The organism is Sanguibacteroides justesenii (genome assembly GCF_003204205.1).
Classification (GTDB): domain Bacteria; phylum Bacteroidota; class Bacteroidia; order Bacteroidales; family Marinifilaceae; genus Gabonibacter; species Gabonibacter massiliensis.
Genome location: NZ_QJPL01000010.1, coordinates 1 through 57,671, shown reverse-complemented (window position 1 = coordinate 57,671; position 57,671 = coordinate 1). Strand labels below are relative to the sequence as shown.

The 57,671-nt window shown below is 41.6% G+C and carries 40 protein-coding genes and 3 pseudogenes (1 of these 43 running past the window's edge); 27 read left to right on the top strand and 16 right to left on the bottom strand.

The genetic code is table 11. The annotated features are described in order from the left end of the window. On the top strand, positions 1–98 hold the 3' portion of the coding sequence (locus DMB45_RS13490; protein ID WP_110688850.1) for a translocation/assembly module TamB domain-containing protein. Its footprint begins 4,300 nt before the window's first position; the window shows 98 of its 4,398 coding nt (coding positions 4,301–4,398); its start codon lies beyond the left edge, outside the window; the stop codon is at positions 96–98. A 111-nt stretch (positions 99–209) separates the two neighbouring features. Beyond that, complete coding sequence (rocD, locus tag DMB45_RS13485; protein ID WP_041504396.1) at positions 210–1,421, top strand: ornithine--oxo-acid transaminase; 1,212 nt, start codon at positions 210–212, stop codon at positions 1,419–1,421. Positions 1,422–1,525: 104 nt separating this feature from the next. On the opposite strand, the gene DMB45_RS13480 is transcribed toward rocD, so the two are convergent. After that, on the bottom strand, positions 1,526–1,927 hold the full coding sequence (locus tag DMB45_RS13480; RefSeq protein WP_052634836.1) for a bactofilin family protein: 402 nt from the start codon (positions 1,925–1,927) through the stop codon (positions 1,526–1,528). 534 nt (positions 1,928–2,461) lie between these two features. Here DMB45_RS13480 and DMB45_RS13475 point away from each other — a divergent pair. Both DMB45_RS13475 and DMB45_RS13470 read left to right on the top strand, forming a co-directional pair. Continuing rightward, positions 2,462–4,168, top strand: a complete 1,707-nt coding sequence (locus tag DMB45_RS13475) for a TldD/PmbA family protein (protein ID WP_052634838.1) — start codon at positions 2,462–2,464, stop codon at positions 4,166–4,168. Between the two features lie 49 nt (positions 4,169–4,217). Further along, complete coding sequence (locus DMB45_RS13470) at positions 4,218–5,864, top strand: metallopeptidase TldD-related protein (RefSeq protein WP_041504397.1); 1,647 nt, start codon at positions 4,218–4,220, stop codon at positions 5,862–5,864. A gap of 51 nt (positions 5,865–5,915) precedes the next feature. Here the strand turns inward: DMB45_RS13470 and DMB45_RS13465 are convergent, their stop codons facing one another. The 5 genes from DMB45_RS13465 to DMB45_RS13445 form a co-directional block, all read right to left on the bottom strand. After that, entirely contained in the window at positions 5,916–7,268 is a 1,353-nt protein-coding gene (locus tag DMB45_RS13465) for an efflux transporter outer membrane subunit (RefSeq protein ID WP_041504398.1), read from the bottom strand. 37 nt (positions 7,269–7,305) lie between these two features. Beyond that, on the bottom strand, positions 7,306–10,425 hold the full coding sequence (locus DMB45_RS13460) for an efflux RND transporter permease subunit (RefSeq protein WP_041504399.1): 3,120 nt from the start codon (positions 10,423–10,425) through the stop codon (positions 7,306–7,308). Continuing rightward, positions 10,422–11,558, bottom strand: coding sequence for an efflux RND transporter periplasmic adaptor subunit (locus tag DMB45_RS13455; protein ID WP_041504400.1), 1,137 nt, complete (start codon positions 11,556–11,558; stop codon positions 10,422–10,424). Before DMB45_RS13455 ends, DMB45_RS13460 begins: the two co-directional genes overlap by 4 nt. Positions 11,559–11,885: 327 nt before the next feature. Continuing rightward, a complete protein-coding gene (locus DMB45_RS13450; RefSeq protein ID WP_082032926.1) occupies positions 11,886–13,958 on the bottom strand; it encodes a M3 family metallopeptidase in 2,073 nt (690 codons plus the stop codon). 91 nt (positions 13,959–14,049) lie between these two features. Beyond that, positions 14,050–14,556 (bottom strand): hypothetical protein, encoded by a 507-nt coding sequence (locus DMB45_RS13445; protein WP_041504402.1) that lies wholly within the window; start codon positions 14,554–14,556, stop codon positions 14,050–14,052. 77 nt (positions 14,557–14,633) lie between these two features. Here DMB45_RS13445 and DMB45_RS13440 point away from each other — a divergent pair, with 77 nt between their 5' ends. The 7 genes from DMB45_RS13440 to DMB45_RS13410 all read left to right on the top strand — a co-directional run bounded on the left by DMB45_RS13440 (position 14,634) and on the right by DMB45_RS13410 (position 24,231). After that, entirely contained in the window at positions 14,634–15,098 is a 465-nt protein-coding gene (locus DMB45_RS13440; RefSeq protein ID WP_041504403.1) for a hypothetical protein, read from the top strand. Positions 15,099–15,169: 71 nt separating this feature from the next. Beyond that, positions 15,170–15,775: a sigma-70 family RNA polymerase sigma factor gene (locus DMB45_RS13435; protein ID WP_235375107.1), complete on the top strand. Its 606-nt coding sequence runs from the start codon at positions 15,170–15,172 to the stop codon at positions 15,773–15,775. A gap of 118 nt (positions 15,776–15,893) precedes the next feature. Then, positions 15,894–17,060 carry a FecR family protein gene (locus tag DMB45_RS13430; protein WP_052634842.1) on the top strand — a complete coding sequence of 389 codons (1,167 nt, stop codon included), beginning with the start codon at positions 15,894–15,896 and terminating at the stop codon, positions 17,058–17,060. 68 nt (positions 17,061–17,128) lie between these two features. Further along, on the top strand, positions 17,129–20,692 hold the full coding sequence (locus DMB45_RS13425; RefSeq protein WP_052634844.1) for a SusC/RagA family TonB-linked outer membrane protein: 3,564 nt from the start codon (positions 17,129–17,131) through the stop codon (positions 20,690–20,692). A gap of 10 nt (positions 20,693–20,702) precedes the next feature. Continuing rightward, a complete protein-coding gene (locus DMB45_RS13420) occupies positions 20,703–22,112 on the top strand; it encodes a RagB/SusD family nutrient uptake outer membrane protein (RefSeq protein ID WP_041504484.1) in 1,410 nt (469 codons plus the stop codon). Between the two features lie 11 nt (positions 22,113–22,123). Next, entirely contained in the window at positions 22,124–23,002 is an 879-nt protein-coding gene (locus tag DMB45_RS13415) for a hypothetical protein (protein ID WP_041504404.1), read from the top strand. A gap of 638 nt (positions 23,003–23,640) precedes the next feature. Continuing rightward, entirely contained in the window at positions 23,641–24,231 is a 591-nt protein-coding gene (locus DMB45_RS13410) for an RNA polymerase sigma-70 factor (protein WP_236684979.1), read from the top strand. A 170-nt stretch (positions 24,232–24,401) separates the two neighbouring features. On the opposite strand, the gene DMB45_RS13405 is transcribed toward DMB45_RS13410, so the two are convergent. The 8 genes and pseudogenes from DMB45_RS13405 to DMB45_RS13370 all read right to left on the bottom strand — a co-directional run. After that, positions 24,402–26,696, bottom strand: a complete 2,295-nt coding sequence (locus DMB45_RS13405; protein WP_041504406.1) for a Gldg family protein — start codon at positions 26,694–26,696, stop codon at positions 24,402–24,404. A 20-nt stretch (positions 26,697–26,716) separates the two neighbouring features. Then, on the bottom strand, positions 26,717–27,637 hold the full coding sequence (locus tag DMB45_RS13400; protein WP_041504407.1) for an ABC transporter ATP-binding protein: 921 nt from the start codon (positions 27,635–27,637) through the stop codon (positions 26,717–26,719). A gap of 128 nt (positions 27,638–27,765) precedes the next feature. Continuing rightward, positions 27,766–29,394 (bottom strand): PKD-like family lipoprotein, encoded by a 1,629-nt coding sequence (locus DMB45_RS13395; RefSeq protein ID WP_041504408.1) that lies wholly within the window; start codon positions 29,392–29,394, stop codon positions 27,766–27,768. Between the two features lie 18 nt (positions 29,395–29,412). Beyond that, the gene (locus DMB45_RS13390) at positions 29,413–30,117 is read right to left on the bottom strand and encodes a DUF4843 domain-containing protein (RefSeq protein ID WP_041504409.1); all 705 of its coding nucleotides are present in this window, start codon (positions 30,115–30,117) and stop codon (positions 29,413–29,415) included. An 18-nt stretch (positions 30,118–30,135) separates the two neighbouring features. After that, positions 30,136–31,659, bottom strand: a complete 1,524-nt coding sequence (locus DMB45_RS13385) for a RagB/SusD family nutrient uptake outer membrane protein (RefSeq protein WP_041504410.1) — start codon at positions 31,657–31,659, stop codon at positions 30,136–30,138. Between the two features lie 18 nt (positions 31,660–31,677). Then, positions 31,678–35,088: a SusC/RagA family TonB-linked outer membrane protein gene (locus DMB45_RS13380; RefSeq protein WP_236684980.1), complete on the bottom strand. Its 3,411-nt coding sequence runs from the start codon at positions 35,086–35,088 to the stop codon at positions 31,678–31,680. Between the two features lie 108 nt (positions 35,089–35,196). Next, a complete protein-coding gene (locus DMB45_RS13375; protein ID WP_041504411.1) occupies positions 35,197–36,369 on the bottom strand; it encodes a FecR family protein in 1,173 nt (390 codons plus the stop codon). Between the two features lie 141 nt (positions 36,370–36,510). Further along, positions 36,511–37,161: pseudogene (locus DMB45_RS13370) on the bottom strand (porin family protein); the annotation flags it as partial. A gap of 159 nt (positions 37,162–37,320) precedes the next feature. Between DMB45_RS13370 and DMB45_RS14950 the strand changes: the two are divergent. The 8 genes and pseudogenes from DMB45_RS14950 to DMB45_RS13330 all read left to right on the top strand — a co-directional run. Continuing rightward, entirely contained in the window at positions 37,321–37,554 is a 234-nt protein-coding gene (locus DMB45_RS14950; RefSeq protein WP_052634854.1) for a DUF6043 family protein, read from the top strand. Positions 37,555–37,949: 395 nt separating this feature from the next. Continuing rightward, positions 37,950–38,858: a Gfo/Idh/MocA family protein gene (locus DMB45_RS13360; protein ID WP_041504412.1), complete on the top strand. Its 909-nt coding sequence runs from the start codon at positions 37,950–37,952 to the stop codon at positions 38,856–38,858. A gap of 12 nt (positions 38,859–38,870) precedes the next feature. Continuing rightward, positions 38,871–39,992 carry a DegT/DnrJ/EryC1/StrS family aminotransferase gene (locus DMB45_RS13355; RefSeq protein ID WP_181416522.1) on the top strand — a complete coding sequence of 374 codons (1,122 nt, stop codon included), beginning with the start codon at positions 38,871–38,873 and terminating at the stop codon, positions 39,990–39,992. A gap of 2 nt (positions 39,993–39,994) precedes the next feature. Beyond that, entirely contained in the window at positions 39,995–40,591 is a 597-nt protein-coding gene (locus DMB45_RS13350) for an acyltransferase (RefSeq protein ID WP_052634856.1), read from the top strand. A 1-nt stretch (position 40,592) separates the two neighbouring features. Beyond that, the gene (locus tag DMB45_RS13345; RefSeq protein ID WP_237143314.1) at positions 40,593–41,861 is read left to right on the top strand and encodes a nucleotide sugar dehydrogenase; all 1,269 of its coding nucleotides are present in this window, start codon (positions 40,593–40,595) and stop codon (positions 41,859–41,861) included. 39 nt (positions 41,862–41,900) lie between these two features. After that, complete coding sequence (locus DMB45_RS13340; protein ID WP_052634859.1) at positions 41,901–43,400, top strand: lipopolysaccharide biosynthesis protein; 1,500 nt, start codon at positions 41,901–41,903, stop codon at positions 43,398–43,400. Positions 43,401–43,404: 4 nt separating this feature from the next. Beyond that, on the top strand, positions 43,405–44,604 hold the full coding sequence (locus DMB45_RS13335; RefSeq protein WP_041504414.1) for a glycosyltransferase: 1,200 nt from the start codon (positions 43,405–43,407) through the stop codon (positions 44,602–44,604). 380 nt (positions 44,605–44,984) lie between these two features. Next, a pseudogene (locus tag DMB45_RS13330) lies at positions 44,985–45,455 on the top strand (metallophosphoesterase family protein); the annotation flags it as partial. Positions 45,456–45,462: 7 nt separating this feature from the next. Here the strand turns inward: DMB45_RS13330 and DMB45_RS15095 are convergent. Beyond that, positions 45,463–45,847: pseudogene (locus tag DMB45_RS15095) on the bottom strand (type I restriction enzyme HsdR N-terminal domain-containing protein); the annotation flags it as partial. A gap of 1,093 nt (positions 45,848–46,940) precedes the next feature. On the opposite strand from DMB45_RS15095, the gene DMB45_RS13315 reads away from it, so the two are divergent. Both DMB45_RS13315 and DMB45_RS13310 read left to right on the top strand, forming a co-directional pair. Next, positions 46,941–47,510 carry an RNA polymerase sigma-70 factor gene (locus DMB45_RS13315; protein WP_235375110.1) on the top strand — a complete coding sequence of 190 codons (570 nt, stop codon included), beginning with the start codon at positions 46,941–46,943 and terminating at the stop codon, positions 47,508–47,510. 82 nt (positions 47,511–47,592) lie between these two features. Further along, complete coding sequence (locus DMB45_RS13310) at positions 47,593–47,979, top strand: hypothetical protein (protein WP_041504416.1); 387 nt, start codon at positions 47,593–47,595, stop codon at positions 47,977–47,979. Positions 47,980–48,121: 142 nt separating this feature from the next. Here DMB45_RS13310 and DMB45_RS13305 read toward each other — a convergent pair whose 3' ends face one another. Then, positions 48,122–48,448: a cupin domain-containing protein gene (locus DMB45_RS13305; protein ID WP_041504417.1), complete on the bottom strand. Its 327-nt coding sequence runs from the start codon at positions 48,446–48,448 to the stop codon at positions 48,122–48,124. A 310-nt stretch (positions 48,449–48,758) separates the two neighbouring features. On the opposite strand from DMB45_RS13305, the gene DMB45_RS13300 reads away from it, so the two are divergent. The 6 genes from DMB45_RS13300 to DMB45_RS13275 all read left to right on the top strand — a co-directional run. Then, positions 48,759–49,934 (top strand): FecR family protein, encoded by a 1,176-nt coding sequence (locus DMB45_RS13300; RefSeq protein WP_052634861.1) that lies wholly within the window; start codon positions 48,759–48,761, stop codon positions 49,932–49,934. A gap of 85 nt (positions 49,935–50,019) precedes the next feature. Beyond that, positions 50,020–53,385, top strand: a complete 3,366-nt coding sequence (locus DMB45_RS13295; protein ID WP_041504418.1) for a SusC/RagA family TonB-linked outer membrane protein — start codon at positions 50,020–50,022, stop codon at positions 53,383–53,385. Between the two features lie 17 nt (positions 53,386–53,402). After that, on the top strand, positions 53,403–54,989 hold the full coding sequence (locus tag DMB45_RS13290) for a RagB/SusD family nutrient uptake outer membrane protein (protein ID WP_041505152.1): 1,587 nt from the start codon (positions 53,403–53,405) through the stop codon (positions 54,987–54,989). A gap of 24 nt (positions 54,990–55,013) precedes the next feature. Continuing rightward, complete coding sequence (locus DMB45_RS13285) at positions 55,014–55,772, top strand: DUF4843 domain-containing protein (protein WP_041505153.1); 759 nt, start codon at positions 55,014–55,016, stop codon at positions 55,770–55,772. Between the two features lie 20 nt (positions 55,773–55,792). Beyond that, a complete protein-coding gene (locus tag DMB45_RS13280) occupies positions 55,793–57,370 on the top strand; it encodes a PKD-like family lipoprotein (protein WP_160289622.1) in 1,578 nt (525 codons plus the stop codon). 26 nt (positions 57,371–57,396) lie between these two features. Next, positions 57,397–57,671: ATP-binding cassette domain-containing protein (locus tag DMB45_RS13275; RefSeq protein ID WP_146216452.1), on the top strand; the 275-nt coding region annotated here is incomplete at its 3' end.

Below are 57,671 nucleotides of genomic sequence, written 5' to 3'. Positions count from 1 at the left end.
CATTCAAAGAGTTGTTACGAAAATATTTTGGTTTTTTCAAACGGAAAAAAACTTTACCGGAAGATATGCAAACGGTTGATAATAAAGTACAAGATTAATATTCTGTATGCTCTTTTTTATTTTCGATTCATATGTCATTGTTTTTTTCCTTTTTTTTAATGAAATTGGGAACGTTACATGAATACGTATAACCAACTAATATTAAAAAAATGACAGAAAAAGATTACATGGATCGTGAGGCCAAATATGGTGCTCATAATTATCATCCGCTACCCGTGGTGTTAGAGAGAGGAAAAGGAATTTTTGTATGGGATGTGAACGGGAAACGTTATTTTGATTTTCTTTCCGCCTATTCTGCCGTGAATCAGGGGCATTGTCATCCGAAGATCGTGAAAGCTATGACCGATCAGGCCAAAACGCTGATGTTGACTTCCAGGGCATTTTATAATAATGTTTTAGGCGAGTGGGAAGAATACATCACCGAGTATTTTGGGTATGATAAGGTGTTGCCGATGAATAGCGGGGCAGAAGCGGATGAAACGGCTTTAAAGCTTTGTCGTCGTTGGGGATACGACGTGAAGGGTATTCCTGCCGATCAGGCAAAAATCATTGTCTGCGATAATAATTTCCACGGTCGTACGATTACGATTGTAACCCTTTCTAACGATCCTTCTTCTTACGCGGGTTTCGGACCTTTTACTCCTGGGTTCGTACGTATACCTTATAATGATATTCCGGCCTTGGAAAAAGAGTTGAAAGATCCTAACGTGGCGGGATTTTTGTTGGAACCGATACAGGGAGAGGCCGGCGTGTTCGTGCCTGAGGATGGCTACCTGAAAAAGGCTTATGATTTGTGTAAGGCCCATAATGTGTTATTTATGGCTGATGAGGTACAAACCGGAGTGGCTCGTACGGGGCGGATGTTGGCATGTGATCATGAAGGAGTCCGACCGGATGTTTTGATTTTAGGAAAAGCCATATCCGGGGGCGCAATGCCTGTTTCCTGCGTGTTGGCCGATGATGAGATTATGTTGACCATTAAGCCGGGAGAGCATGGTTCTACCTATGGTGGTAATCCGATTGCGGCAAAAGTGTCTATGGCGGCTTTACAGGTCGTGAAAGATGAGAAATTAGTAGAAAATGCCGAAAAATTAGGTAAAATTTTCCGGAAGAAGGTAGGAGAGATAAAATCCGATATGATCGAGTCGGTTCGCGGTAAGGGTTTATTGAATGCCGTGGTAATTAAGCCGAAGAATGGAAAGACGGCTTGGGATGTATGTTTGAAATTGCGGGATAACGGTTTGTTGGCTAAGCCTACCCACGAACATATAATTCGTTTTGCGCCGCCTTTGGTAATTAAGAAGAAACAATTACTCGAAGCGATCGACATCATTAAAAAGACCCTGGAAGAATTCAAGTAGACAAGGTATAATCTCAAAGAGGTATACAAAATAAAGTTTATAACCGTTGTAAAATAAAGAGAAATCTGTTTTACAACGGTTATTTTTGTACAATCGAAGCCTATTTATTTTTTAAGGGGAGCTTGAGGCGGTTGGGGTTCCGCTTTCTTTTTATCGATCATTTTACATTCTCCGTTAAATTGAGCTCCCGGTTCTACAATCAAAGTGTGTGTGACAATCGTTCCTTCTATGATGGATTTCGATTTCAGAATCACACTTCCTTCCGAAATAATATTTCCGGTTAATTTGCCGAATATTTCAATGTAAGGGGCTTTTGTTTGTCCTGTGATATTTGCTACCGGGCCAATAATTATTTTTCCGTTCGTTGTCATGTTTCCCTTTAGTGTCCCGTTAATACGAATGTCTTTATCCGTTTGTAAATCACCTTCCAGTGTAAGCCCTTCGTTTAATAAGTTGAAAATGTTTTCTGTTTCTTTCTCTTTTGCCATGGCTTTCTTTTTTAACATATATATTAATATTAAGGATTGATAGGTGATAGTATATCAGTATTTTAAACCCAATGACGTAACTCATAAAACGAACGTTTTATGAGAATGGTAATAGGTATATTTTTTAGAAATTAGATACAAAGTAATATATAATTATAACTCTGATTGACAATTAGATGGTTTCAGTATTGGAAGGCGAATATGGTGTAATAATAGAGTACGAATCGTATTTATAAAACCTTCGTTTAAAGCGTAATATTATAAAATAAAAATGATATGGATAGTATAAATGGAGTAAAATATGTGTGGTTGAAATGAAATATAGTCATAACTGCATGGAATATAGCGGGTAAATGTTTAAAATTGTTTTTATATATAATGCGTTTATAGGTATTGATTATCACTTCGAGGAGGGTAGTTCCCGGTATTTTAGGTTTATTATAACATAATTTTAAAATATCAATTTATTTATTCTTAGATTTATCTTGCTATATTTGTTACGAGGTTTGTGCGTAGCCTTATATATTTATTTATTCACTTAAATTTACACAAATGAGAAAATGTAGATTGGTTATTTTAAGCTTATTTCTTTTTCTGTTGTTTTTGCCGGGTGCTTTCGGGCAGGAACAGGATAAGTTACTGCAACTTTTGAAGCAAGAGTTAGCGTATGATATGAAAGAGTTGCAGAAACAGGAATTTCCTCCTTATCACATGAATTTCCGTGTTTTGGATGATAGAAACGTGAATATATCCAGCTCTTTCGGGGCGACTATGTCGGTTCAAGACTATCGTACCCGTATGTTGGTACCTCAGATCCGTTTAGGTGATACGTTACTGGATAATTTTAAATATAATTACATGGGAACGGCACCGGATCAAAGAAGAAATTACCGGGGGTCGTTGCTTCCTTTGGAAGATGAAAACGGAGAGGACGGTATAAAGCAGGCTATTTGGTCGGAGGTTATAAAGCGTTACAATTTTGCCCTTGATATGTACGAGAAGGCAAAAACACAAAGTACGGTAAGTGTGGATAACGAGGATAAAGCTCCTTGCTTTTCTTCCACTCCTGTGGAAAAGTATTATGAAGCACCGATTCCGGCAGAAAAGCAAGCTATTGATGTAAAAGCCTGGGAAAAGCGTTTGAACGAGGTTTCTTCTATATTTAAAGAGTCTTCTTTATTGCAGGAGGGACAGGCGAGCTTGAGTTTCCGGGTATTGCGTACTTATTTCGTGAATACAGAGGGTACGGAAGTCGTGCAGAACCGGACGTACGCTCGTATTATCATTTCTGCTTCCATGAAAGCCGAGGACGGAATGGATTTACCGTTGAATCTTTCTTATTTTGCTTACGAGCTGAAAGATCTTCCTTCCAACGAGCGTTTGATTGCGGATGCGAAAGATATGGTAAAAAGATTGAATATTTTGCGGACGGCCCCGGTCGTTGATCCTTATACGGGACCGGCCATCCTTTCAGGGCCTGCCAGCGGTGTTTTTTTTCACGAAATCTTTGGACATCGTTTGGAAGGTCATCGGATGAAGAGCGGCGGACAAACTTTTAAGAAAATGGTAGGCGAGCAAGTTTTACCAGTTGACTTCCAGGTATATTCGGATCCCACGCTGAGACAATATGCAGGAGATTATATGAACGGTTTCTATCTGTATGATGACGAGGGAGTTAAGGCCCGTCGGGTGGATGTCGTTACGAACGGAGTATTGAAAGAGTTTTTGATGAGTCGGGTTCCTTTGGAGGGATTCCCTCATAGCAATGCTCACGGACGTACTGCCGGAGGTGGGGATCCCGTATCCCGTCAGGCCAATTTGGTCGTGGAAACGACGAATCCCCGGACTGAGGCTCAATTACGCCAGATGTTGATAGAGGAAGCTAAGAAACAAGGAAAAGAATACGGTTATTATTTCAAAGAGGTAACGAGTGGTTTTACTTATACGGGAGAGGGGGGAAGTTTGAACTCCTTTAATGTAACTCCGTTGGAGGTATACCGTGTTTACGTGGACGGTCGCCCGGACGAGTTGGTTCGGGGGGTAGACCTGATCGGTACGCCCTTGTCTATGTTTTCCAATATCGTAGCCGGTGGAGATCGGCCGAGCGTGTTCACGGGAATGTGTGGCGCTGAGTCCGGATGGGTGCCCGTAACGGCAAGTTCTCCCATGATTTTCGTTAATAAGATTGAAACGCAACGGAGAGAAAAGTCTCGGCAATTGCCTCCCATACTGCAGGCTCCGAGTGAAAACAAGAAATAAAAGTTATTGTACTTTGGTTTAAAGTCTAAAATCGTAAATCTAAAATAAGATGAGATATATATTAGCTGTATTTTTGCTTTTTTTGCTGGTCGCTCCGGTATCGGCACAAAGCGATTCCGATAAGGTGGTTTTCAAAGCTATGCAAGATGAGATCGAGCGGAATAAAGAAGAAATTGTTTTGCCGAATATGCAAAGACCTTTTTTCCTGTCTTACGCGTTGGGACATTATCGTCAGTTTGAAATAGTGGGGGTATTGGGAGGGGTAGTAAACTCTTACGTGTCGAATGGGAATACGACAGGGGGAGTCCAGTTGATGTTGGGTGATTATAATCACACGAGTGATGCCATGTACGTGGGACAATATGCAGAGGCGTCTATTCCCGAAGAGATGGATTATTTGGGTGTCCGGAGAGGTTTTTGGTTGGCAACCGATGTCATGTATAAGTTTGCCCTGCAATCGGCATCTGCCAAGGATGCTTATTTGAAAGCTAATCCACAATCTACTGAAGAAGCTCAATTGGCTGATTTGGAAAAAGTAGAACCTATCGTAAAGATCGTGGAGCCCAAGGAGCCTTATACGATCGATCGTTCTAAGTTGGAAGAGATAGTAAAAGAATTGTCCGTTATTTTTAAAAATTACAAGGAGATATACAATACGCGGGTTGTGGTAAGTGGTATAGATATGGAGTTGTATCGCCAAACGACGGATGGGGTTTCCGTGAAGCAACCTTCTCGTTTTGTGAATCTTTTTGCACAGGGAACCGTAACGACTCCGGAAGGCGAGAAGATTACGGATACTTACTCTGTTTTGGTGAAAACCCCGGAGGATTTACCTTCCATAGAGGAATTGAAGAAAAATGTAACGAAATTTGCAGAGAATCTGGTTAAATTGAAAGATGCTCCTAAAGTTGAAGAGTATTATTCCGGTCCGGTATTATTTGAGGACGGTGCCGCTTCTTCGATCTTCACTCGTAATCTGTTGAATAAACAAGGTCTGTTTGCTTATCGCAAGCCTAATTCAGACCGTGTTCAACAAGTAAAGACGTTAGACGACCGAATGGGTAAGAAGATCATAGACTCTCGTTTGACTGTAAAAAATTACAGCACATTGGATAAATACAACGGAGTTTCTTTGATCGGTGCTTATGAGATCGATGCAGAGGGAGTTGTTCCGGAAAAAGAGATGACTTTAGTAGAGCATGGTATTCTTCGGGGAATGTTGAACGGTTGTGTGCCTACCTCGAAGGCTCCGCACTCTACCGGTAGTTCCCGGTTCGTGTATAGCGGAATAGCTTACGTGACTGCTCCCGGAACGATTCACATCCAAGCGGATAAAGGAATTAAGCCGGAGAAGATGAAAAAAGCCTTAATTAAGGCCGCGAAGGAAGAAGGGTTGGATTACGCTTACATCGTTCGTCGTATAAGTGGTATCGGATCCTTGCTTTATCGGGTGAATGTAAAAGACGGTAGCGAAACATTGACCCGTACGGCTGATATTTCTGCGATTACTTTACCTAAGATTAAGCGTGTATTGGAGATCTCAAACAAAGAAAATGTCTCCAATTACATTTTGAACAATGATGTTTTATCTTCTTTGATTTATCCTTCTGCCATTTTAATTGAAGATGTCGAGATCGGTAAATTGCCTGTAAAGGCTGAGAAAGCACCCGTATTGACTTATCCGTTGCAACGATAAAAGTTTTTTCATATAAAAAAAGCCGGATAAAAAAATCCGGCTTTTTTAGTTTTACCATCCGCCGCCGAGGGCAAGGTATAAATAGACAACCGAAAGTAGTTCGTCCCGGATGGCGTTATTCAGGCTGATTTGAGCATCAAAATAGCCACGTTGTGCGTCCAATACGTCTAAGTAACTGATTACACCGTTAATGTATTGGAGGGTTGCCAAATCCATATAGGAGTGAGCGGCTTCTTCCAAATGTAAACGTGATTCTCGTATCTCTTTTATTTTCTGGTAGGAAGTCAGGGCGTTGTCAACCTCTTTAAAAGCGGTCAACACGCTTTTTTGATAGGCGTATACTTCCTGTTCGTAAGCAGCTTTTGCCGCTTTCAGTTTGGCCCTGTGTTTACCCATGGCGAATAAAGGTTCGAGTAATTCGCCTCCTATGTACCAGTAGGGTGCTTTCAAAAAATGACTGAGTTCATTATTCTCCAGGCCGTATACCCCGGTTAGTTTGAAATTAGGGAATAAGTTCGTGTAGGCAATGCCGACTTTGGCATTTGCTGCCTTTAGTTTTAATTCGGCTTGCCGAAGATCCGGGCGGCGTTCCAATAATGTGGAGGGTAAACCAACGGGTAATGATGGGGGTAGAGCTTGATTTACGATATCTTGTCCGCGAGGGATTTGTCCCGGGTAGTGTCCGGTAAGTAAAGAGATTTCGTTTTCTTTTAATTTTATTTTGCGTTCCAAGTCCGGAATCAAGGTTTTGGTTTTAGCCAATTCCACCTGTGCTTGTCTGTAAGAGGTCTCGGATGTCAACCCTCCTTCGAAACGGAGTTTAGCTAAATATACGCTTTCTTCCCGTGCCTTAAATGTTTGTCGTACAATACTTAGTTCTTGATCCAGTGCTCTGAGTTCAAAATAAGCTTGTGCGACTTGTGCGATCAGTGTCATTTGCAAGGCTCGTTTACCTTCTACCGTTTGCAGATAAGCGGCTAAGCTTTCTTGTGTGGCCCAGCGCAGTTTACCCCATAGATCAACTTCCCAGGTGAGGTTTAATTTAGCTTCGAAGGTATTCTCCGGGGTTGCGTCATACTCTCTCTCTCCACCGATTTGTCCTTGGATTTGTGGAAATAAATCGGCCTTGCTGATCCGTTGGTAAGCTTTGCTTTCCTTGATCCGGGCAGCGGCAATCAACATATCTTTGTTGTGTTCCAAAGTCGTTTTAATCAATCCTTGCAATACGGTATCCCTATACAGTTCCCACCATTTGATATGCTGGACGGAAAGGGTGTCTTTGCCTCCGGCAAGAATCGCTTGCGGGAGATCTAATTCGGGACGGGTATATTTTTGTCCTAATTTGCAGGAGGTGAGAAGAACTCCTGTCAGTAGTCCGATACTTATGAGCTTATAGTGTTTCATAGTCTTACATAACTTTAAAATGGGTGTCTAACTTATTTCAGTTTGAAATTTCATTTGGCACCCTGCGATGTTTTTTCTGCTTCAGTTTATAGATCATGATGAAGAAGAAGGGAACCAGAATAATTCCGACCGTAATCGCGACGATCATACCGAAAAATACTCCCGTGCCGATGGAATGACGGCTGGCAGATCCCGGACCGCTTGCTATTACGAGAGGAAGCATACCTAAAACAAAAGCCAGTGAGGTCATTAAAATAGGACGGAACCGGGCCCTTGCGGCTGTTACAGCCGCTTGTACGGCATCGATGCCCCGGTCTACTTCTATTTTGGCAAACTCCACGATTAATATGGCGTTTTTGGCGGCCAGACCGATGAGGGTAACTAATCCGATCTGGAAATAAATATCGTTTTCCAATCCGAAAACCCATATCCCTAAATAAGCTCCGAAAGCGGCAACCGGAAGGGATAGCAACACGGAAACAGGCACGAGCCAGCTTTCGTATAAAGCGGCTAAGAACAAAAATACAAAGGTAAATACCAGAATCATGACGAGTCCGGTTTGTCCTTCCGCTTTTTTCTCCTGGAAGGAAAGACCGCTCCATTCGATACCCATATTTTCAGGTAAACGGGTCCGGGCTATTTTTTCTATGGTGTTCATGGCTTGTCCGGAACTGTATCCCGGTGCGGCAGAACCCCGAATCACGGCGGTAGAGAACATATTAAATCTTTTTATACTTCCCGGTCCGGTCGTGTATTCGGCTGATCCCAACGCCGTCAGGGGAACCATGTTCCCTTTGGCCGTTTTAACAAAAAACAGATTCAGGTTATCTTTGTATTTGCGGTACGGGGATTCTGCTTGAATGTAAACTTTATATACCCGGTTGAACATATTGAAGTCGTTCACGTAAACCGATCCCGTGTAAGCTTTCATCGTTGAAAATATGTCGGCCAGCGGGATGCCCAATAATTGGGCTTTATCGCGGTCTACATCGAAATACAATTGTGGAATCTCGGCTTGTAATGAGGAGGATATTCCTGTAATGGCCCGGGAACGGGAGGCGTATTTCATTAACGTGTCGACGGCTTCCACGAGATTTTCGAATGTGGCTCCGTTGCGTGCCTCTATTTGCATTTCAAACCCCCCGGAGGCTCCTAATCCCGGGATCACGGGAGGTGTGGATAAAAACACCTGTGCTTCCGGGTAATTGGAAAATTCGGAACGTACCTCCTCCATGACTTTCTCCAATGATAAGTCACCTTTTTTTCTTTCCTTCCATGATTTAAGTATGACGGTCAGTTCTGCTCTGGATTGTGCCGTTCCGATCCTCGGACTGGTTCCCGTCACATTTTGTACATACTCGACAGCCGGATGTTTTCTCAAAAATTCTACGGCTCTTTCCGTTACGATACGGGTACGTTCAAGACTTGCCCCTTCTGGTAGAGCCAGTTCGATTTTAAAATATCCCTGATCCTCTTCGGGTAAGAAACTGCTCGGAATAAACCGGTTCAACACGAAAATGAGTATAAGGATCATGCCGAATCCGGCAATGATACGGCGGGGGCAATTTACGGCTTTATATAAAGTCCGAATGTAAAAATTGTTGCCTCTTGCCAACCATTCGTTGATTTTGCGGAAAATAAAATTTTTCTCATGTTTATTCGGTCGAAGCATGATGGCACACATGGCCGGACTCAGAGTCAGGGCTACCAATGTAGAGATCAGTACGGAGACGACTATTGTTATGGCAAATTGGCGGTAAAGCATTCCCGTGATTCCCGGAAGAAAACTGACCGGAATGAAAACGGCTGCCAGAACCAATGAGGTTGCGATCAAAGCGCCGGTTAATTCTTTCATTGCCTTGCAGGTGGCTTGGTAGGGGGAGAGTCCTTCTTCCATAAGGCGTTCGACACCTTCTACGACGACAATGGCGTCATCCACAACAATACCGATAGCCAGTACTAATCCGAGTAATGTCAACATGTTCAGGGAGAATCCCATCATGAGCATAACACCGAAAGTGCCTATTAAAGAGACGGGAACCGCGAGTAACGGGATGACTGAGGCTCTCCAGTTTTGCAAAGAAAGAAAAACCACCATGATAACTAAAAAGAGGGCCTCGAAAAGTGTTTTGTAAACTTCATGTATTGATTCCGATATGTAAGTGGTGATGTCGAAGGGAATAGAGTAACTTAATCCTTCCGGGAAGTTTTTGCTGATCTCTTCCATGGCTTCTTTCACGTTATCGGCTACTTCTATGGCGTTGGCTCCCGGAAGCATGTATATGCCCAATACGGCGGCATTCTCCCCGTTTATACCACTTTCCGTGGAATAGGAACCCGCTTCCAACGAGACCCTGGCCACGTCGCGTAAGCGGATCATGGAACCGTCCGGGTTGGCGCGAACGACAATTTCTTCAAATTCATTAATGCTGGAGAGCCGTCCCGGGGCGGAAATAGGGATGGTCAGATCCGATCCGGAGATCGGTTGTTGACCTAAAACTCCGGCGGCGGATTCCCGGTTTTGATCTTTCAGTACATTTTGGAGATCTTTGACCGTTAGTCCGAAATTTGCCATTCGGTCGGGAAGTACCCAGATACACATGGCGTAGTATCGGCTTCCGATATTTGAAACCCGTCCTACTCCCGGTATCCGTCGAAGGATATCCAATACGTTGATCGTGGCGAAATTACTCAGATAAATTTCATCAAAACGAGCGTCGGACGAAGTGAGGCACAAGGTCATCAACTGACTGGATGACTGTTTCTCTACTTTAATGCCGTTTTGTATTACTTCGGCCGGAAGACGCGATTCCGCTAATTTAACCCGATTCTGAATATCCACGGCGGCAAGTTCTGCATCGGCCGAAATGTCGAATGTTACGTCGATAGAGAGACCACCGGAATTGGAACTACTCGATTCCATGTAAAGCATTCCCGGGGTTCCGTTTAACTCTTGTTCAATGGGTGTGGCCACGGCTTGAGAAACCGTAAGGGCGCTGGCTCCCGGATAGGAAGCCGATATTTTTACTACCGGGGGGGTGATTTGCGGGTATTGATCGACAGGAAGAAGGAATAAACCGATAAAACCTATGATCACGATTACGATAGAGAGCACGGCCGAGAAGATCGGCCTATCGATAAAAAAGGTTAATTTCATAAGCTTTTTTCCTCCTCTTCTTTAGTGGCAACGACTGGAAGTACAAGACTTCCCGGGGTTAATTTATGGAAACCTTCCACCACGATAAGTTCTCCTTCTCCTAATCCTCGTTCTACGACAACCTGATTCTCAAATTCCGGACCTAATTCGATGAAACGTTTTTCTGCGGTACTATCCCGTCGTACAACATATATATAAGCTCCTCCTTTTTCAGTTACAACGGCTTTTGTGGGAACGACGATAGCATGTTCCCGTACATCGAGCAATAGTTTTACCTTGGTAAATTGTCCGGGTAACAGGATACGATTCGGGTTAGGAAGTTCGGCTCTTACCCCGAATGTTCCGGTTTGAGGATCAACCTGAGGTTCTGCAAAATCAACGATCCCTTTTATCGGATAAACAGAATTATCCGCTAAGGTTATCGTAACATTGGGCTGCCAGGAGCGGTTGTCATCTTGCTCTCCCAAGCGAACGTTACGTTGTTGACTACGTAAATAGTCTAACGCGGTCAAACTGAAATCAACAAGCACCTCGTCGCTCTCCACGATCGTGGCTAATAGCGATTTGGATCCGGGTCCTACTAATGTTCCTATATCCACATAACGCTCGCTGATATATCCGTCGATAGGAGATTTCACGGTAGTATAACTTAACTCCAGTTCGGCTTGCGCCAGATCGGCCTTACTCATGGCTACATTTGCCTCAGCACTTTCCGAAGCTGCTTTTGCGTTATCCAGATCCAGTTGACTGGCAGCGTTTTGTGCATATAACGGTTGAAGACGTTCGACGTCCCGGTCTGACTTGGCTTTTTGGGCGTTGTCTTTTTTTAATTGTGCTTTTGCTTTATCTACTCTTGCTTTGTATAAGTCACTATTAATCCGGAACAAAGGTTGATTTTTATGCACTCTTTTTCCTTCTTCAAATAACATCTGTTCGAGATAACCTTCCACTCTGGCACGAACTTCCACGAAACGTTTGGCTCGAATTCTTCCCACGTATTCACCGTATATCTCAACATCATCAATACCGACTTTTTCAACGGTTACTACTTGTCTTTCCGGTTCCTGATTTTTTTTACATCCGGCTAAAGATACAAGCAAAAAGATAATAAGGACTTCACATAATCTATTCATACTTTTGGGTTTTAATTTCGTACACGATGCCCTTTCTTATGAAAATGGCGTGCTATTTTTTGTCAATTCGATAGTATTGATTGTATTTAATTGGTTATCAGTAAAATATTCTACGTATTCCATGTGGTGATTGTTTGATATATGATCAATATCTTGGGGTATTTTTCCACGGTATTGGGGAATTATTCTACGTTGGAGCGATTTCACAAAAAATAATTAACATCGGATATTCAATCAAAGATGTTAATTATTTTTTATGTGATTGCAGTATTATTTTACGGATCTGTAATTAAGATATCGCTATTTTCAGCATATTATTTCCAAATGTTATTTCAATCCGCTACGTTCAAGGAGAGCGTCGACCGTAGGTTCTTGCCCGCGGAAGCGTTTATAAAGAATCATGGGATTTTCCGACCCCCCTTTTTCCAAAATATTTTTACGGAAAGAAGTCGCTGTTTCCTTATCGAAAATTCCATTCTTCTTGAAAACGGAAAAGGCATCGGCATCCAAAACTTCCGCCCATTTGTAACCGTAATAGCCGGCTGCATATCCTCCTGCAAAGATATGACCGAAAGCTGTTGAAAAAGCACTACCTTTTACCAGCGGCATGATTTCCGTTTTGCCCATGGCTTTATTTTCGAACTCGATCAAAGGTTCTGTTACCGGTTTGGTAATCGTATGCCATGCCATATCTACCATGGCAAAACTTAATTGCCGATCGCTGGCATATCCGCTTTGAAAATTAGCTGATTTTTTGATTTTGTCGATGTATTCTTGAGGTAATCTTTCCCCCGTTTGGTAATGTACTGCCCAGGTATCCAGCCACTCTTTTTCCAATGCCCAGTTTTCCATGATTTGAGAGGGTAATTCCACGAAATCACGGTAAACATTCGTTCCTGAAGTAGATCCGTAAGTACATTTGGATAACATGCCGTGCATCGCGTGTCCGAATTCATGTAAGAATGTGGTTACTTCATTAAAAGACAGGAGTGAAGGTTTCGTCTCTGTCGGTTTGGTAAAATTCATTACCATGGAAATCAACGGGCGGGAATCCTTGCCGTCTTTTATTTTTTGTCCTCTGAATTCGGTCATCCAGGCTCCGCCGCCTTTACTTTCTCTCGGAAAGAAATCCAAATAAAGTACACCTAAATAGGTGCTGTCTGTATCATAAACTTCAAATGTTTTCACCTCTTTGTGATACAACGGGATATTATGCACCTCTCTGAAGGTAATTCCATATAACTTGTGTGCTAAATCAAATATGCCGGATTGTACGTTTTCCAGTTTGAAATAAGGTTTTAACATTTCATCATCGAGGGCATATTTTTCTTGCATGAGTTTATTGGAATAATAGGCCCAATCCCAACGTTGTAGTTCTCCTTTCAGGCCGGCTTTGCGGGCATACTCTTCCACCTCTTTTTTGTCTCTCAAAGAGGCCGGATGGGATGCTTTATGTAATTCTTCGATGAAATTATTCACGATCTCCGGGGTATTGGCCATGCGATCGGTAAGGGCGTATTCAGCGTAATTCTTATATCCCATGATTTGGGCCAGTTCCAATCTCAGAGCGGTAATTTTTTTTATAATTTCTTCATTGTTGTATTCGTTGTCATGGTATCCCCTGGAAGAGTTCGCCCTATACATTTGTTCTCTTAATTTCCGGTTATCGGCATATTTCATAAAGGGGGCAAAACTCGGGTAGTGGAGTGTGAATATCCAACCTTCCTTTCCTTTTTGTTTGGCTGTTATTGCGGCCATCTCTTTTACTCCTTCCGGTAGTCCTGACAGATCCTCTTCTGTTGTCACGTGTAATTCGAAGGCATTGGTTTCGGCCAGTTCGTTTTTATCGAAGGTCAGGCTCAACTTGGAGAGTTCGATGGAAACCTCTTTGAACCGTTCTTTGTCGGCTCCTTCCAGATTGGCTCCGCCTTTGATAAAGGCTTTCCAGGTCTTCTCCAGTAATGCATGCTGTTCCGGATTCAGATTCTGTTTTTCTTTTTGCTCGTAAACCTGTTTTACCCGGTTAAAGAGTTCCTGATTCATGTATATTTCGTGACCGTATGCTGTTAATTTAGGAGAGACTTTTTGGGCTATATCCTGCATCAGGCTGTCGGTCATGGCAGAATTCAGGTTAAAGAAAATACTGGAAATATATTCCAAACGCTCTCCGGTATTGTCGAGGGCAACAATGGTGTTTTCGAATGTAGGAGTCTCTTTGGAAGCGGCAATCCGAGCGACCTCTTTTTTTGCGTCTTCAATAGCTATATCAAAAGCCGGTTCGTAGTGTTCCGCCTTTATTTTATCGAACGGAGGGGTCTGGTGCGGGGTATCGAAAGCCGTTAATAAGGGATTTTGATCGCTTTTACCGCAAGAGGCCATAACGAGAATAATTGCAGCCATAAAAGTTATTTTTTTCATTTATAAAAGTCAGTTTAATTTATACTTCAAATTGCGGGTACAAAAATAAGATTTTTTCCGCTTTTCCGGTAGATTATTTTTTTCCTTTAAAAAGGATTTGAACTTCCAATATCATAGGAATGATACTTACCGTTATCTTCAAGTCCATTTCGTCTTCCTTGATCGTTCCGTTAGGAGAATAACCGATGGTTTGTTTGCCGTAAACGACGTTTCCGTTTCCAGCCAAATAGAACGTGTCTGCCGTTTGTGTTATTTGGCATTTTGCCGGTTCTATTTTGATTCCTTCTACGGGCATTTTGAAATCAATTAATTGAATGAAAATTTCCTCTTCCGCGTTCCGGGTTATTTCTAATTTGCAGGGAACCGGTTCGTCCGGTATTAATTTTTTCCCGTCGGGAGCCGGTTTGATCATACTTTTAATATGTTCTGGTAATTCGATGGTAGCTTCTCCTTTGTACACTCCCGGCAAGGAGGTGACATCGTTTGCTTTTTTCCGGCTGCATCCCGTGCAGGAAGTCATCAGGAGTGCCATTAACAACAGTAAGAAAAGAATCCCGGTAAAGAGTCGTATCCGCTTCATTGTTTTTGATTTTATTTTTTGTATTTTCGAACGGCTAAAATAAGAAAACCTTTTTAAGAATTAAAACAGCTTGAATAATGAAATTCGTACGCGTATTCCTTTTAATTGTAATAAGTATTTTTGGGGTTGAAAATTTCCTGTTCGCGGGTGATAAGGAAAAAAAGGACAATGCGGCTTCGGTTGCAGGAGTATACGAGGGAACGGCCTTCGTGGAGATCATGCAACAAGAGATGGAATTGAAACTGGAACTGATACGAATTCATAAGGATAGCGTTATCGTGAAGGTGACGAATTTCGTACTGCCTAACGGTCAAAAATTCAATTACCGTTCTCAAGGTGTTTCCGTGAAATCGGAAATAAAGCAAGGGAAAACGATTTATAATCTTTATATCTCTTTCTCCTATAACTATAACGGAATGCCCATGGAGGTGAAAGCCTCGGGGAAAGTGATTGACGGTCAGTTCGATTCTGAAGTGAAGGCTACCATCATGCAATCCATGGAAACCAAAGTGACCTATAAGGCGAAAAAACAAAAAAAGTAGTATATTCTAAAATTGATTGTTTGTTTGAACTTTTCCCGTGATTTTGCGAAATAAAAATAATTCCTATTTTTGTGGAATGGAATGTAGGTGTTATGGGTGTAAATGACGTACAGATTCTGGAAATGTTAAAGACCGGGCAGCGCCAGGGAATGGGAGTATTGTTCGATCGATATTATAAGCCGTTGGTTTTATTTGCCGACGGTTTTATGCATAATATGGCGGAGGCAGAAGACGTGGTGCAGGAGCAGTTGGTGAAATTGTGGGAGGAGGAGCTGTACGAGCGGATTCATCCCAGGGCTCTTTCTACTTTTCTTTTTACGATGGTAAAAAATAGTTGTACGAATCGTTTGCTGCGAAAAGGTATAAAAACGGAGTATTTGAATATGCCGCATTACCAAATAGCGCAAGAAGAAGCCGAGGGATTGGATGAAGCGGTTGTCAATACCGTTCTGACCGCCATGCAGAAATTACCGCATAAGACACGTGTGGTCGTCGAGACGGTAATGCAAAAAGGACGAATGTATAAAGAGGCGGCAGAAGAACTGGGGATTTCGGTTAACACGGTAAAGACTTTATTGAAAATGGGATTGAAGGAACTGCGGGGAGAGCTAAAAGACCATAAGAATATGTTCTTTTTATTGATGATGTGGAATAAAAGGAATGATCTCCGTTTATGATTCTATGATTTTCTTCATGAATCTGAAATAATATAGCTTATTTGATTAATTTTTTTTTGTTTTGTTCACCCGTTCGGAAAAGAATTTTGTTTAACTGATAAAGTTTAAACGAATGGGGATGGAAATACAGAAGGATATATTTTATGATATACAGGCCTGTTGGAAGGGTACCGCTACCGACGAGGAGACGGAGCGTGTTCGTCAATGGATAGAAGAGGATGAGTGTAATCGATTGGAGTATGAACGTTTGACACGGGTTTATTACCGGTTAAATTATGCTTTGGCATGGGATACGGTGGATATGGAAGGGGTGAAAAGTCGTTTTATGAGAAACCTGAAGACGAAAACGAAACGGTATGTTTGGGTATATACGCTTGGAGGTGTTGCGGCAGCTTGTTTGCTTTTCTTTGCCATAACGATCTGGTTGAACAGTCATGAACGACAGGAGCCCCTCTCTTTAAATTTGGCACAAACGATAGGAGGCCATTCGTCGGCTATGCTTATTCTTCATGACGGGCAACGGGTAAAATTATCAGCCGACAGTTCTTTTTCATTAGAACTCAAAGGTACCCTATTGAAAGGGAAAAAGGGAGCTGGCTTAAGTTACGAGGTAACCGATCGTATGGATCAACAGGAGGATATTGAGTACAACACCTTGGTTGTACCTCGGGGAGGAGAGTATTTTTTGACCTTGTCAGATGGGACAAAGGTATGGTTGAATTCGGAGACCGAATTAAGTTATCCGGTTCGTTTTACCGGTTTACAAAGAGAAGTAAGAGTAAAAGGAGAAGCTTTTTTTGAGGTCAACCGAGATACGCTGCATCCTTTTATTGTTCATACGAGTCAACTGACGACACGCGTGTTGGGAACTTCCTTTAATGTGATGGCCTATGACGGAGAGTCGTCGACGGAGGTAACGCTTGTAAGCGGAGAAGTGGAGGTTGCCAACCAAAAAGAGAAGTGTGTGCTGAAACCGGGGTGGCAGGCTATGACGAGTAGTGTTTCCGGTAAGATAGAAGAGAGAAAGGTTAATTTGTCTGTTTATGTATCCTGGAAAGAAGGATTGTTCGATTTTAACGAAATGTCGTTGGAAGAATTAGTCGTGAAATTAGGACGTTGGTATGATGTGGATTTTTTCTTTGCGAACGCAAAGGCTAAAAAAGTGAAATTTACCGGGGCTATAAAACGTAGTAATTCGTTGAGGTTTATGTTGGATTTTGTGGAAAAAACATCGGATGTCTATTTTAAAGTAAATGGAAATGTAATTCAAGTATACGAGAAATAATAAAAAAGACCGTCGGGTGTTCGCACCACCTTCCGGTCCCTTAGTTTGAAACTTAATATTACAAATGTATGAAAAAAAATCCATTATCGGGGTTCGTTTTTTATAAAAACGAACGCTGGAAGATCTTTCTGATTATGCGCTTAATGATTGTTATGCTTTTAGGATTTATGTTGGGTGGTCATGCAAATGGTTTGGCCCAGCATAAGATGGACGTAAAAATGGGAGAAACTACTTACGAGGAGTTATTTCAGGAAATTCGTAAACAGACGGGATGTATCGTTATGTATAATAGCGATATGCTGAATAAAGGGGATAAAGTGAAGGCTGATTTCGGTACGATTGACTTAACGGATTTGCTGGAGCGAGTACTTTCGGTAAGAGGATTGACGTTTGAATTGAATAACGAATTTATCATCGTGATGAAGGCCGCTCGTTCGGAAGATAAAGCCAAAGAGTTTACGGTTACAGGTACGGTGAAGGACGAGAGGGGAGAGCCGATGCCGGGAGTAACCGTAAAATTGGACAGTACGTTCTTGGGTACGGCTACCGATCATTTGGGAAGATTTTCTTTACAATTGCCGGTAGACACAGGTCGGTTGGTTTTTTCTTTCGTGGGATATAAGACCGTAAAGATGAACTTTAAAGCAGGAAAACCCTTACAAGTAATATTAGAGGAAGATGTAAAAGCGATGGAAGAGGTGGTTGTGACCGGTTATCAAAAGATCGATCGTCGGAAAAATGCCAGCTCTGCCATTAGCGTAAAAGGTTCCGATATGATGGAAGGAAGTGCCATTTCTATCGATAACATGCTGCAAGGGAAACTGGCAGGGGTGAATATTATCAATCCGACATCGACACCCGGGGCTGCTCCCAAGATTAGGATCCGGGGTTCTTCTTCCATATCCGGAAACCGGGAGCCGGTATGGGTGGTAGACGGTATTATTCTGGAAGAACCGGTTCCGATTTCCGCGGAAGAGTTGAACAGTCTGGATAATGTGAATCTGATCGGTAATGCTATAGCCAGTATCAACCCGGAAGATATTGACCGGATTGATATTTTAAAAGATGCTTCTGCCACGGCTATTTATGGTGTAAAGGCAGCCAACGGAGTGATTGTTATCACCACGAAAAAGGGAAAGATCGGCAAACCCGTAGTACATTATGCCGGTAACGTGGGTATAAGCCTTCGTCCGAGTTATAACAATTTGCACCGGATGGACTCCAAGGAGCGGATTGATGTTTCCAAAGAGATTGCCGAACGGGGATTGGTTTTCGGAGTCAAACCTTCCAATATAGGTTACGAGGGGGCTTTGTATGACCTCTATTCGAAAAAAATAACCCAGGAGGAGTTTGTCGACCGGGTTTATGATTTGGAAAAGGTAAACACCGATTGGTACGACGAATTATTCCGTACGGATGTTTCTCACAAGCATTCTTTATCCATTTCCGGGGGAACGGAAAAAATCAACTATTATTTTTCTGCCGGTTACTCGAATACGAATGCGGTAGTGAGAGGGTCGGATATGGAGAGCTATAACGGATTGCTAAAATTGAATATACGATTACGGGATAATCTGGATGTCGGATTCTCTTTGAGGGCTTATTCTGCCGATAAAAAGTATCTGCATGGCTCTATTGATCCCTATTCCTATGCCTATAATACTTCGAGAGCCATTCCGGCTTATAATGCCGACGGTTCTTATCTGTTTTATAATAAAACGCAGGGATATGAGACCATATTGAATTATAATATTTTGCACGAGCGGGAAAATACGGGTCGGAAGATACGAAACGAGAGTATCGATTTTATGGCTAACGTGAATTATAAGATTTTTTCGGATTTGACGTTTAACGGTGTATTTTCTTTGACAAGAATGAATACCAAAGAGGAGAACTGGGCCAATGAACGATCTTATTATATTGCTCAGTTGCGAGGGGTAAATTATGGAGAAGAATTACCTACGGATCATAATTTTGTTACCTCGCAATGTCAATTGCCTTATGGTGGGGAGTTGAAAAACGATCATACGCATTCGGCTTCTTACGTGGTACGTGCCGGTTTGAATTATTACAAACGCTTCTTGGATCGTCATGAAATAGATGTAAACTTGGGGACAGAGGCTCGTTCCGTAAAATACGACGGTATTTCAACCGTGCAATGGGGATACCTGCCGGATCGAGGCGAAAAGTTTGTTCCGATTAATCCGGTGGAGTGGCCTAAATACAATGAATGGTTGTTGAATAATCCCAATGTAGTGACGAACAGACTTACCAATGTAGTGTCTTTTTATGGGACGTTTACTTACACTTACGATAACCGATATACGGCTAATTTTAATATCCGCACAGACGGATCGAATAAGTTCGGACAGGACAAAGACGCTAAATTTTTGCCTGTCTGGTCTGTGGCCGCTCGGTGGAATATCCATAACGAATCGTTGTTTAACGATGTGATGTGGATGAATTTGTTGGCGATTAAAGCTTCTTATGGAGTACAGGGTAACGTACATCCCGATCAAACTCCTAATTTATTAGTGAGTATCGGTAGTATGGATAATGTTTCGAAAGAGTATATATCCTCTTTAAGTCAGCTACCGAATCCTTCCTTGCGCTGGGAAAAGACAAAATCTTATAATCTCGGTTTGGAGTATGCATTTTTGGATAACCGGATTAACGGGTCCGTGGAGTATTATTTAAAGAGAGGCGAGGATCAGATTATTACGAAACGCGTATCTACGGTGACAGGGAAAAAAGATGTGTCCATTAACGGGGGAGATGTTGAGAATAAAGGATGGGAATTGACTATTGGTGCGATTCCTGTGAAAACACCAAATTTCACTTGGGGATTGTCCGTGAACATGTATAAGAATTACAATAAGGTGACCAGTAAGAATCAGACTAAATCTTACGAGTACAGGGATTTTCTACAAGGGAATCTGGTCGTAGATTCGAAGCCTCTGGATGCTTTTTACTCCTATAAGTTTGATAAATTAGACGAAGAGGGATTACCTACTTTTAAGGATACGGACGAACCGGAAGGTATTACGAAAGAGGAGATGTTTGAAAAGGCATTTGCCTATTCCGGAAAACGGGTGGCTGATCTGAATGGCGGTTTTTCTATGTATTTCCAATATAAACGTTTGACCCTGAATTGCTTGTTTGCGTTCTCGATCGGAAAGAAAGTCCGTTTGAACAACCTGTACGAATCTTCTGGTCAGATGTTGCCTATGCCTCAGCAGAATATGTCCGATGAATTTGTGAATCGTTGGCGGAAAGGAGTTAACGAGAACACGGTTATTCCGGCTTTATCCGATCTTAATCTGGTGTTTTCCGATTTTGATCGGAAATATGTGATATCCAATAACAAATGGGAGATGTATAATAATTCGGATTTAAGGGTTGTTTCCGGGGATTTTTTGCGGATGAGAAGTGTTTCTTTGAATTATAATGTATCGGATGATCTGTGTAAAAAACTGGGCGTTTCCGCTATTAGTATGCGTTTTGAAACGGGAAACCTTTGGCTATGGGCCAATAAAAAATTACGAGGACAGGATCCGGAACAGATGAGTTTTGGTTCCGGTACGGTCCCTCCGACGAGGAATTTTAATTTTGGTTTGAACATATCAATTTAATATGAAGGCTATGAATAGATGGTTACTATATATATTGTGCGGGTTTATTTTTACCTCCTGCGGAGATTTTCTCGAAGAGAAATCTCAGGATTTGATTATACCTAAGACGGTAAAGGATTATAGTGAATTTCTGTTTGGTGAAGGCTATATCCGGGATAATATTAAGATGCACGAATACCTCGATATCATGACGGACGACGTGGAAGAGAAAGCAGAGTCCTATCCCATGATGGCTATGGATATCCGTTCGGATGGTTACGGCTATTATTGTTGGCAACCTAATCCGGAATATCGGTTTACGGGGGTGTTGAATGCCGATAATGCCTGGGAAGTTTATTATAATAAGATATTGATAGCCAATAATATTATCAATTTAATCGATAAAGCCGACGGAAGTGAAGCCGATAAAAAAGATTTAAAAGGAGAGGCTTATTTTTTACGGGCTTATGCTTATTTTATGTTGGTGAATCTGTACGGGGAACCCTATGAGAAGGCCACGGCAGATCGGGCTTTGGGAATACCGTTGAATTTTGATAATAATGTCCAGGAACGATTTTTTGTGCGCGAATCGGTTGCTCGTTCTTATAAACAGATAGAGGATGATTTGAAGGAGTCTATTCGTTTATTAGAAGAAACAAATTACACGAAGAAAGTCTTTAGGGTGTCTCGGGCTGCGGCTTATTTACTGGCTTCCCGCGTCTATCTTTACATGAAGGATTACAAGAATACCATTGAATATGCCAATAAAGTTTTAAGTGTGAACGCCAATCTATACGATATATCTGTTATGGGAGAAGAGGATGTGGTGATATCACCCAGTAATCCGGAGATCATATGGACATACGGTAATTATGATATCAGCTATTTGTCGCAAGCCAATCGAGGATGTTTTCCGGTATCCAACGTTTTTTATAACTCTTTTGATGCCGATGACCTGCGTAAAACCTGCTATTTCAAAGAGGAGTGGAATGAGGTTTCTGTAAATAAGAGTAAGGCTAATAGCGGTATGTACGGCTTTGCCTTCAGAACGGCGGAAGCATACCTGAACCGGGCGGAAGCTAATGCGGAACTTGGAAATACACAGCTTGCCCTCGACGACCTGAAGCATTTACGTCAATACAGATTTAAAAAGGAAGTTCCGCTTACGGCGACAATGGAGACTATTGTCGATCTGGTTCGGGCGGAGAGGAGATTCGAGCTTTGTTACGAGCAACATCGTTGGTTCGATTTGCGGCGTTGGGATCGTCCCCGTATCGAACATACTTATACGTTGGATATTATGACGGGACAGAAAGAGAAGTTTGTTTTGGAAAAAGACGATGAGGCGTATACGCTTCCACTCCCGGTAGAAGTTAGTGAATTTGATTACGGGTTGGAAAATATCAAACGTCCGGAAAGAAAAGGAGTACAGGTTAATTAAAATGGGAAATTATGACGATGAAAAATTATAAATTATGGATGTTATCCCTTGTTTTGGTCGGTTTGATGTCCGGATGTTATAAAGAAGATGATATCCAGACGACGAAGGGAGATGTTTTAATTGATGTAAAAGAGGGGGACGATGAAGTAGATCAATACATTTATCGATTCTATCAGGCTAACGGTTCTGTTATAATGTATGAATTTAGCGAGTTGGATTACCGGTGGAATATGAGCAGTGTGGTTAAGAATGTTACAATGGTGTTGCAAGAGGATAAAGCTGTGTTGAAAAACGGTCTTGCTTTGATGGAAAAAGTGTTTTTTAATGTTTACGATCAGGATTTTCAAAAGAATTATTTTCCTTTGAAGATTCTTATGGCTAAATCCATTGAAAAAATGGAGTGGGGGATTCCTACTCCGCGGGCCGTGTTAACGGGTTTAAGTTATATCGCTATCGGTAATATTGCTCCGGGGGTGGAGTCTTTGTCCCGGGATGAGATCCGGGATATAAGGGAGAAAGTGAATGCTGAATTTTGGCTGAGTTATCTGGTTAAAGGGGGATTTATTCATGTCCCGGAGAGTTTTTATGAAGTCAGCAAACAGTATTATCAGGAGTATTTGGACCGTTTGCCGGAAAACGAGGGGGTAGATGAGGTCGATGTGAAAAAGTACGGTTTCTGGAAAAAGGATGATTATGCCAGCTGGGCTGTCTTGGCTCCTGACCGGGATCTGGATTTCAAAGACTTCATGGGAGTGATAACTACGACTCCTTATGACGAATTAAAGTCCATACTGGATAAGTACGGTAAATTGAAAGACAAGTATACGATTTTGGCAAACACCTTTAAAGAGAAGTATCACATAGATATTACCTTATTCGGAAATAGATAGATAACCAAAAGCTGGTTATTGAATGACGTGGATTTTCCCATTGCGGAGAATCCACGTTTTATATTATTGGAAATCTATGCATGGGGTAGAAAGTTGGGAGTATCGGCATCGGAAACCAAAGGATAAAAAATCAAGCAGTATTACCTTCGGAGATTATTGTTAAAGGTGAATACGTGGATGCGACTTATCGTTTTTCATATAAAACGATCAACGGTTATGTTAGTAAGATTACAAAATCGGGTACTGATGCTGTAAAGGATATTTATGACATTTCGTACGAGTAAGTATTGAAAGGAAGGAGGCGGTATGCTGGTTTAAATTCGAAAAGATGAATCGTTAATAAACAAAAAATCCGGAAGTAATTCCGGATTTTTATTTATATGTTTATGGATAATTAGAGGTATTTATGTTCTTTTGATGGTCTTACCTTTCCTGTGAAATTAGATATTGGAATTGATCTTATTTTTATAAATAAATCATTATTTTGTAAACAATAGTTTTGTGTACTATGTATTGTAATTCACAGATTGTTATAGTATTTGTATATTGGATTATTTTGCAATACGGGTATTTTTTAACTTAAAAATAGGGAGGTAGTAGTAAAAAAATATTTGTATTGATGATAAAAAAAGTTATTTTTGACAAGTGTATGGGTGGTGACTAAAATAAGCAAAAGCATGGTAAGGTCTGTTTTTGATAGTAAAATGTTCGAAAAATTATTTCATCTTCATTTTGTAGATTTGATGGGCTTTGTTAATAGCTATGTAAAAGATGAGGAAGTAGCTAAAGATATTGTTCATGATGTTTTTCTGGTACTCTGGAATAATAGAAAGCGATTAGACTTTTCCTATTCGATGAAATCTTATTTATTTACGTTATCCCGGAATTATGCCTTGAATTACTTGAAGCACTTGCGCGTTGTTGCCTCGAATGAACGGGAGATGACGGCTTTCATAGAGAGTACGAATGATGAATTGGAGCAACGTGAGAAGAGATTGTTTCGTTTACATGAAAAGCTGCTTCTATTACCTCAAAAACAGCAGGAAATATTGAAAAAGTGTTTTATAGAAGGGAAGGGGTATAAAGATGTGGCCGAAGAGTTCGGAATCAGTTTGAACACGGTAAAAACCCATCTGTCCCGGGCTTTGAAATTTTTGCGGGAGGAGATGCATGACGAAGTGGTTTTATTGTTCTTCCAGTATAGAAAGATGGGTATGGGAAGATTTTAATTTCTATTCCGGAGGATTAATTAAAAGTGCCGGAGAAATAGCATTGTTTTCTCCGGCAGCACACTACGGCGGGTTGTTTGTTTTATGTTTAGGTAATTGGTTTCAAATGTTTTTGTAAGTACGTGGAAAGGGATATGAATACCCCTTTCTTGGTACTTGAAAGAATGTTTTTATCTTCCCCGTCTCCGGATCCAGATGATGATAGCCGCGATCGCTAACAAGATCGGGAAGAGTCCCATGAGACCGAGTTTTGAAATATACATTCCCGTTTCACCCACGCGCACGGCGTTGTCGGGCGGATTGGGGCGGCGCACGTCGATGGGCACTTCCTCGTCGGACATCCAGAAGAAGGAGCCGGTAATAAGCGAGTAGTTGGAAGCTCTCACGCCTTTTCTGCTGATGCTGATCTCCCCGTTACTCAGGCAATCGGCATCTCCCAGGATAATGATTTTCTGTTCTTTCTCTCCCACCTTCCGGGTTAAGGCTAAAGCCGTGGTATAAATTTTTTCGATCTCTCCGGCTTCGGGGTTCAATCTCACCGTGTCATCCACGAAATCGGTCGTTTCCACCTCGTTCCAGCAGTTGACGGTGTCGCCCGTGAAAAGAGGAGTGACGTTGAATCCCTTGTCCCGCGTGTATTCTAATGCCGTGCAACCCGGCATCGTGACCACGTATTCCCTCTTGATCATGTTGTCGAAATGATAGGAGAACTCCCCAGCCTCTCTCGTGGGCGTGGCGATGATGAAATCGGCCTGGAAATTTTCAGTCGGTCGAACCAGGCGTCCGGGCATGAATCGTACGCCGAACTGTTCCACGAGAGGATTCATGACCTCTTGCCGCCTGGGCTCCCCGGCGATCATCAGGTTGCCGCCCCGCTCGATATAAGCGTTCAAGCGCCGGTTCTCTTCCGGGGAGAGGGGTTCCCGCATGTCGGCAATAACCAGGATATCGATGTTTTCCGGAATCTCCCTGTCCAGCGTCACCTCGAGGAAATCGAACCCGTTGTTGATCAACGAGTAACGGAAAGGCCTGTCCTGTGCGAACCGGTTGTAATCGCGGTCCCCCTCCTTGATGCAGTCCCTCTCGCCGTGTCCCTTCACGAAACCGACTTTCGGTAGTTCCATCACCAGTCGCTTGAAGGCGGCGGATATCTCGGACTCGAATGGATGCACGTACATGTCATCGAAGACGCGCAAGAACGTTTTCTGGCCGTTTTCTCTCTCCAACACCCTCACGAACCTGTTTTTCTCGGGCGATAGATCTTCCATTTTCCTGACGTCTTCCGGCGTGATGAACATGTTGGTGTCTAAATTCCATGAATTGCATATTTTCACCATGCGTTCCCTGTCGGAAAGCCCCGGGTATCGCTTATCCAGTTGCGGGTTTTCAGCCTTGTCGTAGTAATAGACGTATTTCATCTTGATCTCCGGTTTGAACCGGGTGTATTGTTTGAACCGTTCGAGGTCCCTGTTGATACTGCGTGGTAAAGCGATGGTGTAGTAATTATCGAGGATATTGGTATAGGTCGTGATGGTCAACCCGCCTTCCATTTTTTTCACGATCTCCTGGCTGTTGGTGGTCAATGTCCTGGCCTTGGTACGCGTGGCATCGTAAAAACCCATCAATTTCGGTCTCGAACTGAGGTACCCGAGGAACATGGCGATAAAAACCACCCCGATGTATTTCCCGCACGAAACAGTCCACGCACTCTTTTGCCTGACACCCTGCAACCGGATGATGGAAAGAGCCAGGAAAAGAGCGATCACGATGATGAAGTATAACACGTCGTCGCTACAAATCAGTCCGTTAATAAACTCGGAGGCGCGTCCCCGTATGGATAGCCAGTAGGTGATATCCCTCACGAAAGCGATATCCTGCCACGTGCCCCCGATGAAATTCAACACGGCCAGCACTGCCAGCGTTCCCATGGCGGCCACGACCTGGTAAGAGGTGAGGCTTGACATGAACAGCCCGATGGCCGCGTAGGCGCAGATCAAAAGATAGAGCCCGAGCAAACCTGATAAGGTGGCCACGAAATCAAACGATTTTATAGCGGCAGCCCCGTAGACGACAAAAACGAAAAGGATGAACACGAGCACGATCCCGTAAATCATCATGGATAAAAATTTCCCCAGTATGATCTGAGTGTTGGTAACGGGAGATGAGTACAGTAGTTTAATGGACCCGCTCCCTAACTCCCGGCTCATGAGTCCCATGGTTAACAGGGGTATGTAGAAGTATAGGTATTGTTGCACGTTAGTGAAAAGTCCCCACATCCCGGCGTAGGTTCTCATGGTAACATCCCGTAGGGTATATCCTAATTCCTGGTTCCTGACGAAATTGCTGAAAACGTCAGAGAACGCCATGGCGGCCTGGAAGGTGAAAATCACGATAATCAACCAGGCCACGGGTGAATAGAAAAGAGTTTGCAATTCGGTTCGGGCTATTTTATATATCATTCTCATAACATCAATTTTAAGGGTTATTATTTCTTGGATAATTCTGCAAAGACGGCATCGAGCGAGCTCTTCTCAATATTGATCTCCGTGAGTCTCCATCCCCTTGCCACGCTGGTCTCCACGATACGCTCGCAAACGTCTTGGGCGTCCCCGAATTGTACCCGGAATTTCGTTCCGCCCAATTCTTCCACGGCTAACACGCCCTGTATGGAGCGTAGCTCGTCGACAGGTGGAGCCGCCGCCATGTTGATCAGTAAAGTGTTCGGAATGATATAATTATCGAATTCATCGACCGTCCCGGCGAATACCAGGTTTCCTTGCTCGATCATGCGGATATAATCGCAGGTAGCCTGTACTTCCGGTAGGATATGAGTGGATAGGACCACGGTACGTTCCTCGGCGATCTCCTTGATCAGGTGTCGTATCTCCACGATCTGGTTGGGGTCCAACCCGTTGGTAGGCTCGTCTAACACCACGAAATCGGGGTCGTGCACGATCGCCTGGGCTATTCCCACGCGTTGCTGGTATCCACCCGATAGATTCCGGATCAGCCTCTTTTTGAAGTGGGTAATCCCGCATTTGCCCATCACCTCTTTCACGGCACGCTCCACCTCTTTACCCCTGAGCCATCGTAGATTGGCACAATGCACCAGGTACTCCTCTACCGTCAGGTCCATGTGCAGGGGAGGTTTTTGCGGTAGGAAACCGATATGTCTTTTGGCTTCCACCGGCGACTTTCTCAAGTCGATCCCCTTGATGTAAACACTTCCTTGCGTGGGTTTCAGTACCCCGCACATGATATTCATCGTGGTCGATTTACCCGCCCCGTTGGATCCCAAAAGACCGTATATGCCGTTACGGGAAATTTCGAAATTGATATCCCGAATGGCCCACTGAACGCTATAACGGTGGGATAGATTTTCCACTTTTACAATTGTTTCTTCCATAGTTTTATTTGATTACATAACACATCCCTAATCATACACGAAATATATGATATACAATTTTATAACAAGTAATTTAGGTGTTCATGAGGTCGTTTAATCACGACCTCATGAATGATTTTGGTCTATTTTTATCTGTATCGATCTTCTGCTGACGACCAGTTGGAAAATCTACCGTATTTGAAAATAGAGTGAACGATATTTCCCAATCCGGAATAGTGTTTAATCTCCAATTCTGCGTTTACAGCAGGTGTGGAGGGATCTATATTACCCCGGGCGATAGCATTGACAACCTCTTCCGGATCCAAGTTACAGATATAGAAATGACCGTCGCTGAAAGCGATTCCCATTTCTGAAACAACGGCATTCGTGTGAATGGAAACAATTTTTCCGGTCGGAGGATTTTCTCCTAAATTGCAGTCTTTGTATAAATAATACTTATCATTTTGTTCCCGGTAGAAATAGACTTTTTTGTCTACCGTAAAGAATACGTGAGGACTATCCTGGAAGTAGGTATTTTGTCCCCGTAACATCCAAAATTGCGAATCTTCGGTGAGATTGTAACCTGCAGCAAATTCTTTTTGGACGGGTTGTGACACCTTTATGGTATTTGTTGAGGAATCCCAAGTCAGATAACACTTTTGGAAATAATATTTCCCGGTTTCCGTATCTTTTAAAATGTTTATCAGGTAACAGTCGCCTCCCCATTCGTCGCAGGTTTGGGCATATACTAATTCCATTTTTTGATCCATCCCGTTACAGAAATCGAAATAATCCGGGAACTCTTCTTCGTCGTAGTTTTTGACCAACAAGGGTAACATTTTGTCGTTGCTGGAAGATTTGTATATGGCTAACCATCTTTTGTTTTTATTATCGAACATAAGTTGATAATAGGTCGGTTTGGGGAAGGTAAACGTGGTGATCTCCATTCCACCGGGGTATTCAAGAGGAATCGTGGGGTATTGGGCCGTTTGGAATTGGCTCGTTACGGTTTTGTTCATTCGGGCATACACTTCTCCTTTGGCCGTCAATAACAATTCGACACCGCTGATCGTTCCGTTGGCGTAACATACCTGTACGGGATCAAAACCTTCGTACGGATATTTTTCACCGATAAACTCATCTTTCGTTTGAATTACCTGACTGAAATTTCTTCCGTCCAATTCCACTAATCCGGGTTCTCCTCTCTGCATGACTAATATTTCGTCGTAAGCCGAAGTGAAATGTTGTTCCAGTCGGAACGGTTGGGAGCCGAGAGGTTTATCGGGATGCAAGGTTTTGTAAATATCGGGGTAGAGTTCATACGTGTCAATATGGATGAAGTCCAAAGCGGAGCGTCCTTCTTTGTCGGAGAGAATCAACCATCCTAAAAGATATTTGGCGCTGACCGTTACGGAAAGGGAAGCCCCCCAGCTAAGACCGGTAGATTTTTGTATTACCTGGAAGGTGACATAGGTACTTCCCGATTCGTTGAATGTATAACGACATACTCTTTCTTGCGAGATCTCTTCTCCGTTATAAGTCCATTTAAAATCGTATTGGGTCGAGTCTTCCGTCCCCCAGTTTACTTTACAATCCAACTCGCACTCTTCTCCGACGTAAGCAATTCTGTTACTACGGTCTCCGGATAGAGCCTCGTCTCCCAGGATCGTGATTTTGGGCATCGGAATCCGGGCTGTTTTCGATTTATCGTCATAGCATCCTGTAAATAGTCCCCATAAGACTAAAAACGCGCCTAAATAATATATTATTTTTTTCATATACATCGTTTTTTAGTGTTAGATCAAATTCCCGAGAACCGCTACTTCCATTTCAGAACCGTCTTTTTCATACACGGTTCTTCCTGCCGCTTTTTCATCTGTCAGGTATTTTTTGAATAAAAGCGAATAATTCCGGAGTTCACTGTCCGTTGCATTTGTCAGGTCTACTTTTATCTTGTCCAAGAATAATTGGTATTTTTCATCGGAATATTTACCCAAATAATAATTTACCACGTTGGAATTCCACCATTTGGGTTTTGCGATGATGTTATGGAACCAGATGATAGCCACTCTGTATTCTGTCCTTCCGGCTAAGAAATTTTCAGAATCCTTTATTTCGACCACTAAACGGACTTTTTTCGTGTCTAAAACAGGATTGTATTTTAATTTGATGTAACAGGTATCGATAGCTCTTCCGGCTCTCATAATCGGATTTTCCGGGATTTCGTAGGTTTCTGCCGGGGCCGTGGTATATTCATCCACCACGGAAATTTTATAAGTCTGGTCTTGATCTCCCCTGCCGGTACATCTTACGCTGATCGGGAACTCGATCGTTGTCTCTCCGGGATAAAAGAAGAAAGAGGTTTCGGTAGAATCCGTTTCGGCCTTGTATAGATAGAGGTATCTATTGGAGGTCAAATCGTTGTATGTGGGAATATCTTCCCGTTCGCAACTGGTCAATAGACCTACGATGCTTATTACCAATAAATATATATGTTTCATATGATTTACTTTATAGTATTAATAATAAGATGTTTCACTGTCCGGAAGAGGTAACACGAACCAGGAGTCGGGAGCTTCCCACGGAACGTTTGTTCCGTTATACATCTTTTTCCAGTTTAATTTTTTCAAATAGAACCAGGTTTGTCCCCGCGTCAGGAAATCCCGGCTCAAATCGTTGATCAGAATTTCCATGAAAGAGTTGTAATCGTTTACCGTGCTGGGAATGGGGGTGGTGATATTGCGATTGTCTTTTACCACTTTCAGCGTATTGATGGCCTCCCCGATTTTTCCCTGTTCGGCTAAATATTCTGCTTTGATGTAATAGATTTCAGGAATTTCCAATACCGGCAAGATAACCCGGACCTTTTCGATGTAACTATCCGTTGAATGGGAAGAGTTGGAAGGATCCCATACGCGATAGCGGGAAGTCGACGTGTTATAGAAAGCCGTGTAGCGGTAATCTTCTTTAATATCGTCCGCCCCGAACAGATCGTTTAGTTTTGTCATTTTGAAATAGCTTGTTCCCGCGGCCTTGCTGTAATTTTCCGCAACTTTTGTATTCCACAGACATATCAATCCCTCCGGACATCTTTTGCCGTCGATTAAATTAGGATTGTTATTGGGTTTTTGATCCCAGGCAAATTCGAATCCGACACCTGAATCGATCCACTCCTCTATGATTTCATTTACATAGGGTATGGCTTTGTCATTTTCCCTGTTGTAGGAGTATACCCGTGCCAATAAACCGGTGACGCCCCAGTAATTTAACCGGTATCCCCGGTAAGCGAAAAATCCGGCTGCGTTTCCGTTGGATCGTTGACCGTCGTCCTGTAAGTTTTGAATGCCGTAAAACAACATCGTGCTGAAATATGACATGATACTTTCACCCCAAAGTATATCCACGTCGATGGGTTTCAGGATATCCCGGGCGTATTTCAAATCTTCGATTATATTTTTGATAATCTCAGAGGTCGATTTGTATTCGGGGGATATGTTAGGATAATTCGTCACGTAAGGAATGGCTTTATCCTTGTTTCCTAAAATAGGTGCCGGAGCGAATAAACGTAAAAGTTCGAAGTGCATCAATGCGCGCAAGGCTTTGGCTTCTGCCAATACCATACCTTTCTCCCACGTGTATTCGAAAGGTTTGTCCGTCGTTTCGACTTTTTTGATGATGTTGTTGCAGTTCGCGATAACGTTATAACCGGTTTCCCAAATACTGGCAATGGCATCTTTGGTATAAGAACTTTCAAAGTTTGTATTGTCCATCGCGTATTTGTATTTGGTAGGAAGAGAGCTTGCGGTATAATTTCTGCTTAAAACACTCATCATTCCCCAGGTTAATTCCTGTCCCCATAAAGGATCGGAGGCCGCAATCTGATAAGCTCCGATTAAAGCAGTCCGGAATCCTTTCGTTGTGGCAAAAGCATCTTCTTCGAGAATCTCCTCGTTCGAAAGGACATCTAACCATTTATCACATGAACTGACCAGGATGCAGGTCGATAGCGTGAGAAATAGTGCTATGATTTTTATTTTTTTCATAATCGATGTGGTTAAATATTAGAAACTGACATTCATACTGAAATTAAACGAACGTGCGAAAGGATAGCTCGTACCTCTTTCCTGCTTGATGGAGGAGATGGTTGCGATATCTTCCATGTTGAACTGTAATCTTAACGTACTGAGTCCCCAACGATTTACTAATGCCTTGTTGAAATCGTAACCTACTGTCAGTGAGTTAAATGTTAACGTGTTGTCATCCTGGACGAACCGGGAGGTAGGACGGGTAACGTAAGTTTGGTCTTTGATATCCTTTAACGGGGTTACGTCTCCGATCTCTTTCCAGCGATCGGTTAAAATACGTCGGTCTCCGCTATATGATTTCAAATCAACATTTTCGATGGCTTGTAAGGTTTGATTGTAAGCCTGTCCTCCCCAGCGATACATGAAGGTAGTGTAGAGAGTAAAGTTTTTCCAGCGAACGTTAAGACCGAAAGATCCCGATATTTTAGGATCGGAATCACCCAAATTTTGTTGTTCTTCGGATTTCCACACGTGTGTGGTAGTCCCGTCCCGTTTCACGTATAATTCATCCCCCCGGGCCGGGTCGATGCCCAAAGATTTCATACCGTAGATGGCGGATAGGGAGTTTCCTACCTCGTATTTCATAAAGGGGGTGGCAACATTCGAACTCGTGCTTGTAGAACCGTAACTACTGAAGTGTTCATCGATTCGTTTGTTGTAGTTTTCCAAAGCCTTTCCGATTTTGGTAATGGTATTTTTGTTATGGTTGGCATTGCCGAAAAGATAGATACTCCAGTCTCTGTTTTCAAATGCCCTTATATTGATATCGATATCGACCCCTTCGTTTAAGATTTCGCCTACATTACTTTTGTAAGAGGTGAAACCGGAAGAAGAGGGGATACTTACATCTTCGACCTGATCAAGCGTTTTAGCGTGATAGTAATCCACTTTCAGGGTTAAAGCGTTATTCAATACGGAGATTTCCGTACCGGCATTCCAGGTTCTTACTTTTTCCCATTTAAGGTTTTCATTACCGAGGGCTTTTAATTTCATACCCCGGATATTGGCATAATCTACATCGTATAGAACTTCGTACGTTGTTCTCGCCTGATAAGGGTTGAAATTGGCTTTTCCGGTTTGTCCGTAAGTCGCTCTGATCTTGAATTGGTTCAGGAAACTGATGTTTTTCATGAACGCATAATTGTGAATGTTTATTCCGGTACCGAACGACCAGAAAGTACCTGTTTTCTTTTTACTACCGAAGGCGGAAGATCCATCCAGACGACCGGAAACGTCGAACAAATAAATGTCATTGAAACTGTAATTGAATTGCAGATAGGTGCCGAAACGACGGCTATAACTGTCTTTATAGGTCGGTTTGGAACTCACGTCAACGGCACTGCTGGGGGAAGGAACACTCCCGAACGGAAATCCTTGATAATAAGCATAAGTAGCTTCCTGTTTGGTTTCTGATGCTTCCAGGCCTAAAGAGAAATTCAAATTATGTTTTCCTAATTGTTGGTTGTAAGACAGCAAACCGTTGGCATTCCATTTGCTTGTACGGATTTCCCGGTCCGTGTATTTTCCTTTTAAATCGTTTTCACTTTGATAAAAATCTCCTGAAGCCGGATCCTTGTATTCATCTTCATCCTGTAATTTGAAAGAAGCGCTGAACGTTCCTTTTAACAACCAGTAGTTGTTGATATACCAGCTGATACTTAAGTTGTCGGTAAATTCTTTGTATTTGGTTTTATCGAAACTTTGTAAAGAGGCCTCATACAAGGGATTGTTGATCCGTGTCGCTCCGTTAGGCGGAACGGAGGTACGGTAAATCTCAAATTTTTTATAAGGATTTCCTGTCTCCGGATCATAAGGAGAGAGATAGGGTTTCATTCTTACGTAATCGCTGAATGAACCGTAAGGAGAATCTTCGGAAGACATAATACTTAATGAAGCCTGATTTTTAATCTGTAAGGATTTCCATCTGTAATCGACGGTAATAGCGGCTCCATATACATCCCGAAATGACTTTTTCATTACACCTCCGTTGTGTTGATAGTTTAATTCCAAGCCCCAGCGAAGTTCCTGAGAACCTCCGTCGATATAAAGGAAATGTTTATGATTTACTTCCGTTTGCAAAGGTTTGGAAATCCAATCCGTATCGATGCCGCGGAGGATGTTGTTGTATTGGTTGTCGTAATTGATGATTCCGGCAGCGATGGAATTGGCGTTCGTTCCGGTATATAAACCGGCCTGATATTCCGCTTCCAGCGCTTCGACCGCGTTTAACAGGTGATAACTGCTTAGATCCGGAGCCGAGACGGCTAATGTTCCGGCATAGCTGATCCGGATTTCTCCAGGTTCCGGAGCCGAAGTTTCGATAACGATAACACCGTTGGCGGCCCGTGAACCGTAAACAGCGGTTGCTGCTGCATCTTTTAGGATGGTAACGCTCTCGATCCGGTTGATATCCATATCATATACTTTAGCCATATCCACTTCGAATCCGTCCAAAATAAAAATGGGAGCACTCGGGTTGTTCGTTAAAGCGAATTGAGAGACGTCGTCGGCAGTTAGTTTGTCCAACTCTTTCAATTCTGATGTGCCGGATCGTCCCCGGATATAATACTCGGGCATCGTATTCGGGTCGGAACCCATGGCGTTGTTTTGAATTAATTTGAAAGAGGGATCGAAAACCTGTAAGGCTTTCATTACGTTCTGGCTGGATACTTTCAGGAGATCCTCTTTATTGACTTTAGTGGAAGCCCCCGTGAAACTTTCTTTTTTAATGTTAGCGTATCCGGTTACAACAACATCATTTAAAGAGGTCGTCTCTTCTACCAGAATAACAGTCAGAAATTCTTCTTTCGTGTATTTAATCTCCTGGGGTTTCATCCCGATAAAAGAGAAAATTAACACGGGATCTTTTGTTTCCGGTATGGAGAAAGAGAATTTACCTTCCCGGTCCGTTGCCACACCGATGGCCGAACCTTTAAGACGAATCGTTACGCCGGGAATGGCAACAGAGTCTTTATCCAAGACTTTTCCTTTAATGACCATCTTTTTAATCTCATCCGGTATATTTTTTAGCGGGGAGATAACGATGACATTATCTACTATTCTGTACTTGAATTGTTTTCCGAAAACAATTCGTACGGCCTCTTCCAGAGTCGCTTGTGTTAAATTGATCGTGATTTTCTTGTTTACATCTATCTCTTGCTTGCTGAAAAAGAAATCTTGTTTCAGTTGTTTCTCCAGTTCTATAACGGCTTTTTCGATAGAAACATTCTTTAATTTGAGATTAATTAAAGAATTCTGGCTTTTAACTTCGGCAGATACGTGGGCCAAGCTTACCAGCATTATAAAAATCACGATTTTCATTACTCGTAATAAGTTAAAGATTTTTTCATGCGTGCATAAAAAGCACCAACTTCGTTTTTTTTTCATAACTTTGTAGTTGAAAATTAATACTAAGATTCTCTTAGGAGGATGAGCGAGGGTTGTTCACGGCAATCCTCGTTTTTCTTCCTTTAGTAATAAATAAGTAATCTTTCTTTATCGTTTTGATATGGTTATTGTCCGGCCATTTATGTTAAATGCTATATTCGTTGTTTCTGATATAATATTTAAAACTTTATCCAAATCCATGTCTCTGTTGATCACTCCTTTGAATTCATATTGCTTTATTTCCGGATTTTGATAAAAAACTTGGATGTCGTACCAGCGTCGGAGTTGTTGCATGATGGACTCCAACGTCATGGAATGAAATACGAAACGTCCCTCTTTCCAAGAGATATAATCTTGTACATCCACATGTCTTATATCCGTATTTCCGGTACGTGTGTTCATTACGCTTTGCATTCCGGGTTTCAGAATGATCTCCTGTTTGTTTTTTTCAGAGACGAATCGTACGGAACCGTTTACGAGTGTCGTATATATGTTTTCATCATCGCCGTATGTGTTTATATTGAACGTGGTACCTAATACTTCGACAGATGCATTTTCTATGTGCACGATAAACGGTTTGGTACTGTCTTTTTTCACCGTGAAATAAGCCTCTCCTTTTAAGGTAACTTGCCGTTTGTCCGACAGAAATTTGACCGGGAAACGTAATTCCGATTCGGAATTCAGCCATACCCGCGTTCCGTCCGATAATTCCAGCGGGTAGAATCCGCCCGTGGGTACGACTAACGTACTGTAAATCTCCGATTCGGCCAGATTTATATCGTTGATATGAACTTGTTTGTAGCTAAGTCCTAATAGGGAATCATTTTTGATCCCTTGTACAAAAGGAACCTCTACTCGTTGATTGGTCGATTTTAGCTTGGTTACTTTCCCGTCGGGCAGGATCAATTGGGCTTTTACTTCTCCGGGTGTAATGGCGGCAATCGGAGTTTTCAGCGTGACGCACTCTTTTTCTATCGAACGATTTATGACTTGATTAGCCAATAGGCCGATCACGATGAGGATTGAAGCGGCTACCGACCATCGAATCATATGGCGGTAACTTTGTTGTTTTTGTATGGATTGCAAAAGACGGGAATGTACTTCTTCTTTTATGATTTCGAAGTCTTGAGAAGAGAAGGATTGTCGGATTGCCGCTATTTCATCCAATAGTTTCAGATGTTCCGGATTTTTCAACCAGGCAGTAATTTCTTCTTCATGTAACTCCTTTCGGTGATTTAAGATACGATAGGCAAATTCTATGTCTTGATCGTTGTAATTCATCCTTTTTATGTTATTTTATCAATAACACAACGACCCCCTGAAAACGGGTGACAAGCTTTTGGATTTTTTTTTTAAGAATGTTTTTTCGGCAGTCTTTTTAATGTTCTATTTTAAACTCGAATGGAAAAGAGCGGAGAAGAGTTAAAAATTATAGCCAACTCCGATTGAAAAATTACGATTCTTAATTTTATAATCTTTCCATTGATCCTTATCGGCAATATTTGCCAATCCCAGATCATAATTTAAACCGACGTAAAACTTTTTAATTGAAACTCCGATTCCAAAGCTTAACCCGGCGTCAAATCTTTTTAGACCGCCTTTTCTGTTGTCTGACTCATCTTCAGACTCGTCATCACCCGATTTGGTTGTTCCAAAAGCTTTGTAGTCTCCCTTGTATTTTTCCCCGCCGATTGTTGCGTTCCATTTTACTTTTCCTCCTAATCCAAGCGCTAAATATGGACCAGCGTTGATATGTAATTTCATATTGTCGCTCAATGCAATCCTATACGAAGCGAGGATCGATAACGGTAAATAATTCAGCTTCCATTTTTGTTCATATTTATCGCCTTCTTCTTTTTCACTGTCATGCGCACTTTGGGTAGAGAAATACAATCCGGGTTGAATATAAAATGCTTTACTAAGTCCCCAATCGTAAATCACACCGATTTTAAATCCTAAACGACTTTTGAAATCATTTTCATAATCCGATGCTTTGTCTCCTTCTGCAAGAGAACCATCGTACTTGTTCATAATGTTCGAGAGATTCATATTGCCTCTTACGCCGAACCTTGATTCTTGTGCGTTTGCACAATTGCCGTACTTGCGATAATAACCGCTAACATGAGAATTTTTTTCATAAAAATGATATTGTGTACCTCAATTCCCAGATAGGTGATTTAACCGGTTGTATTACGGCAAGAGTTTCGAGGCGATGATAAGTATTATAGACAGATGAAGAACCCGAAGGTGGCCAATGCCGACAAACTCGGTTGCTCTTTTGTCGCCAGACAGATTGTAGTTATACCCATCAGGAACGGCTTCCGTATCCGAGTAGACTGGGACAGATACTTCTCCATGAACAAGGCCATGAAGAAAGGCCATGTCGGTGAATGGGCTTTGCAGATTGCTACTGCTGTGCTGAACTGGAGGCAGGTAATGACAAAAATGTCAGTGCAACAAATTTAGCGGAAAATAATATTGATGCAACGTTCAAGTTATAATACACAACCGGAAAGAAAAAGATACAGAAACACCCGCTTGCAGACTATTTTGACTGTGAGAATAAGTAAGCTGTTATAGAGTGTATCCGCAAATTCGATCCCGACGACACGAGCGCCGTCCGCCAGGCACTTCCGTTCGATGTGTTGAAAAAAATGTTTGATGTCCTATGTCAGTCGCACCCGCGTTAAATTATTTAAAAAGGAGGGGGGATTTTGTAATATGTATATAATATAAGTAATTTCGCACTGAGAAAAGTCGGCATGAATCATGCTTGGCACCGTTCAGAGAAAACCATAAAGGAATGGTTTGGGTAGATTTAAATAGACTCTGAAAATTAAGGTGAATATAATATTTTGTTGATGAAACGTTTAGGCTTTATTGGAGTGGCGGGATATGTGGCGACTCGCCATCTTGCTGCCATGAAAAGTTTGGGATGCGATTTGGTCATGGCTCATGGTTTGTCTGATAGTGTGGGCGTTATTGATAGTTATTTCCCTGACGCTTATTTTACCACTGATTATGAGACGTTTGTAAAGGCGATTGAAAAGAGTGTGGATTACCTGGCCGTGTGTACCCCCAATCATCTTCATTATAAACACTCTATTATGGGCTTGAGAGCTGGAGCAGATGTTATTTGCGAGAAGCCTTTGGCATTGAATGGTGAGGAACTTTTTATAATGAGAGAGGCTGAGATACAATCAGGACATCGCGTATATCCGATTTTGCAATTGCGGCTTCACCCTGAAATAGTACGCTTAAAGCAACTGGTTGACATACAGTCATCTGATTGCATACATGATGTTGAACTTACTTATGTGGTTCCTCGCGGAAAATGGTATGCCGAATCATGGAAAGGTGACCTGTCCCGCAGTGGCGGATTAATACTGAATATTGGGGTTCACTTCATTGATATGTTGCTATGGGTGTTCGGAAGCATGGATAATTTCTATGTGCATCACTCCGCTTCCGATTGCATTGCCGGGGTAATGCTACTTAAACGAGCCAGAGTGAAGTTCTTTTTGAGTATCAACCGTACGTATGCGGCCGATCAGTCTTCCTGTCGCAGGCTTGATATTGATGGCGAAAAGTTTGATTTTTCTAATGGTTTTTCTAATCTCCACACACTCTGTTACGAACGTATTTTTCAAGGAGATGGTTTCTCTATTGCTGACGCTGCACCTGCCATTGAGACAGCTTCAATGATACAAAAGGAGTCTGTTTCTGCATTGACAGGAGATTGCCATCCCTTTGTCCGGTTTGTATTTTAAATTCTATTTCCGATGATAAAGATGGTTGATCTCCAGGCACAATATTCTGATTTGCGAGACAAAATGGATTGCGCCGTGGGTGATGTCATGATTGGCGGCTCGTTTATCAATGGAACCGATGTACATGCTTTTGAGGTTGAGTTGGCTGAGTATGTCGGTGCCCGGCATTGCATAGGATGTGCCAATGGTACCGATGCGATTATTCTGGCTTTGATGGCTGTCGGATTGTGTCCTGGTGATGAAGTTATTATTCCCTCTTTTTCGTTTGTTTCCGCTGCAGAGGCGGTAGTTCTTCTTGGAGGGCATCCGGTATTTGCCGATGTCAATCCTATTACGTTTAATATTGATTATGAAAGTGTGATACGGTTGATTACTTCTCGTACTAAAGCCATCATTCCAACACATTTGTTTGGTCAGCCATGTGACATGGAGCGGATTATGGAGATAGCTGACAGATATCGGCTCGTGGTAATAGAGGATAATGCTCAGTCGTTGGGATCCCGATTCGTGTTTTCCGATAAAAGTAGTCGATATGCAGGAACGATAGGTTTGGTCGGTTGTACATCTTTCTTTCCGAGCAAAGTGCTTGGGTGCTTTGGTGACGGTGGTGCGTTGTTTACTGATGATCCTGAGCTTGCTCATAAGATTAAGTCGCTTGCTAATCATGGACAAGGTGTAAAATATCATCATTATTATGTTGGTTTAAATTCCCGTCTTGATACCTTACAGGCTGCGGTATTGAGGGTTAAGCTACCTCATCTTGACCGATGGATTGCTCATCGGCGTCATGCGGCTGCTGTTTATACAGCCATGTTGTCAGATGTCCCTATGATTCAGACTCCTGTTGAGGCTGTTTTCGGAACCCATATATATCATCAGTACACACTAAAAGTTCCTTCCGAAACTCGCGATAGCCTGCGCAGGGCATTAAAGGAAGCCGGTATCGAATCTATGGTTTATTATCCTAAGCCGTTACATTTGCAGCCAGCCTACCATAAGGCGTGTTCGATGGATAAGAAAATAACAAATGCCTTAACACTTTCTGAATCCGTTTTGTCTATTCCTATGCATGGAAATATTACAGAAGATGATCAAAGGATTGTGATAGAGGCTATAAAGAATTTTTACAAGTAAGTATGTGTAATTATTGTGAATGTACGGATGATATATTTATTCATCCTACTGCGGTAGTTGATCCGGGAGCAAGAATAGGACGCGGATGTAAGATTTGGCATTTTTCTCATGTCATGTGCGGAGCTGTTCTTGGTGATATCTGCAATTTGGGGCAGAATGTTATGATAGCATCTGGTGTCACTATTGGGCGAAATGTTAAGATTCAGAACAATGTGTCTCTGTATGAAGGAGTCATTTGCGAGGATGATGTCTTTTTAGGTCCCTCGTGTGTCTTTACTAATGTCCGCAATCCTCGCAGCGAGATTTCCCGGCGAGGAAATTATGAGAAAACGATTGTGCGTAGGGGGGCTACCATTGGTGCTAATGCAACCGTGGTTTGCGGAGTGACAATTGGTTGCTATGCATTTATTGCAGCTGGATGTGTGGTAACTCATAATGTTCCTGATTATGCTGTAGTGATCGGTGTACCAAGTCGGCAGATTGGTTGGATGAGTCGTTATGGCCATATGCTTGAGTTTGACTGTAATGATAATGCCGTGTGTCCTGAGTCGGGAATAAAGTATCATCGGTGTGGTAATGTGATTTTTGAATATGAATGACATGAGTACGATATTTCAGCGTCTTCTTGATCGAGAGACTTCTGTGGCTGTTATTGGGCTTGGGTATGTGGGTGCTCCTGTTGCGTTGGAGTTTTCCAAAATCTTTAATGTGATAGCTTATGACATATCCGAGTCCCGTGTGAATCATCTTCGTGACGAATGTGTTCATTTATCACAGTCGTTGAATGTCACATCCTCTGATAGTGCTCTTGACGATGCGTCCCTCTTTATTGTGACGGTAGGTACTCCCGTTGACAGGTACATGCGTCCCGATTTATCTCAGCTCATGTCTGCTACGCGTACTGTCGGTCTTCATTTACAGTTAGGTGATTATGTCGTGTATGAGTCTACGGTGTATCCTGGTTGTACAGAGTCTGAGTGTGTGCCATTGTTGGAAAAAATCTCGGGATTAAGGTGTGGCATTGATTTTAAAGTTGGTTATTCTCCTGAACGTATAAATCCCGGTGATTCGGCGCATACTTTATCTAATACTCCGAAAGTTGTGTCAGGCATTGATAAGGCTGCCACTGAGGAATTACAGAAAATTTACGGCTATGTTATTACAGCCGGTGTACATGCGGCTTCCTCCATTAAGGTGGCCGAGGCGTCAAAAATCGTAGAGAATGTTCAACGTGCAGTTAATATTGCATTGGTGAACGAATTGTCCGCATTATTTTCGCATATGGGGATGAGCCTGCGCAAGGTGCTCGATTTGGCTTCTACAAAATGGAATTTTTCCTCTTATGCTCCCGGTTTGGTTGGCGGGCATTGTATCCCTGTAGATCCGTATTATTTAATTTCCGAAGCTCGTCATTGGGGAATGGATTTACCTTTGATCAAGTATAGTTGTGTAGTAAACGATGGTATGTCAGACTATATAGCCCGTTCGGTACTTGATAGGATTGACCTGTCTCGCCCAAAGCCGGCAAAGGCATTGATAATGGGAGTCACCTATAAAGATAATTCCGATGATATTCGCAATCCGGCCGTATTCCGTCTTAGGGAATTGTTAATGGCGGGTGGCGTTGCGATCGATCTGGTAGACCCTCATGCTGATATGGCTAATGTCAAAAAAGTTTTTGGGGTTGATATGTCCTCAAATATCTGTCCCCCTTATAATGTTGTCATTGTTACTGTAGGACATAGCGATTTTTTGGATTTGGACGAAAACTATTTCTTATCGATAACCATTGACAAGGATGCTTTGTTAGCTGATTTGAAAGGAATTTATCGAGGTCGTATAAAGAATATGAAATATTGGACATTGTGATTGTTGTGCCGAATGATTATGTGTAAAAACGTCAAGAATATGCCTCCTGCAATGGGCGAGAGCCGTACGGCAGTTACAGCGTGGCTTGGTCTGGCTAATATGGCATCTTTTTGTATGTCACTGGCATTGGCGTCAATATTGAGCCGTTTCATGGATCAATCCGCTTACGGTACATACTGCCAAATATTCTATGTATATAACACGTTGTTGATTATATTTTCTTTGGGCCTTCCCAAGAGTTATTCCTATTTCTTGACATTGGTGCCGGTTAACGAAGGACGTTCAGTGGTCTGTAAGCTTAATATGCTGTTTATGTTGCTTGGTGCATTGTTTTCCCTGACCTTATTTTGCGGATCCGGATGGATTGCCGGGTTACTGGGCAATCCTATGTTAGACCAGTATATTCGCTGCTTCTCTCCAGTACCCTTGTTGCTAATGCCGGTTATTGGTGTCGAGGGTGTCCTTACGGTCTATAAGAAGACTCGGCTTATTTTTATTTATGTGTTGATAAGTCGTTTGGTAACGCTGGTATGTGTGGTAATGGCAGTGACGGTTTTTGACACCGGGATTAAAGGTGCAGTTACAGGTTTTGTGGTTGCATCGGCACTGACATGTGCCGTCGGCCTGCTATTGATGTATATTCCTTTCTCTGGTATTGGGTCTGTGTGCAGTTCGCTAAGGCTTGTCGATGTTTTCAGGTTCTCTTTGCCTGTTTTTTATGCAGGAATATATGGATTCATCATATTGTCGTCAAGCCCGTTTTTTGTAAGCCGATATTTTGGAGAATGTGAATTTGCCGTATTCGCCAACGGATTTCGTGAATTACCGTTGGCGAACATGATTGTCAGTGCTGTCGGGACTGTTATGCTGCCTGAGTTTTTGAGAATGCGTTGCGCCGGTACTTCTAAAAGTGAGTACGTATCGTTGTGGAACAGGACAGTCTATAAATCAGCGGCATTGATATATCCGGTGGCTATATATTGTTTTATTTTCGCCGAGGATATAATGATGTTTTTGTTTGGGAATGGTTATCAAGATGCGGCACATCTGTTTCGCATCATTACAGTAGTTAATTTTGTTCGAGTGCTTCCCTACGGTCCGATAATGTTTGCGGTCGGAAAGGGAAATGTTTTTGCAAATATTCATTTGTTTATTGCCATCCTGATTGTCTGTCTCGATATCGTCTGTGTTCGATTTTTTCCGTCTTTTACCGGTATTGCCGTGATATTTGTCTCCACTACCATATTATGCCTGATTCTTCTGATGAAATCTATCTCCCGTATGTTCGATGTCAGTCTTTCTCGCATGATACCGTGGGGTGGCCTTGTCAGGTTGTTGGTGAGTTCATTGTTAGCTGGTTTGGTGTCTAAGGTAATTTTGGAATTGTGCAATGCTAATGGTGAATTGGTTCGTTTTGTCATTGGCTCATTTGCCTATCTCATGGTTTATATTTTTGTCTCTCGCATTGCCGGCATCAGATATTTTTCTTTAATAAAGTCGGTGTTGTCCACGTTTAGATTAAAAACAAACAATCCATAACGTTATGAATATATTGATAATATCTAATTACTTTTTCCCGAATAATAGAATAGCTTCTTTTCGGATTAATGCTTTTGCCAAATATTTTCATGAAGTCGGTTATGAAGTGACTGTAGTTACTGAAGGTTGTTGTGATTATACGACGTTTTGGGAGGGGTGTGAAATACATTATCTTAAGGATCCTGTTATTTCTGAACAGCAATTGCACCAATATTTGCAATCTCGGCGGAAGTGGGTTCCCCGGCGTATTGTTCGGGCTTTGGAATACCGTTTGACGCTTGATGACAAACGTTTATGGCGTATTAGGGCTCAAAAACGTGTGAAAACGCTGTTTGATAGCAGGAAATTTGATGTGGTATTGACTACTTATGGGATGTTGTCACCGCACATGATCGCTTTGGCTATGCGTAGGAAGGGATATCAGTTTTATTGGGTAGCTGACATGCGTGACGAGATGTCGAAGATTAAATGGCCGAAAGACAGGTGGAAAATATCCCGTAGACTTGCGGGGCCTGAACGTCGGATATTGAATAATGCCGATTTAGTGTTGTCTGTGTCGAAGCCGATTCTAGACGATTTCCGGGCTATGACTATACATGATCGCTTTCTTGAGATCAGAAATGGCTATGACTATGAAGAAGTTCATGAAACCAATTTCCAAAACCACTTCACTATGGGATATATAGGTCACTTTTATGGCCAGATAACTCCTGATAATTGGTTTAAGGCTTATTCTGAATTAATATGTGAAGGACGGTTACCGGCCGACAGTAAAATAAAGATAGTAGGAAATTATATGAAGTTGAATATTCCCGATTCCATAAAGTCTAATGTTGAGGAACTTGATGCTGTAATCCATGATGAAGCCATAAGGATATCAGTTTATGAAACAGATGTCTTAGTCATGGTACATCCCAAAGGGCGCAAGGGAGTTTATTCAGGAAAGCTTCTTGATTATCTGGCTACTAATAAGCCAATTATAGCTATGTATGATCCTACTGATGTTGTTGGTGCTTTAATGGAGGAGACCAAGGCAGGCTTTGTAGTAGACGAGTCTGATATAAAAGGCATTAAAGAGGTCATTATGAAGTGCTATCGTATATGGCAAAATCGTGAAGTTTTGCCTCGTAATTGGGATAATATTCGTCAATATTCGCGTCGTTATCAGACTCGTTTGCTTATTGATTATCTTGCTTCCAGGTGATTATGTGTTTTTTGTAATGGATTGGGAAAGTACTTTTGTAGCCCAACTAAATTTTTTAGTTCTTTGTGGCAAAAGAAATCTTATTTATGAGCATTAACATGAAGAAGAATAAGCGTAAAACTACGTGCTACCCATTATCTTTGACAGTCCTGAGAAAACCTTACACTCGATAGATAGACAGCAGACCCACGCTGAAATCCGCGTAGGAAACCGCCTGTGCCATTCTCGAGTGTTTTGATAATTTCTCAGGTTCTCAAAGACAAGAATGAAGCACACGCTTCTTACAATATTTTCCGTTTACATCGACAATCGCAGGATGCTTCCCACCGCTTATCGCAATCAATATAATATCTTTAGTCGTCCAAATCAAAAGAAAAGCAATGATACGAATCGGACTTTTATCGGACATCCACGCCTGGTGGGACGAGCGATACAAACAATACTTTGCTGAATGCGACGAAATCTGGCACGCGAGCGACATCGGTTCCGCCGAGGTAGCCGACCGCCTTTCGGCATTCCGCCTCCCGTGCGCAGTATATGGCAACATCGACGGCCAGGACCTGAGACAACGCTTTCCGTTGTTGAATCGTTTCACCGTAGATGGAACCGACATACTGATAAAGCACATCGGAGGCTATCCCGGCAAGTACGCCCCTTCCATCGTCGGCACATTGTTAGTGCGCCCGCTACGTTTGTTCGTCAGCGGACACTCGCATATCCTCAAAGTCAAATACGACCGCAGCCTGAATATGCTCCAGATTAACCCCGGAGCAGCCGGACGTTACGGTTTCCATAAGGTACGCACGCTGGTGCGCTTCTGCATCGACGTCGGAGAATTCAAAGACCTGGAAGCGAGAATGGAAACTCATCCATTCCGAAAGTTCTCTCCTTATCCGTCCGAAAGTCATGTTCCGCAAAACCTTCTCCGTTTGAACTGAAAGCAAAATTCACATCAAGCATTTAGCATATTCCATAGCCTGTTGCAGCCCATGCGAAACAGGGTGATTGGTGTTTTTAGTCTATAGACAGCTATGGGAGTTGCCTTGTTTGCATAGAGCACATAGTCTGCGAATTTCGGCTTTTCACGATGCACAAAATTACCATGCAAGTTGATTTTACCATCGGTAAACTTAACATGCTGTTCCATGAAGATACTATCTTTCGTCCATTAATTGCTAATGATGGCATAGTTGATATAGCGGAACTTTATATCTTCCTCTGTAAGCTCGTGACAGATGCCCATATTCAAATAATATTTATTATTATTTCTATGCTTAAGCATAGTTGACGTTTATGTTTCGCACTAAATACGGCTTAATTTCAAAACAGGTGTATTATATATCTTTTGATAAGAATATCATAGCTCTGTTTTTGCTTGTTCTATATTAAATTTGAGCATAAAAAATACACCAATATTTACGATGAAGGATACATGAAGCTGCAAAAATTGAATCCTTTGATATTTCAATGGAATCAATATTCAAAGCAATGGCAAATCTATGCTGTGATAGTTATTATTGCTTTCGGGAAACTAACAAGCAACGGGAACTTTACGGTACCATATTCATAAGAAAGCAATATATAACAATTATATATCAGACTTATATAGAATGTATTTCGGTTCAAGCGTGGGAACTGTTAGAGTTATCTGTTTCAGAGGTTCTGGTAAACCTGTGGTACAAGATAAAACGACACTCCACGCTAAACCTATATACGTTTTCATATATACGAAAAGCATGAACGTTTGTAACGCTAATCCCCGTATCACTTGAAATATATCAGATTTCTAAAAACGGGATAAAGCTAAACGCTTCCATAACCAAATATGCTTGTTGCTCGGTATTCCTAACAACACGACGGATATTGTTAATTTTAAGCATTCAACAAACGTTCATTAGGGTGTCACGTCACAAAATTAATATAAGTGTCTGATAACGCATTAAAAATTGTCCTTTCTTATGGTATTATTTATTTTTATTTTTTTCGATTTTGGAACGAGAGGGAGGGTTCTTCATGTTGATTTGGACGTTCGAGAACCGTCATCCGAGTTATCACGGGATGCTTCCGATTTAAGGTATGACGAGGGGAACTTATTTTTTTCTAAAATAGAGCGATTATAAAGATTAAATTTGATCTACTTTAAACCAAATTGTGTAGTTGCTGGTATTGGATATAATTGTAATAATATTTGATAATTTGTAGTTGATGAGTTGAAATAATTTTAATATTTTTGAAAATTCCAATAAATGGATTTTGTAAGCTAAAATAAAAACCGGGATTAAAGATATAAGGAGTTGATAGTTAAATCAAAGGAAGACAACATTTATATTGAGGGATTGAAAAAAAGAGATCCCGAAGCGTACGAAATAGTATTTAAAATGTACTATAAGGTGCTTGTCTTGTTTGTGGAGAGACATATTGGGGATCGGAATACGGCCAAGGATTTGGTTCAGGATATTTTTTTAAAATTGTATGAAAATAGTTCTTCTTTTCCGAATGATTTTAATTTGAAATCTTGGCTGTATTGTCTGGCCCGGAATGCCGCCATCGATTATTTACGACATTTGAAAGTAATGGATCGTAATAAGTTTTTGATGGCGGAAGCGATGCTCTACGCGGCCGATATTGATAAATGTGTGGATGAAAGATTGTACGCGAAGATACAAAGTGCAATCGAGACATTACCGGATCAATGTAAGCGAATCGTTTTAATGAGCGTTGTCGAAGGGAAAAAATATTGGGAGATTTCTAATGAATTGGGGATTACGATGAATACCGTCCGTACCCAGATTGCTCGCGGGTATAAAAAGTTGAGAGAACAATTGAGTGATGATAACATGGCTGTTTTCTTGCTGATGGGGTTGTTTGCGATTGCGAAAGAGAAGGAAATCGTTTGGCAAAATTAACGGGTACATCGAAATAGGAGTCTTTGAATTTGCATAAAAGAAAAGTCAAGATTAACTTTGAAAGTCATTTAAACAAAGAATAATGAAAAATATCGGTTTTGTCGGGTTAGTTATTTTTTTAGGGATGCTACTCTCTTGCAGTAAAGGGGAGGATTCTCCTTATAATTCGAAAAATGTGGAGTATGCTGTCGGTTTATCCGAAGATACGATCGTGTTGGGGCAGTCTGTGACGGTTTTAGCAGAAATAAATCAACCTTTATCTATGTCCGTTTACGTGGAAAAGAAGGATAAAATTCAAACTTATATAGGGAAAATAGAATCTCCTAAAGGAAGTTTGGAATGGACGCCGAAGCGGGAAGAAGTGGATTGGGGGGAGAATTATATTGTTGTCCGTGTCTATTATTCATCATCACATAGTATATCCAAGTATACACCGATCTATATAAAAGAATCCGTCGATGGGGATTGACGGATGGAGAAGGAATATGATTTCGGTACTCGTTATGAAACGGCTCTAAAATAGAGATATTTAGCCTGTAATGAAGTTTGTTTGCAGGTTGAATTGCCATTAGATCACTACCGATGGATTTATTTATCAGGGTTATTTCCGGTTATCCTTTGATCATCGTAAGTAACATCTTAAACCGTTCGACAGCATTTAGGGCGTGAGGAGTGTTTGCCGGCATGATAATCGCTTCGCCGATTCCTAAGATAAATGATTTTTTATCGATGTAAATTTGGGCTCTCCCGTCGAGAATTTGCACCAAAGCATCGAACGGAGCCGTGGGTTCACTTAAACTTTGTCCTTTATCGAAAGAGAATAGGGTGATATTACCTGCCTCATTCTTAATGATTTGTTTGCTGATGATACCCTGATCGGCGTATTCAATCATTTTTCCCATATTCAGGATACCTGCATGGAGATCTGTCGATTTCATATGATCTTTTTTTTGATAACGCAATAGAATGATTAGAGTTTATTTTATAATATTAATAATATTGAAATAATAGAAATATAGATAAAGTATAAAGTTGTCGGAACGTACGATTCATTTTTGTTAATAGGCCCGTTAAGGGGCTTCTTTTATGAATGTGCGGTATGCGCCAATAGCTTGTTGCCACTAATTTGTTGTATGGCAAAGGGGTATGATAAAAATATTTTTTCAAAAAAAATATTGAAAAATTTTGTCACACAAAACAAAAGGGTCTCCGTTTTAGAGTATAAAAAGATAAAAGTATTGTGTATAAATGGAGATTTCAACGATTCTAATTTATAGGAAAATAGAAGGAACCTTGTCGGAGGAAGAGAATCGGAGGTTTGAAACGTGGCTAAACGAGAGTAAGTTGCATCGGCGATACTTCGAAAAGATGAAGAGAATGAACGAGATGCCAAAAGCCCAACAGCTTTCAGAAGAAGAGATTGAGGCAGCTTGGATCGTATTTGCTCGTAAGCTGAAGAAAAAACAACGATTGAGCTATTTTCATCGGCCGATGTTTGTCTATTGGAGTGCCGTGGCCGTGATATGTATAGGGTTGTATATCTTTATTTTGTTGAATGTTAAAGATGACAAATCTTTAAGGGCTGTTCCTACTGTACATCGGATAACGCCAGGACACAGGGATGCCATTTTGTATTTATCGGATGGTAGTCAACACCGTTTAGGTAAACAAAATAATTCTTTCCAAGAAAAATCAGGTATTGAAGTAAAGGTAGATAGTACTCGTTTGGTGTATTCCGCTCGGATACAAAAGACGGACTCTATGCGGAAATTGATCTTTCACAAGTTGGATGTTCCAAGAGGTGGGGAGTATACGGTAGATTTGGAAGATGGAAGCAAGGTATACATAAATTCGGAATCTTGTTTGACTTACCCGGTTGCTTTTGTCGGAACGAGTCGTGAAATTTATTTGGAAGGCGAGGCCTATTTCGAGATACAAAAAGATACCCTTCGTCCTTTTATCGTGCATGCCGGGGACATGGAGATTACCGTTTTGGGAACGAGCTTTGGGGTGACTTGCTACAGAGACGAGGAGGAGGTGCATACAACTTTAGTACAGGGAAAGGTTGAGGTGAACTTTAAGAGCAAGTCGGGCCCTCTTTATATTTTGGAACCGGGTATGCAGCTCCGGTACGATAAGAAATGCGATTTAGTAGTGAAAAAGCAGGTGGATGTTCAGGAGTATGTAGCTTGGCATGATGGGAAATACGTCTTTAAGAAAAAGCGCTTGGAGGATATATTAACGATTTTATCCCGGTGGTATAACTTTACGGTCTTTTATCAAAATGCCGATGCGAAGGAAGCTTTGTTTTCTGGGGAGTTGAAGCGTTTTGATAATTTCAATTATATCCTTCATTTGTTGGAGGAGGTAGGTGATGTGAGATTTGCGGTGGATAAAAATGTAGTGAAAGTACGAAAACGATAAGACAGGAGAATCGTCTTCTCCTGTCTTCAAAGGAGATAAGTTTGCCGACTTGCTCCTTAGGTGTCTAATTTAACTATACAAATTTATGAAAAAAAGAAGAAAACTGTACAGACCTTTGCAAAAAAGGTGGTGTCGTAAGGTGCTATTATGTATGAAACCCCTTTGTTTATTTTTGTTAGTGTTCAATCTGGGATTGAATGCAGCGGTACATTCCCAAGATCAAAGAGTGAGTGTAAAATTGAAAGATGCCGGTATCGAAGAGTTGATTTCAGCTATAAAGAGTCAATGTGAGGTCGGTTTTTTGTATGACTATAATAAAGTGAAACGGGTTAATTCCATTACCGTTGATATGCAGAATGCTTTGCTAAAGGAGGTGTTGGATGCGGCGTTAAAGGGAACGGGCTTTAAGGCTGAAATAGAAAATGATATGATCATTATCAAAGAAACGGTTGCGAAAGATGAAAAGAAAGAAGTTCGAATTGCCGGTAAAGTCATGGATGAGAAGAAGATTCCGCTTCCCGGTGTTGCAATTGTGATTAAAGGTACACATTTGGGAACTACTACAGGTGTAGACGGAAAGTATTCGTTGAGATTGCCGGATGTGAAAGATATTACATTGATATTTAAGTTTTTGGGGATGGAAACTCAGGAAATTAAATATACCGGACAAGATACGATTAACGTAACCATGAAGGAGGAAAAGCAGAGATTGAAAGATGTGGTTGTAACGGGATACAACACGATACGAAAGGAGAGTTTTACCGGAAACGTGACTAAGGTAACCAAGGAACAATTAATGAAGACCAATAATAAGAGTTTGATCGGGGCTCTTCAAATATTTGATCCTTCTGTTCGTTTGAAAGACAACTCGATTTGGGGGTCTGACCCTAATGCTTTACCCGAATTCAATATCCGGGGTGAGTCCAGTATTGCTATGGCAAAAGGTTTGGATGTGGAATATGCCAAAAAAACACAGCGGACCAACGTCCAGGATAACCCGAATCTTCCGGTCTTTATTTTGGATGGATTCGAGGCGTCCGCTCAAAAAATATACGATATGGATATGAACCGTATCGAGAGCGTGACAATTTTGAAAGATGCTGCTGCTACGGCTATGTACGGTTCGAGAGCTGCGAACGGTGTGATCGTTATTACGACTGTCGCTCCTCAACCCGGGGAGATGAGAATTACTTATAGTTTCACGGGTGAAGTGGTATTACCGGATTTATCCGATTACAATTTGTGTAATGCTGCTGAAAAGCTGGAAGTGGAGAGGTTGTCCGGAGTTTTTTCCGATGATGTGTACGGGGAGATGGAATATAATAAGAAATTGACGGAGGTGTTGCGGGGGGTAGATACGGACTGGTTGGCTCTTCCTTTACGTAATGTATTTAATCATAAACATAGTTTCTATTTGGAGGGCGGTGTCGAAAGTGTACGGTATGGTTTGGACTTCAATTATGATAGTAACGACGGAGCGATGAGAGGATCGTATCGTAGTCGTGCGGGAGCCGGCTTAACGGTGGATTTTCGTTACAAGGACAAACTTCAGATTCGTAATTATGTCTCTTACACGATGACTCGCTCGGAGGATTCACCGTACGGAACATTCAATGAATACGCCAATAAACAACCTTATCTTGCTTATAAAGGTGATGACGGTAAATTGTTGTCCCAATTGACGGACGGAACTACGAATCCCTTGTGGAAGACCACGTTGGAAAGTTATTCCGGAAAAGGACATATTTATGATTTAACCGATAATCTGGATATTAACTGGTATATTTTGGAAGGACTTCAGTTTAAGGGGCAGTTTAGTGTTACGAAAAATGATTCCAAAACCGAGTCTTTTAAGGATCCGGACGATCCCTCTTACCAGTATACGGCAATTAAAGAGAAAGGGCAATTATCCCGTTCTTTGTCGACGGGATATAATTGGAATATAAACGCTATGTTTTATTATAATCGTGCTTTTGGTAAACATTTCGTTAATGCGACGATGGGGTTGAACATTAAGGAATCCAAAACGGAAGGTTATAATATGCTTTTTAAAGGATTCCAATTAGGAACGATGAATACTCCTGCCTTTGCGGCTACACAACCGGATAAAACGGACGTTTCCAGAAACCAAGACCGGTTATTTGCCTTTTTGGCTTCGGTGAATTATTCGTTGGATAATATCTATTTGTTGGATGCTTCTGTTCGTTTCGACGGTTCTTCTCAATTCGGGTCGGATAAGCGTTTTGCTCCTTTCTGGTCTGTCGGGCTCGGAGTAAATTTCCATAACTATAAATGGCTGCAAGATCACTGGCTTATAAGTACATTGAGGATTCGCGGATCTTACGGAAGTACGGGTAAGGTGAATTTCCAACCTTATACGGCCGTTACTACCTATGAAACGGATGCCGATAGCTGGTATTATACCGGTCCGGCGACTAAATTGGTTTATTTGGGAAATACGGATTTGACCTGGGAAAAGACAAATACATTGGATTTCGGTATTAACTTGGGATTTTTTAATGATCGTTATACTATAGAGGCTAACTATTACCACAAGAAAACAAATGATTTGATCGATCAGGTAACCATTCGTTCTTCATCCGGTTTCGATCAATATTACACCAATTCGGGTAGTGTGGTAAATAAGGGATTCGAGGTGAATCTAAGCGCTACCGTGTTTCAGAATGATAAATGGGTAGTTACTTTAACCGGTAATATGGCGGGTAATAAGAATGAGATTACCTCTCTCGGTAAATCGACGGAAGAGTATAATAGAAAATTGAACGAAGAGTACGATTCCAGTTGGCCTTCTTATGGAAGAGAATTCATGGCTACACCTTTTACCCAGTATTATGTAGGAGCTTCGACCACCGCTATTTATGCCGTACGATCAGCGGGCATTGATCCGGCAAACGGTAAAGAGAAATTTATCAAGAAAAACGGAACCAGTTCTTATACTTGGTGTGCGGACGATCAGGTTGTCGTGGGAGATCAAAGTCCTACCGCTAACGGAACTTTTGGAATCAATGTGAATTATCGCGGATTTTACGTGAATGCTTATTTTTCTTACCAATGGGGCTCCCAGTCTTATAACGAAACTTTACGGGCAAAAGTGGAGAATGCTAATATAAAGGATAATAACGTGGATAAACGGGTTCTTTCACAGAGGTGGAAGAAACCGGGGGATATTGCGCCTTATATCGATTTGACTAATAATACGACAACCAAACCGACTTCGCGTTTGGTTCAGGATGATGATTATCTGACGTTTAGCAGTTTATCTGTCGGGTATGATTTCAAAAGAGAATTGTTGCAAAAAATTAGCTTGACCTCTCTTGGAATCCGGTTCAATGCAAATGATTTATGTAGGTGGTCAACAATAAAAGAAGAGCGGGGAACCAGTTATCCGTATGCTAAGAATTATAGTTTTACCATTAGTGTAGGTTTCTAATTTTTAAGATTAATCATATGAAAATTATAAATATAATAGTAGTATTGTCTGCTTTGACTCTCGCGTCTTGTGAGGAGTGGCTGGATTTGAAACCGGATACTCAGGCGACCGAAGAACAAGTTTTCTCAACATCGGCCGGATATCACTCCGTATTGAACGGATTATATAAATCTATGGGATCCTCTAATTTGTACGGGGTTGAATTGGCATTTGGAATGGTGGATTGTATGTCTCAGCAATATTCTTTGAAAATTGCCAACAACGTGACCAGTAGGCAACTGTATATCGACGCGGGAGATTTCAATTATACCAGCAGTTATTTAACACCGACGATTGAAGCCGTGTGGTTAGCAGCTTTTAATGTGATTGCCAATGCCAATAATCTGATACAAAATGTGGAAAACGCATCCGAGGATTTGTTTAAGGAGGGAAAGATGGAGAAAGATATGATCTTGGGTGAAGCTTATGCCTGTCGGGCTTTGATGCATTTTGATATGTTGCGTCTGTTTGCACCGGCGCCGGTACATGATGATAACCAGATATATGTTCCTTATGTCGATCGTTACCCGAATATTCAAGCGAGCGGTATAACCGTTACGCCTTTTTTGGAGAAAGTAATTACCGATTTGGAAAAAGGACGGGATCTGGTAAAAGAGTGGGATACTTCGGAGATCGGTGTCGGTTTGCAGATTACGGGTAAAGCTCGTTTTAATAATCAATTTTCTTTTGGAACCGTTATCTATGATGATTATTCGAACGGTTCAAAAATAGATGCTTTTTTTAAAGGAAGAGGCTATCGTTTGAATTATTATGCCATTACGGCATTGTTGGCCCGTGTATATCAATATGCCGGAAAGCATCTGGAGGCTTTTAATTGTGCCAAGGAGATTATGGATTTCCAAGTGAAAGATTACTACGGACTGCAATCTGCTTTTGGAAAGGATGATTACAATGGAATTCGTAGAGGCGATTGGGATTCCAAGACCGATTTGAAGGTTATCTCTAATTTGATTTTTGCCGTGTACAATGAAAAGGCGTATAACGACTTAGGCCTGGAGTATTTCTTTAAACGGGAATTTTATAGCGGTTCCTATCCGACGTGGTTGGTTATCAATCAAGATGTACAAAAGATATTTTATACCCGAGGAGGAGTTGATGAGTCTAAAACTGACTATCGCGCTCTCAATATGATCTTCTACGCGACTAACAGCAATGGGCAGTATCCGATTTCTGGAAAATGGTTTATCAGTGAGAACGAGGAAACCCGGGACGAAAATCTATGTGTTCTTCCCGTTATCCGGGCTACGGAAATGCGTTATATCATGGCTGAATATCATGCACGTAACGGAGACTTCGGTGAAGCTCAGAATATATTGAACGATATTCGGGAAAAGAGAGGATGTACGGAAAAAATAACGGTTGGTAGTTGGAACGATTTTGTAGATGAATTGATCAGAGATGCTCGTCGGGAATGGATTTCCGAAGGACAGCTTTTCTATCTGTACAAGCGTTTGGATGCTAATATCGATTTTGGAAAAAATGTTGTACGTCCGATGAGTCGGAGCGAGTATTTGGTACCGATTCCAAGTAACCAGAGTTTATAATTATTGATTGTAAAAATAGAAATTATGAAAAAGTATTTATTTCCACTTTCCATCTTAATAACCCTGTTCTTCTTTTCTTGTGATGAAGATAAGGTTTTGACATTCCATGATGGGCACGAAATATTTTTCGATAAGTTTTATATGAATGCCTTTTCTCCCGGAACGGAAGAAGCAGATTCCACGGTAACCTCTTTTTTCTTTTATCCGGAAGGAACGACGGACATAACGGTTCCTGTTGAAGTTCAGCTTTCAGGAACTCCTTTGACTTCTGAGATTAAGTTCGGATTGAGGGTCATAGAGGAGGAGACAACGGCTAATCCGAATGAATACGATTTGGATGATTTTTACGTTTTCCATACGAACACCATAGGAGAAGATGCTAAGGTGATAAAAGATACGATATATATCAAGTTGATTAAATCGGATCGTTTAGATGATCTACCGGAAGGTGTACGCCTTGTAGTAGAGTTGGTTCCGCCTGATGGCGTGGGCTTGGGACAGGTAGAACGCAGACGGGCGAAAATTATTATGACTTCAGTTGCGATGCAACCGGAGTGGTGGACACAGGAGGTCGTGGACGGATTGTTAGGAAAATATTCGCAAAAGAAATACCAGCTTTTCTTGAATAATGTTGATAAAGAGGCTCGAATGGGGAAAGAGTTGATAGAAGAACATCCGGATGAGGCGATCAAATTGGTAATGGAATTTAAGGAGTGGTTGGCTGAACAGCCGATAGAGGACATTACCGACATTGATGGTAGTATAATCGAAGTTGCAATTTAATCTGATTAACAATGAATTCTATGAAAAATATAGTTTTATTAGGTTGTCTTCTTTTAGCATCTCTTTTGACTGGGTGTTTTAAAGACGAAGGTAATTATACATATAAAGATTTGGGACTCGCTCCGAAATGGATCATAGACCCGAATACCGAGCCGATACGAATCAACGGAACGCAAGGTGAAATGATGAAATTCATGCCTCAAGGCAAGGATTTTACTTTTGGTGAGGATTCTGTGGCAGCATTGGATATTTTCCGGTATGAATGGGAGGTCAACGGTACAATTATCTCGGAAGAGTCCAATTTCGAAATGAAAACGGATACCGTGATGGCAAGAGCGAATTTAAATAAAGCCGAAACAGGCGTAACCGGAATATTACGTATTATCAATAAACAAAATGGTATTACCTATATAGGAAGAGCTTATCTTGGGTTCCGGCCGAAATTTTATATCGGAAGTTTTGTCGTGGTGTCTGATAAAAATACGGATGCGACCAAATGTTCTTATTTCCGTTTGAAAACAAGATACGACGGTCCTAATTTGGTTTACGAGTATTTTATGGAAGATGATCTTTATTATCAAATGAATGGGGAAGATATTCCGGGTAAACCGCTTAAGATACGGAATTGTTTGGCACCGCATATTTCGTCTACTTCGGGAGCTTCTCTTATTACGACGACAGAAGGAGTATACCAGTTAAATAATGAGACGTTTACGATGTATACCGATATGAAAGACGAGTTTTTGAATGGAACTCCGGATAATTTTAAGCCGGCTGATGCGTTTGACAACTTGCGTCTTTCCTGTATCGCTACGCAAGACGGACGTATTTTCAAAAGACAAATGTCAGAGAATTATTTGACCGGAAAATACTTGTCAGATCCTTATTTTATTGATAGCAAGGGATATAAAGTAACTAAATTTAGTACTTACGTGTCCCGGGATCGTGAGCCTCTTTGTTTTGACGAGAAAAACAGAAGGGTATTGATTATCCAATCCGAAAATAATGGTATGAATGCTACAATACGTCCCTTGGTTAAGGGTGACGGAAATTATTATCCTTTTCCTCTTTGGGAGATTCCGGCCGATGTGGATGTAATACACTTGTGTCCGACTTATGATCGCAAAACTTATGTGTCCGGGAATGCTATTTATTACAATCAGGGAGGTAAAACCTACAAGTATGATTTCAGGTTTAGCTCTTCCGATATGAAAGTGTTGGAGAACACGGAGTCGGCTCCCGTTGCTTTACCGGTGTATTTGACGTCGGAGGACATACTTATGACCTTCGGATGTTATTCCGGTCCTGCGAATAAAATGGTTTATGCTAAAGGCAATGAAATACATTGTATTAATTTCGGGGAGAATTATTCGGATAAACTATGGATCTCTGTCGATTCTAAAGTTACGGTACTACTATATACTGTTGTTTATAATAGTTATAAATATATGGTTGTCGGATGCGAGAATGGAGATGTTATGGTTTATGCTGTCGATAATGAGTTGCTTACTTATAGATTGGTATCGAAAGCGAATGTCGGAGGAAGAGTTGCGGGTATTAACGAAACCGGTTTCTATTATGGAGCGGATACCTTTTAATCACTATTATAAAGTAAATCTATTGTATGGAAGAATCAATCGTAAAAGTTGAGAATTTATCCCATCGTTACACGATCCAGTGGGCGGTACGGGATATCAATTTCGAGATTACCCGGAACGGAATTTACGGTTTGCTCGGCTCCAACGGCGCGGGCAAGTCGACCACGATGAATATCATGTGCGGTGTTTTACGCCCTACAGAGGGAAACGTTTATATCAAGGGAGTGAGTATCCGGGAGAACCCTGTAGAGGCGAAACGGCATATCGGCTTTTTGCCGCAGACGCCGCCCTTGCACCCGGA

What these genes read in the sequence shown, in the direction of transcription:
- DMB45_RS13295 (WP_041504418.1), top strand. Translation starts at nt 50,020, where the DNA reads ATGAAAAAAAGAAGAAAACTGTACAGACCTTTGCAAAAAAGGTGGTGT.
- DMB45_RS13430 (WP_052634842.1), top strand. Translation starts at nt 15,894, where the DNA reads ATGGAAATACAGAAGGATATATTTTATGATATACAGGCCTGTTGGAAG.
- DMB45_RS13335 (WP_041504414.1), top strand. Translation starts at nt 43,405, where the DNA reads ATGAATATATTGATAATATCTAATTACTTTTTCCCGAATAATAGAATA.
- DMB45_RS13450 (WP_082032926.1), bottom strand. Translation starts at nt 13,958, where the DNA reads ATGGCTGCAATTATTCTCGTTATGGCCTCTTGCGGTAAAAGCGATCAA.
- DMB45_RS13300 (WP_052634861.1), top strand. Translation starts at nt 48,759, where the DNA reads ATGGAGATTTCAACGATTCTAATTTATAGGAAAATAGAAGGAACCTTG.
- DMB45_RS13305 (WP_041504417.1), bottom strand. Translation starts at nt 48,448, where the DNA reads ATGAAATCGACAGATCTCCATGCAGGTATCCTGAATATGGGAAAAATG.
- DMB45_RS13420 (WP_041504484.1), top strand. Translation starts at nt 20,703, where the DNA reads ATGAATAGATGGTTACTATATATATTGTGCGGGTTTATTTTTACCTCC.
- DMB45_RS13375 (WP_041504411.1), bottom strand. Translation starts at nt 36,369, where the DNA reads ATGAATTACAACGATCAAGACATAGAATTTGCCTATCGTATCTTAAAT.
- DMB45_RS13355 (WP_181416522.1), top strand. Translation starts at nt 38,871, where the DNA reads ATGATAAAGATGGTTGATCTCCAGGCACAATATTCTGATTTGCGAGAC.
- DMB45_RS13290 (WP_041505152.1), top strand. Translation starts at nt 53,403, where the DNA reads ATGAAAATTATAAATATAATAGTAGTATTGTCTGCTTTGACTCTCGCG.
- DMB45_RS13400 (WP_041504407.1), bottom strand. Translation starts at nt 27,637, where the DNA reads ATGGAAGAAACAATTGTAAAAGTGGAAAATCTATCCCACCGTTATAGC.
- DMB45_RS13440 (WP_041504403.1), top strand. Translation starts at nt 14,634, where the DNA reads ATGAAATTCGTACGCGTATTCCTTTTAATTGTAATAAGTATTTTTGGG.
- DMB45_RS13380 (WP_236684980.1), bottom strand. Translation starts at nt 35,088, where the DNA reads ATGAAAAAAAAACGAAGTTGGTGCTTTTTATGCACGCATGAAAAAATC.
- DMB45_RS13445 (WP_041504402.1), bottom strand. Translation starts at nt 14,556, where the DNA reads ATGAAGCGGATACGACTCTTTACCGGGATTCTTTTCTTACTGTTGTTA.
- DMB45_RS13415 (WP_041504404.1), top strand. Translation starts at nt 22,124, where the DNA reads ATGACGATGAAAAATTATAAATTATGGATGTTATCCCTTGTTTTGGTC.
- DMB45_RS13480 (WP_052634836.1), bottom strand. Translation starts at nt 1,927, where the DNA reads ATGTTAAAAAAGAAAGCCATGGCAAAAGAGAAAGAAACAGAAAACATT.
- DMB45_RS13405 (WP_041504406.1), bottom strand. Translation starts at nt 26,696, where the DNA reads ATGAGAATGATATATAAAATAGCCCGAACCGAATTGCAAACTCTTTTC.
- DMB45_RS13460 (WP_041504399.1), bottom strand. Translation starts at nt 10,425, where the DNA reads ATGAAATTAACCTTTTTTATCGATAGGCCGATCTTCTCGGCCGTGCTC.
- DMB45_RS13455 (WP_041504400.1), bottom strand. Translation starts at nt 11,558, where the DNA reads ATGAATAGATTATGTGAAGTCCTTATTATCTTTTTGCTTGTATCTTTA.
- DMB45_RS14950 (WP_052634854.1), top strand. Translation starts at nt 37,321, where the DNA reads ATGAAGAACCCGAAGGTGGCCAATGCCGACAAACTCGGTTGCTCTTTT.
- DMB45_RS13345 (WP_237143314.1), top strand. Translation starts at nt 40,593, where the DNA reads ATGAGTACGATATTTCAGCGTCTTCTTGATCGAGAGACTTCTGTGGCT.
- DMB45_RS13470 (WP_041504397.1), top strand. Translation starts at nt 4,218, where the DNA reads ATGAGATATATATTAGCTGTATTTTTGCTTTTTTTGCTGGTCGCTCCG.
- DMB45_RS13350 (WP_052634856.1), top strand. Translation starts at nt 39,995, where the DNA reads ATGTGTAATTATTGTGAATGTACGGATGATATATTTATTCATCCTACT.
- DMB45_RS13425 (WP_052634844.1), top strand. Translation starts at nt 17,129, where the DNA reads ATGAAAAAAAATCCATTATCGGGGTTCGTTTTTTATAAAAACGAACGC.
- DMB45_RS13465 (WP_041504398.1), bottom strand. Translation starts at nt 7,268, where the DNA reads ATGAAACACTATAAGCTCATAAGTATCGGACTACTGACAGGAGTTCTT.
- rocD (WP_041504396.1), top strand. Translation starts at nt 210, where the DNA reads ATGACAGAAAAAGATTACATGGATCGTGAGGCCAAATATGGTGCTCAT.
- DMB45_RS13390 (WP_041504409.1), bottom strand. Translation starts at nt 30,117, where the DNA reads ATGAAACATATATATTTATTGGTAATAAGCATCGTAGGTCTATTGACC.
- DMB45_RS13280 (WP_160289622.1), top strand. Translation starts at nt 55,793, where the DNA reads ATGAAAAATATAGTTTTATTAGGTTGTCTTCTTTTAGCATCTCTTTTG.
- DMB45_RS13385 (WP_041504410.1), bottom strand. Translation starts at nt 31,659, where the DNA reads ATGAAAAAAATAAAAATCATAGCACTATTTCTCACGCTATCGACCTGC.
- DMB45_RS13395 (WP_041504408.1), bottom strand. Translation starts at nt 29,394, where the DNA reads ATGAAAAAAATAATATATTATTTAGGCGCGTTTTTAGTCTTATGGGGA.
- DMB45_RS13310 (WP_041504416.1), top strand. Translation starts at nt 47,593, where the DNA reads ATGAAAAATATCGGTTTTGTCGGGTTAGTTATTTTTTTAGGGATGCTA.
- DMB45_RS13340 (WP_052634859.1), top strand. Translation starts at nt 41,901, where the DNA reads ATGCCTCCTGCAATGGGCGAGAGCCGTACGGCAGTTACAGCGTGGCTT.
- DMB45_RS13475 (WP_052634838.1), top strand. Translation starts at nt 2,462, where the DNA reads ATGAGAAAATGTAGATTGGTTATTTTAAGCTTATTTCTTTTTCTGTTG.
- DMB45_RS13360 (WP_041504412.1), top strand. Translation starts at nt 37,950, where the DNA reads ATGAAACGTTTAGGCTTTATTGGAGTGGCGGGATATGTGGCGACTCGC.
- DMB45_RS13285 (WP_041505153.1), top strand. Translation starts at nt 55,014, where the DNA reads ATGAAAAAGTATTTATTTCCACTTTCCATCTTAATAACCCTGTTCTTC.